At 61.0% G+C, this 56,298-nt stretch carries 59 protein-coding genes and 1 pseudogene (1 of these 60 only partly in view); 33 read left to right on the top strand and 27 right to left on the bottom strand.

The window, feature by feature from the left end; translation table 11 throughout:
* From IPM20_00300 to IPM20_00290, 3 genes are all read right to left on the bottom strand, one after another.
* Positions 1-259, bottom strand: the beginning of a protein-coding gene (locus tag IPM20_00300; protein MBK9130071.1) for an iron ABC transporter permease. The gene continues 1,442 nt to the left of window position 1, outside the view; 259 of the gene's 1,701 nt are visible here — the first part of the coding sequence; it begins with the start codon at positions 257-259; its stop codon lies off the left edge, out of view.
* A 6-nt stretch (positions 260-265) separates the two neighbouring features.
* Entirely contained in the window at positions 266-1,255 is a 990-nt protein-coding gene (locus IPM20_00295; protein MBK9130070.1) for a Fe(3+) ABC transporter substrate-binding protein, read from the bottom strand.
* 226 nt (positions 1,256-1,481) lie between these two features.
* Positions 1,482-1,676, bottom strand: a complete 195-nt coding sequence (locus IPM20_00290) for a (2Fe-2S)-binding protein (protein ID MBK9130069.1) — start codon at positions 1,674-1,676, stop codon at positions 1,482-1,484.
* Positions 1,677-1,917: 241 nt separating this feature from the next.
* On the opposite strand from IPM20_00290, the gene bfr (IPM20_00285) reads away from it, so the two are divergent.
* Positions 1,918-2,382, top strand: a complete 465-nt coding sequence (gene bfr, locus IPM20_00285; GenBank protein MBK9130068.1) for a bacterioferritin — start codon at positions 1,918-1,920, stop codon at positions 2,380-2,382.
* A 35-nt stretch (positions 2,383-2,417) separates the two neighbouring features.
* Entirely contained in the window at positions 2,418-2,885 is a 468-nt protein-coding gene (bfr, locus tag IPM20_00280) for a bacterioferritin (protein ID MBK9130067.1), read from the top strand.
* Positions 2,886-2,901: 16 nt separating this feature from the next.
* On the opposite strand, the gene IPM20_00275 is transcribed toward bfr (IPM20_00280), so the two are convergent.
* From IPM20_00275 to IPM20_00255, 5 genes are all read right to left on the bottom strand, one after another.
* Entirely contained in the window at positions 2,902-4,026 is a 1,125-nt protein-coding gene (locus IPM20_00275; protein ID MBK9130066.1) for a DUF1513 domain-containing protein, read from the bottom strand.
* A 5-nt stretch (positions 4,027-4,031) separates the two neighbouring features.
* Positions 4,032-5,129: an imelysin family protein gene (locus tag IPM20_00270; GenBank protein MBK9130065.1), complete on the bottom strand. Its 1,098-nt coding sequence runs from the start codon at positions 5,127-5,129 to the stop codon at positions 4,032-4,034.
* Positions 5,130-5,137: 8 nt separating this feature from the next.
* The gene (locus IPM20_00265) at positions 5,138-6,604 is read right to left on the bottom strand and encodes a thiol oxidoreductase (protein ID MBK9130064.1); all 1,467 of its coding nucleotides are present in this window, start codon (positions 6,602-6,604) and stop codon (positions 5,138-5,140) included.
* Positions 6,605-6,670: 66 nt separating this feature from the next.
* Positions 6,671-7,927: a peptidase gene (locus IPM20_00260; protein MBK9130063.1), complete on the bottom strand. Its 1,257-nt coding sequence runs from the start codon at positions 7,925-7,927 to the stop codon at positions 6,671-6,673.
* A 330-nt stretch (positions 7,928-8,257) separates the two neighbouring features.
* A complete protein-coding gene (locus tag IPM20_00255; protein ID MBK9130062.1) occupies positions 8,258-8,740 on the bottom strand; it encodes a DNA starvation/stationary phase protection protein in 483 nt (160 codons plus the stop codon).
* 248 nt (positions 8,741-8,988) lie between these two features.
* Between IPM20_00255 and IPM20_00250 the strand changes: the two genes are divergently transcribed.
* From IPM20_00250 to IPM20_00240, 3 genes are all read left to right on the top strand, one after another.
* Positions 8,989-9,270, top strand: a complete 282-nt coding sequence (locus IPM20_00250) for a hypothetical protein (GenBank protein ID MBK9130061.1) — start codon at positions 8,989-8,991, stop codon at positions 9,268-9,270.
* Positions 9,271-9,427: 157 nt separating this feature from the next.
* Positions 9,428-11,392, top strand: coding sequence for a tetratricopeptide repeat protein (locus tag IPM20_00245; GenBank protein ID MBK9130060.1), 1,965 nt, complete (start codon positions 9,428-9,430; stop codon positions 11,390-11,392).
* 124 nt (positions 11,393-11,516) lie between these two features.
* Positions 11,517-12,335, top strand: coding sequence for an FkbM family methyltransferase (locus tag IPM20_00240; protein MBK9130059.1), 819 nt, complete (start codon positions 11,517-11,519; stop codon positions 12,333-12,335).
* A 41-nt stretch (positions 12,336-12,376) separates the two neighbouring features.
* Here IPM20_00240 and IPM20_00235 read toward each other — a convergent pair whose 3' ends face one another.
* A complete protein-coding gene (locus tag IPM20_00235) occupies positions 12,377-13,288 on the bottom strand; it encodes a LysR family transcriptional regulator (protein ID MBK9130058.1) in 912 nt (303 codons plus the stop codon).
* A gap of 160 nt (positions 13,289-13,448) precedes the next feature.
* Here IPM20_00235 and IPM20_00230 point away from each other — a divergent pair, with 160 nt between their 5' ends.
* Together IPM20_00230 and IPM20_00225 are read left to right on the top strand one after the other, a co-directional pair.
* Positions 13,449-14,186 carry a glutathione peroxidase gene (locus IPM20_00230; protein MBK9130057.1) on the top strand — a complete coding sequence of 246 codons (738 nt, stop codon included), beginning with the start codon at positions 13,449-13,451 and terminating at the stop codon, positions 14,184-14,186.
* A gap of 80 nt (positions 14,187-14,266) precedes the next feature.
* Positions 14,267-15,691, top strand: coding sequence for a dihydrolipoyl dehydrogenase (locus tag IPM20_00225; GenBank protein MBK9130056.1), 1,425 nt, complete (start codon positions 14,267-14,269; stop codon positions 15,689-15,691).
* Positions 15,692-15,733: 42 nt separating this feature from the next.
* Here IPM20_00225 and IPM20_00220 read toward each other — a convergent pair whose 3' ends face one another.
* The 4 genes from IPM20_00220 to IPM20_00205 form a co-directional block, all read right to left on the bottom strand.
* Entirely contained in the window at positions 15,734-15,967 is a 234-nt protein-coding gene (locus IPM20_00220; protein MBK9130055.1) for a hypothetical protein, read from the bottom strand.
* A 99-nt stretch (positions 15,968-16,066) separates the two neighbouring features.
* Entirely contained in the window at positions 16,067-16,543 is a 477-nt protein-coding gene (locus tag IPM20_00215; GenBank protein ID MBK9130054.1) for a hypothetical protein, read from the bottom strand.
* 130 nt (positions 16,544-16,673) lie between these two features.
* Positions 16,674-16,988 (bottom strand): sulfotransferase domain-containing protein, encoded by a 315-nt coding sequence (locus IPM20_00210; GenBank protein ID MBK9130053.1) that lies wholly within the window; start codon positions 16,986-16,988, stop codon positions 16,674-16,676.
* A 21-nt stretch (positions 16,989-17,009) separates the two neighbouring features.
* Complete coding sequence (locus tag IPM20_00205; GenBank protein ID MBK9130052.1) at positions 17,010-17,309, bottom strand: hypothetical protein; 300 nt, start codon at positions 17,307-17,309, stop codon at positions 17,010-17,012.
* 152 nt (positions 17,310-17,461) lie between these two features.
* Here IPM20_00205 and IPM20_00200 point away from each other — a divergent pair, with 152 nt between their 5' ends.
* Positions 17,462-18,088 (top strand): fused MFS/spermidine synthase, encoded by a 627-nt coding sequence (locus tag IPM20_00200; GenBank protein MBK9130051.1) that lies wholly within the window; start codon positions 17,462-17,464, stop codon positions 18,086-18,088.
* Positions 18,089-18,091: 3 nt separating this feature from the next.
* Here the strand turns inward: IPM20_00200 and IPM20_00195 are convergent, their stop codons facing one another.
* The gene (locus IPM20_00195) at positions 18,092-19,675 is read right to left on the bottom strand and encodes a fused MFS/spermidine synthase (GenBank protein MBK9130050.1); all 1,584 of its coding nucleotides are present in this window, start codon (positions 19,673-19,675) and stop codon (positions 18,092-18,094) included.
* Between the two features lie 339 nt (positions 19,676-20,014).
* Between IPM20_00195 and IPM20_00190 the strand changes: the two genes are divergently transcribed.
* The gene (locus IPM20_00190) at positions 20,015-21,799 is read left to right on the top strand and encodes a glycosyltransferase family protein (protein MBK9130049.1); all 1,785 of its coding nucleotides are present in this window, start codon (positions 20,015-20,017) and stop codon (positions 21,797-21,799) included.
* A gap of 46 nt (positions 21,800-21,845) precedes the next feature.
* Here the strand turns inward: IPM20_00190 and IPM20_00185 are convergent, their stop codons facing one another.
* The 6 genes from IPM20_00185 to IPM20_00160 form a co-directional block, all read right to left on the bottom strand.
* On the bottom strand, positions 21,846-22,211 hold the full coding sequence (locus tag IPM20_00185; GenBank protein ID MBK9130048.1) for a nuclear transport factor 2 family protein: 366 nt from the start codon (positions 22,209-22,211) through the stop codon (positions 21,846-21,848).
* 420 nt (positions 22,212-22,631) lie between these two features.
* Positions 22,632-25,991 carry a hypothetical protein gene (locus IPM20_00180; protein MBK9130047.1) on the bottom strand — a complete coding sequence of 1,120 codons (3,360 nt, stop codon included), beginning with the start codon at positions 25,989-25,991 and terminating at the stop codon, positions 22,632-22,634.
* A gap of 605 nt (positions 25,992-26,596) precedes the next feature.
* Entirely contained in the window at positions 26,597-26,893 is a 297-nt protein-coding gene (locus IPM20_00175; GenBank protein MBK9130046.1) for a hypothetical protein, read from the bottom strand.
* Positions 26,894-27,406: 513 nt separating this feature from the next.
* On the bottom strand, positions 27,407-28,711 hold the full coding sequence (locus tag IPM20_00170; GenBank protein ID MBK9130045.1) for an MFS transporter: 1,305 nt from the start codon (positions 28,709-28,711) through the stop codon (positions 27,407-27,409).
* 25 nt (positions 28,712-28,736) lie between these two features.
* Complete coding sequence (locus tag IPM20_00165; GenBank protein MBK9130044.1) at positions 28,737-29,468, bottom strand: MBL fold metallo-hydrolase; 732 nt, start codon at positions 29,466-29,468, stop codon at positions 28,737-28,739.
* Positions 29,469-29,496: 28 nt separating this feature from the next.
* On the bottom strand, positions 29,497-30,159 hold the full coding sequence (locus IPM20_00160) for a metalloregulator ArsR/SmtB family transcription factor (protein ID MBK9130043.1): 663 nt from the start codon (positions 30,157-30,159) through the stop codon (positions 29,497-29,499).
* 132 nt (positions 30,160-30,291) lie between these two features.
* On the opposite strand from IPM20_00160, the gene IPM20_00155 reads away from it, so the two are divergent.
* From IPM20_00155 to IPM20_00145, 3 genes are read left to right on the top strand one after another with little or no spacing between them, the layout of a single operon-like run.
* Positions 30,292-30,522: an SHOCT domain-containing protein gene (locus IPM20_00155; GenBank protein ID MBK9130042.1), complete on the top strand. Its 231-nt coding sequence runs from the start codon at positions 30,292-30,294 to the stop codon at positions 30,520-30,522.
* 18 nt (positions 30,523-30,540) lie between these two features.
* A complete protein-coding gene (locus IPM20_00150; GenBank protein MBK9130041.1) occupies positions 30,541-30,891 on the top strand; it encodes a DsrE family protein in 351 nt (116 codons plus the stop codon).
* Positions 30,892-30,893: 2 nt separating this feature from the next.
* Positions 30,894-31,541, top strand: coding sequence for a class I SAM-dependent methyltransferase (locus IPM20_00145; GenBank protein ID MBK9130040.1), 648 nt, complete (start codon positions 30,894-30,896; stop codon positions 31,539-31,541).
* Positions 31,542-31,607: 66 nt separating this feature from the next.
* On the opposite strand, the gene IPM20_00140 is transcribed toward IPM20_00145, so the two are convergent.
* Positions 31,608-31,781, bottom strand: coding sequence for a hypothetical protein (locus IPM20_00140; GenBank protein MBK9130039.1), 174 nt, complete (start codon positions 31,779-31,781; stop codon positions 31,608-31,610).
* A gap of 798 nt (positions 31,782-32,579) precedes the next feature.
* On the opposite strand from IPM20_00140, the gene IPM20_00135 reads away from it, so the two are divergent.
* The 4 genes from IPM20_00135 to IPM20_00120 all read left to right on the top strand — a co-directional run bounded on the left by IPM20_00135 (position 32,580) and on the right by IPM20_00120 (position 38,850).
* Positions 32,580-33,860, top strand: coding sequence for a TolC family protein (locus IPM20_00135; GenBank protein MBK9130038.1), 1,281 nt, complete (start codon positions 32,580-32,582; stop codon positions 33,858-33,860).
* The gene (locus IPM20_00130) at positions 33,857-35,356 is read left to right on the top strand and encodes an efflux RND transporter periplasmic adaptor subunit (protein MBK9130037.1); all 1,500 of its coding nucleotides are present in this window, start codon (positions 33,857-33,859) and stop codon (positions 35,354-35,356) included. Before IPM20_00135 ends, IPM20_00130 begins: the two co-directional genes overlap by 4 nt.
* On the top strand, positions 35,353-38,502 hold the full coding sequence (locus IPM20_00125) for an efflux RND transporter permease subunit (GenBank protein MBK9130036.1): 3,150 nt from the start codon (positions 35,353-35,355) through the stop codon (positions 38,500-38,502). The genes IPM20_00130 and IPM20_00125 overlap by 4 nt, the downstream gene beginning before the upstream one ends.
* Before the next feature lie 72 nt (positions 38,503-38,574).
* Positions 38,575-38,850 carry a copper-binding protein gene (locus IPM20_00120; GenBank protein ID MBK9130035.1) on the top strand — a complete coding sequence of 92 codons (276 nt, stop codon included), beginning with the start codon at positions 38,575-38,577 and terminating at the stop codon, positions 38,848-38,850.
* Positions 38,851-38,994: 144 nt separating this feature from the next.
* Here the strand turns inward: IPM20_00120 and cadR are convergent, their stop codons facing one another.
* Positions 38,995-39,468, bottom strand: coding sequence for a Cd(II)/Pb(II)-responsive transcriptional regulator (gene cadR / locus IPM20_00115; protein MBK9130034.1), 474 nt, complete (start codon positions 39,466-39,468; stop codon positions 38,995-38,997).
* A gap of 197 nt (positions 39,469-39,665) precedes the next feature.
* Here cadR and IPM20_00110 point away from each other — a divergent pair, with 197 nt between their 5' ends.
* Positions 39,666-40,205 carry a cation transporter gene (locus IPM20_00110; GenBank protein ID MBK9130033.1) on the top strand — a complete coding sequence of 180 codons (540 nt, stop codon included), beginning with the start codon at positions 39,666-39,668 and terminating at the stop codon, positions 40,203-40,205.
* A gap of 121 nt (positions 40,206-40,326) precedes the next feature.
* On the top strand, positions 40,327-40,818 hold the full coding sequence (locus tag IPM20_00105) for a hypothetical protein (GenBank protein MBK9130032.1): 492 nt from the start codon (positions 40,327-40,329) through the stop codon (positions 40,816-40,818).
* Positions 40,819-41,369: 551 nt separating this feature from the next.
* Here IPM20_00105 and IPM20_00100 read toward each other — a convergent pair.
* Genes IPM20_00100 through IPM20_00090 form a run of 3 tightly spaced genes read right to left on the bottom strand, consistent with a single transcriptional unit; the run spans position 41,370 to position 44,198 of the window.
* On the bottom strand, positions 41,370-42,572 hold the full coding sequence (locus tag IPM20_00100) for an MFS transporter (GenBank protein ID MBK9130031.1): 1,203 nt from the start codon (positions 42,570-42,572) through the stop codon (positions 41,370-41,372).
* Positions 42,556-42,996, bottom strand: coding sequence for a hypothetical protein (locus tag IPM20_00095; GenBank protein MBK9130030.1), 441 nt, complete (start codon positions 42,994-42,996; stop codon positions 42,556-42,558). Before IPM20_00095 ends, IPM20_00100 begins: the two co-directional genes overlap by 17 nt.
* Positions 42,993-44,198, bottom strand: coding sequence for a Fic family protein (locus IPM20_00090; GenBank protein MBK9130029.1), 1,206 nt, complete (start codon positions 44,196-44,198; stop codon positions 42,993-42,995). Before IPM20_00090 ends, IPM20_00095 begins: the two co-directional genes overlap by 4 nt.
* Positions 44,199-45,427: 1,229 nt before the next feature.
* Here IPM20_00090 and IPM20_00085 point away from each other — a divergent pair.
* From IPM20_00085 to IPM20_00015, 15 genes and pseudogenes are all read left to right on the top strand, one after another.
* The gene (locus tag IPM20_00085; GenBank protein ID MBK9130028.1) at positions 45,428-45,721 is read left to right on the top strand and encodes a flagellar transcriptional regulator FlhD; all 294 of its coding nucleotides are present in this window, start codon (positions 45,428-45,430) and stop codon (positions 45,719-45,721) included.
* A gap of 4 nt (positions 45,722-45,725) precedes the next feature.
* A complete protein-coding gene (locus IPM20_00080; GenBank protein ID MBK9130027.1) occupies positions 45,726-46,394 on the top strand; it encodes a hypothetical protein in 669 nt (222 codons plus the stop codon).
* A gap of 22 nt (positions 46,395-46,416) precedes the next feature.
* Positions 46,417-47,265, top strand: coding sequence for a ParA family protein (locus IPM20_00075; GenBank protein ID MBK9130026.1), 849 nt, complete (start codon positions 46,417-46,419; stop codon positions 47,263-47,265).
* Positions 47,262-48,812, top strand: a complete 1,551-nt coding sequence (locus tag IPM20_00070) for a hypothetical protein (protein ID MBK9130025.1) — start codon at positions 47,262-47,264, stop codon at positions 48,810-48,812. The genes IPM20_00075 and IPM20_00070 overlap by 4 nt, the downstream gene beginning before the upstream one ends.
* Before the next feature lie 15 nt (positions 48,813-48,827).
* Positions 48,828-49,427: a DUF2857 domain-containing protein gene (locus IPM20_00065; protein ID MBK9130024.1), complete on the top strand. Its 600-nt coding sequence runs from the start codon at positions 48,828-48,830 to the stop codon at positions 49,425-49,427.
* A gap of 28 nt (positions 49,428-49,455) precedes the next feature.
* The gene (locus tag IPM20_00060) at positions 49,456-51,000 is read left to right on the top strand and encodes a hypothetical protein (protein ID MBK9130023.1); all 1,545 of its coding nucleotides are present in this window, start codon (positions 49,456-49,458) and stop codon (positions 50,998-51,000) included.
* A gap of 15 nt (positions 51,001-51,015) precedes the next feature.
* The gene (locus IPM20_00055; GenBank protein MBK9130022.1) at positions 51,016-51,837 is read left to right on the top strand and encodes a TIGR03761 family integrating conjugative element protein; all 822 of its coding nucleotides are present in this window, start codon (positions 51,016-51,018) and stop codon (positions 51,835-51,837) included.
* A gap of 31 nt (positions 51,838-51,868) precedes the next feature.
* Positions 51,869-52,300, top strand: a complete 432-nt coding sequence (locus IPM20_00050) for a hypothetical protein (protein ID MBK9130021.1) — start codon at positions 51,869-51,871, stop codon at positions 52,298-52,300.
* An 80-nt stretch (positions 52,301-52,380) separates the two neighbouring features.
* On the top strand, positions 52,381-52,776 hold the full coding sequence (locus IPM20_00045) for a single-stranded DNA-binding protein (GenBank protein ID MBK9130020.1): 396 nt from the start codon (positions 52,381-52,383) through the stop codon (positions 52,774-52,776).
* 111 nt (positions 52,777-52,887) lie between these two features.
* Complete coding sequence (locus IPM20_00040; GenBank protein MBK9130019.1) at positions 52,888-53,196, top strand: hypothetical protein; 309 nt, start codon at positions 52,888-52,890, stop codon at positions 53,194-53,196.
* Complete coding sequence (locus IPM20_00035) at positions 53,183-53,449, top strand: hypothetical protein (protein ID MBK9130018.1); 267 nt, start codon at positions 53,183-53,185, stop codon at positions 53,447-53,449. Before IPM20_00040 ends, IPM20_00035 begins: the two co-directional genes overlap by 14 nt.
* A 17-nt stretch (positions 53,450-53,466) precedes the next feature.
* The gene (locus IPM20_00030) at positions 53,467-54,324 is read left to right on the top strand and encodes a ParB/RepB/Spo0J family partition protein (GenBank protein ID MBK9130017.1); all 858 of its coding nucleotides are present in this window, start codon (positions 53,467-53,469) and stop codon (positions 54,322-54,324) included.
* A 79-nt stretch (positions 54,325-54,403) separates the two neighbouring features.
* Positions 54,404-54,685, top strand: a complete 282-nt coding sequence (locus tag IPM20_00025; protein ID MBK9130016.1) for a type II toxin-antitoxin system Phd/YefM family antitoxin — start codon at positions 54,404-54,406, stop codon at positions 54,683-54,685.
* Positions 54,682-55,008, top strand: a pseudogene (locus IPM20_00020) (type II toxin-antitoxin system RelE/ParE family toxin). Before IPM20_00025 ends, IPM20_00020 begins: the two are co-directional and overlap by 4 nt.
* Before the next feature lie 72 nt (positions 55,009-55,080).
* Positions 55,081-55,317: a helix-turn-helix domain-containing protein gene (locus tag IPM20_00015; GenBank protein MBK9130015.1), complete on the top strand. Its 237-nt coding sequence runs from the start codon at positions 55,081-55,083 to the stop codon at positions 55,315-55,317.
* A gap of 34 nt (positions 55,318-55,351) precedes the next feature.
* On the opposite strand, the gene IPM20_00010 is transcribed toward IPM20_00015, so the two are convergent.
* Positions 55,352-55,867 carry an RES family NAD+ phosphorylase gene (locus IPM20_00010; GenBank protein MBK9130014.1) on the bottom strand — a complete coding sequence of 172 codons (516 nt, stop codon included), beginning with the start codon at positions 55,865-55,867 and terminating at the stop codon, positions 55,352-55,354.
* A gap of 22 nt (positions 55,868-55,889) precedes the next feature.
* Positions 55,890-56,298, bottom strand: a 409-nt coding sequence (locus IPM20_00005) for a DUF2384 domain-containing protein (GenBank protein ID MBK9130013.1), incomplete at its 5' end; no start/stop codon positions are given.

Here is a 56,298-nt window from a genome sequence, read left to right as displayed (position 1 = left end):
CGAACATCAAGACACCAAGGGACACGCCCACCGCGAGGATCAGGGTGTTCAGCATCAACCGGCCGAGCACCGTTTCCGCCAGGTGCCGCCACACCGCCGTCTGGGGATCCAGCCAGGAGGCGATGATCAATAACAACGGCGCGACCGCGAGCGCGGCCAGCGCAAGCGCGCAGGCGTAAACCAGACGGGCCCTGCCGCCACGCTCCGACCCGGGTCGCGCGTCCGCGGTTCCGGCTTGCGCGAGATCGCCGCCGGTCATGGGCGGTTAACGATAACCGGCGCGATCCATCAACATGACGGCCTCGGCCTGGCGCCGGCCGGCGACGGTGACATTGATGGTATCCGGCTTGAAGCTGCCCCAGGCGGCTACGGCGGGATCGGGCTGCACCTGCGGATTGGCAGGGTACTCCAGATTCATGTCGGCAAACGCGCCCTGGGCATCCCCGGCCGACAGCCATTCAAGCAGCTTGATCGCCTCCGCGGGATGTTTGGCATGACGGGTGATGCCCGCGCCGGAGATATTCACGTGCACACCGCTGCTGTCCTGGTTCGGCCAGAACAAGGCCAGCTTGATGTCCGGCTTCTCCCGCTGCAGACGCCCGAAATAATACGTGTTGACGATACCGACATCACATTGACCGGCGTCGATGGCCTCCATCAGCTTGGTATCGTTCGAGAACGGCGCCGTCGCCAGGTTGCGCACCCAGCCGCGCACCACCCTCTCGGTCTCCTCGGGTCCGAGCCGTTCGAGCATCATGGCGACCAGGGACTGGTTGTACACCTTTTTCGAGGTACGCAGACACAAGCGCCCTTTCCATTTGGGAGAGGCGAGATCCTCATACGTCGTAAGCTCGCCTGGAACCACCCGTTCGGTGCTGTAAACGATCGTACGCGCCCGTACCGACAAACCGAACCAGCGATTGTCAGGATCGCGCAGGTGAAGGGGGATATTCTTCGTCAGCACGTCAGAATCGACCGGGGCGAGCACGCCTTCACGAGCGGCCAGCCACAGGTTACCGGCGTCGACGGTGATCAGCAGATCGGCCGGGGTGTTCTCGCCTTCGGCCTTGAGCCGTTCAAGCAGCGGACCGGCCTGATCGGTGATGAATCGGATATCGACTCCGGTTTCCTGGGTATAGGCGTCGAACAGCGGCTTGATCAGGCTTTCATTGCGCTCGGAATAAACGATCAACTCAGTGGCCCGGGCCGAGAATGCCGGGAAAGCCAGCATCACAATCCAGGCGGATGCAGCCATCCAGCGTAACGCCGAAATGGAGCCCCCGGTTCGGGGACGGCACATTTCGAAACACCGCCCCAGGCGCCCGATCGACTCATAAAACATAAATCCTCCCGGTCCTCACACAGCTTCCCTAAACGCCGAACCACAACGTCCGGTGTCAAAAATCGTAACCGCCCGGCACTGCGGCGTATTGCCACGGCACGGGGTATGGATCACATGATGGATACAGTCTGAAGCCGGATCAGACGCTCAGCCGCGGATTCCCACTCCCGTCGGTGAGGGCTTGCATAAGCACCTTGTTGGCGTGATCCAGGCAGCGTCCGCAGCAGGTCGCCACCTTCAATTGATCGCCGAGCGCCTCCATCGAGCAGATTCCCCTGCCGGCGGCCTCCCTGATATCGCGATCGGTTACCGCATTGCAAACGCATATGTACATTCAGATCCCCTTTCATCCATCGACGCGACCGAACGATGCAACAACAATAATACAAATGAGAATGGTTTTCAATGATTTAACCGGTTGCCACGCCCCGCAAATAAATACAAATAATTATCAGGCAGTTATGGCATCCTGCGGATCGACGCCGGAAGGGAACGGCGCTATAATTCGGGCAAATTCTGGCTGGGCGGCGCGGAAACGAATCCTCCGGCCCCCGGTATCTGCGGGGGAGCAGCGCATGCAAGGCGACACCAAGGTCATTCAGCACCTGAATACCGTTCTCAAAGACCAGCTCACGGCCATCAACCAGTTCTTTCTTCATGCCAGGATGCTGCGCAACTGGGGCCTGGACGATCTCAATGAACGCGAGTACAAGCAATCCATCAAGGCAATGAAGCTGGCCGACCGCCTGATCGAGCGTGTATTGTTCCTGCAGGGACTGCCCAATCTGCAGGATCTGGGCAAGCTGCTGATCGGGGAAAACGTCCCCGAAGCCCTCGCCAACGATCTTGCACTGCAAACGGAATTCCGGGCACGCCTGCAGGCTGCCATCGCCTACTGTGAATCGACGCAGGACTACATCAGCCGCCATCTGCTGGAAGAGCAACTGGAAGAGGCCGAGGAACATATCGACTGGATCGAGACCCAGCTCCGGCTCATCGACAGTGTCGGACAGGAAAACTATCTGCAATCGATGATCTGAGACTCGATCCGGCCAATACGAGAGGACATTGAACCATGAAGGGCAACGGCAAGGTAATCGCGCAACTCCAGAAACTGCTGCGGGGCGAGTTGGCCGCACGCGACCAGTACTTCATCCATGCGCGCATGTGCCATGACTGGGGCTTTGAAAAACTCTACGCGCACATCAATCATGAGATGGAGGAGGAAACACAGCACGCGGATGCGCTGATCAGGCGGCTGCTGTTCCTCGAAACGGTACCGGACCTGTCGAAGCAGGACCCGCTGAATGTCGGACACGACGTGCCGCAGATTCTCAAAAATGATTTGCAGCTGGAATACGATGTGATAAAGGCGCTGCGGAAGGCAATGTCCGTCTGCGAAACGGAACAGGACTACCAAACGCGGGACATCCTCAAGGGCATGCTGGCCGACACTGAAGAGGACCATGCCTACTGGCTGGAACGGCAACTCGGTCTGATCGAGAAGATCGGCCTGGAAAATTACCTGCAGTCCCAGATCTAGGCGGCAGGCAGTCAGCTCAACCGCGAAACGGACCCGCGTCACGCAGCATGTGGTTGTCCCAGTGGGCGTCCGGCAGGCTCGCGCGGCCGAGGTCAGTCAGGCTCGCCAGTGCCGCATCGTAGCGGAACAGCCCGCCCCGGCCGCTGCTCAACAGGAATTCCCCCGCCCGCGCGCCCGCCGCGATGCCGCACCCATCCATCACGCGCGCCTCGCCCGCGTACTCTCCGCTCTGCATGGACCAGAACGTCACCAGATTACCCTGCGGTGAAGACACCGCGACCCAGCCCCCGGAGACATCGGCACAGACACTGCCACAGTAGTTCCGCATCCGGTCGAGCACCGAGGCAGGCGCCTGCAGGAGGCGGATTTCCTCCTCGCCCGCGCGGTGCATCGCCACCAATGGCGGCCGGTCCTCGGGTGAACCCTGATACTGCATGGCCACATACACCACGTCCGGCGCCGGCACGGCGAGATGGCGCAGGCTGAGCTGGTGCATGGCCGCGGGGAGGCGGTGTTCCGACAGCACCCGGCCCGTGCCGGCATCCAGATAGATCAGCGATGACGTCATGGTATCCAGGTTCAGCTTGGCGCGGCCGAAATCGGGATGGGTCAGGATGCCGCCATTCGCCACCACCAGCACATGGCCATCGCGACAGAGTTGTAGATCGTGCGGCTCGACCCCGCAGGAACCAAATTCATCGATCTGGCGGTAGCCATCCATGACATCGCGGACGCCGATGACACCCCGCTTCCCGTCGTAATCGATCTCACTGGAATACAGCCAGCGGCCGTCCGACGAGAAAAGCCCGTGACCGGAAAAATGACGATCCGGCCGGCTGTTCAGGGTATGGATCACCTCCCCGGAAGCGGCATCGAATACGATGAGAAAACGGCCGGGTCGGCGCGCGACGAGCACCGCCTGTGCGGCATCGGGGTGCAACGCGATACCATGACCGCGCCCGGGCAAGGGCAGATCGTAGGCCAGCTTGCCGGCGGGATCGAAGGCGCTCAGGAAATACTGCTCCCGATCACCGGAACGGGCGCTGATGTACAGATCAGTAGATGCTGCGGCCAGAACGCGTCCGGCGGCGGAAATCATCATCGTCCCGGCCAAGGTCTTCAGAAACAGGCGGCGCTTCATCTTCGTCAGTCTCCATCCAGGCTGTTGAACCCCAGCGACAGGCCGAGGGCGGCCGGCAGAGGACCTCCCAGCAGGCGCTTCAACTCGCTGGTCGCGGTCAGCAGACGCTCTACGGACTGCCGTCCGGACTCGGACTGCAGGGCATCATAGAGCGGCTCTTTGATCGTGTGCGCCGCCTCCAGGGCACGGCTGAAGGCTTCTCTGATCTCCCGGTCCAGACCCGTGTTCCGCTTGTCCGCCTTGAGCGGAGCGGAATAGGCGGTCAGATACAGCGACTCGGCCGCCTCCAGGTTGAGCGTGATATTGCGCAGGGAACGCCGGCTGCGCCAGGATTCGGCACGGCGCGGGTTGGCCTCGGCCGGAGTCGCCCCCAGCGGAGAAAGCAGTTTCTGATCGACGATGAACTGCAGCGAGGTGTACAGATTGTTCAGCATACGCGCGCTGAATTCAGCACTGGATTCGAAATAGCTGTTGCCGCGCTCGGCATCGAACACGATCTCCCGGTAGGACGGCGTGCCGGTCGTCCACTCGCGGTGGACATCCGCCGACATCCGGGCCAGATTATGGGCGATGGCCTCGAGCAGCAGACAGGGATAGCCGTCCTGCCCCGCACCGAGAAAACGGTCAGGATTCGCGTCACTGTCGAACAGCAGGCGTTCGTAGGCACTCAAACCCTGCAAGGCGACGCTTGCGTAGGGAAATTTGTCGTCCGCCAGTTGCCCGATATCCTGCTCCGCCAGCGCCTTGTTCAACTGCCGTTCGGCGGTATTGTGCTTGTCGGGCCAGAGCTGAAAGCGGTTGTAGCGCAGATAAAGTTCCACCGGTCCGAAGCGGACATGCTGTATCGCCATCCAGGCGTCCATGGCGCCCTGGAACTCCGCCCGCAGATCGGCCAGACCATTCTCATCCGGCGCCGCGCAGAATTCCCGGCTGTGCTTCTCCAGCCCTGCCGTCGCTTCGACCAGATCGCGATAGCGGGGAATGATGTGCTCATTCACCACGGCGCGATTGACCGCCGGCCACGGCGAAGCGGCCAGCACGGCGACTGGCGACAGGAACCATAAGGCCACGAAAATCGACAGTAGCTTGCAAGGTATTGTCATGGGCATACTCACAGGGATTCGACGAAACGTATCAGGCGCGCGCGCTGTTCGCTCGACAGCCCGGCCACGGCATCTCGCGAGCGCAGGGCCTCGCCACCATGCCACAGTATCGCCTCCAGCAGGCTGCGCGCGCGGCCGTCATGGAGATAGCTGGGATGTTCGCTGACGACAGGCGTCAGACCGATCCCCCACAGCGGCGCCGTGCGCCACTCGCGGCCGTCGGCATCGCCCTCCGGTCGGTGATCCGCCAGGCCTTCCCCCATATCATGCAGCAGCATGTCGGTGTAGGGCCAAATCAGCAGACCGGACAGTTCGGGGTATGCGCTCTCGGTCCGCGTGCGGTACTTCGGTCGATGGCAATCCGCACACCCGCTCTGATAAAAGATCCGTTTCCCTTCCAGCACATCGGCATGATCATAATCGCGCCGCGCCGGCACTGCCAGATTGCGTGAATAAAACGCCACCAGCTCCGTGATCTGCCGTCCGGCCTCGAGCCCGTCATACTGCGGACTGTTGCCGTTCGGCGCCGCCCGGCACGCGCCCTGTCGCTCGGTGCATTCGCCCGCCCCGGCCGGGAACAAGGGAACCGATATCCCGATATCACCGTTGAATGCCGCCTGACCTTGTTCGTTCACGGACGCGACACCGGCCTTCCATCCGAAGCGTCCAAGCATCACCTTCCCGAACTCGAGGCTCCAGACCCGGTTCGGCCGTCCGGAAATACCATCGCCGTCGCCATCCTCGGGATCCGACGCGGCGAGGATATCCCGCTCGTCGATCATCTCCAGCAATCCGAGTCCGATCATCGGCGGCGCCACCCGGGGAGACATCATGGTCGCGGTATCGAGCTCGCCATAGGCCAGCTCGTCCACGCTGTAGGTCGGCTTGCGCAGCGATACCACGCTGCCGTCCTTCAGCGAGACCGGGATTTCCTCATAGTCGATGCGCAACTGCCCTTCCGGCTGTATCCCCCGGATCGCGAAGTTCTGCAGCTGGACGCCGTAGGTCGGCTCCGGAATCACATTGGTCCTGCGTTCCGCCAGCAGGCGCCGCTCCTCCTCCGTCCGAGGCGGGATACTGAGGCGCAGGAACATCGAAACGGCGGCCTCGTCCGGACCGGCGGGGGGATGGCCGCGGCCGTCCTTCAGATGGCAGTTCTGGCAGGCGCGCGCATTGTAGAGGGGACCCAGCCCATCCGCCGCCTGGGTGGAGGATGGCGCGGTGACCCAGAAACGCCGGAAGAAGCCATTACCGATCTTGAAATCGAGCTCACGCTCGAAGTTCATGTTGGCCGAGGCATGGGAGAACACGTCCCGGTTGATCATCTTGCGATGGGTGGCGGCGCCGGCGGGCATATCCTCGCCCGCTTCCGGCCTGGTGAAATCCGTAGGCCAGGGATCCGATCCGCCGCCTGAGGCAACGACCGAATGGAGCGCCAGCAGCCCGGCCGGCAGTAACTGCCTCAGAGTCTTCATTGGTCAGCTCCACGAGAAAACGGCATGGGCCAGCCTCGCGGCCAGCCCATGTCCGGGTGGAGGATATTACTTACTGATTGAGTCCGGATTGTCCAGACTGTCCGAACCCTCGAACTCGATCGGGGAGATATCGAGGACAGCGACCGCCTTCTCGATCAGCTTGGTCTGATCCAGCAGCGCATCGATCGCGGCCATTACCATCGCGTTACCCTCTTTGTTGCCCTCGCCGATCAGCTGATCGTAATGCACGCCCTTCTTCTCGGCGCTGTCCACGAGCACCTGCATCTTGGCCAGGGTCGCATCCAGCCCCTTGCGCAGGGTCTTGTCCGCGTCCGCGTTCTTCGCGGCCACGAGATCCGCAATGCTCGGGCCGGTCAGCCGGGAACCATCAACGCGGGTATAGCTGCCGGTATAGACGTTGCGAATACCCATCGCATCGTAGAAATGGGAGAAATGCGTGTTGTCACTGAAGCAATCGTGTTCCTCTTCCGGATCATGCAACATCAGACCGAGCTTCATGCGCTCGCCCGCCAGTTCCCCGTAGGACAGGCTGCCCATGCCGGTGAGGATGGTAACCAACCCCTGGGCGCCGCCGTCGGCCACCGTGGTACGGGCCTCGCCACCCTTGCCCCACTGCCCGGCCATCCAATCCAGATCGTCCACCAGCAGATCCGTCGCGGCCTTGAGGTATGCGGCGCGGCGCTCGCAATTGCCGTGGGTACAATTCCTGGGGTCAAAATCGGTCGCGGGACGCTCGCCGGCGCCGGGACCGGTGCCGTGCAGATCCTGGCCCCACAGCAGGAATTCGATGGCGTGGTACCCGATCGCCACATTGGCCTCGACCCCACCCACTTCCTGCAGGCTGGCAATCACATCCTTGGTGATCTTGTCGGCGTCGACATGCTCCCCGCCCGCCATCACCATCTTGTTGGCGATGATATTGGCGCTATAGAACGGGTTTTCGTCCGACTCCGATCCATAGCTCGCGTCCACGTAGTCGATCAGACCTTCATCCAGCGGCCAGGCGTTGACCTTCCCCTCCCAGTCATCCACGATCGCGTTGCCGAAACGATAGGCTTCCGTCTGCATGTAGGGCACCCGGGCCGCCTTCCATGATGCACGCGCAGCTGTCAGGTTCTTTTCGTTCGGCTGCCTGATGAGCGTATCCACCGCCTTCTGCAGGGCCTTCGCCGTCGTGAGCGAATCCTGGTACATCGCCTGCGCCAGATCGGCGTAATGATCCAGCACCGCCTGCTGTGTCGGCGCGGCCGATACCTGTCCACCGATGCACAGGCCAGCAAGCAATACTATGGCTCTCTTCATTATTGTTTCTCCTGATGTCGACAAGCGATAGTTCGGGGAAATCCACACGCCAGTCGCGGCGCACGGCGGGGACCCGGTTATAGCCAGCACCGCGAATACTCCCGCTCAGGAAGCGTGAACTCGGCGGCCAAGCATGGAAATAATAATACGAACAATTATCAAATACAAAATATTCTTTTCCTGCCGGGCAGCAGGGGATTCGAAACATGCGCGCGGATGGCTGCGCCGCGACGGGCGCACGCCAAACTGCGGGTTAGCGGGAAACTGTGGGCGGGGTGTACACCGCCCCGGCCGCTTTTGCGGCCGGGGTGGCGACGGGTGATACGAAGACTATTGCAGCAGACTGCGCAGCATCCATGCGGTCTTCTCATGGATCTGCATGCGCTGAGTCAACAGATCGGCGGTTGGCTCATCGTTCGCCTTGTCGACCAGGGGAAAGATCTCACGGGCGGTACGCACCACCGTTTCCTGATCGGCCACCAGTTGGCGAATCATGTCGGTCGCCTCTGGCGTCCCGGTCTCTTCCCGGATCCGGGTCAGTTCCGCGAACTGCTTGTAGCTGCCCGGCGCCGGAACGCCCAGAGCGCGAATACGCTCGGCGATGGCATCGACCGCCAGCGCGAGTTCGTTGTACTCCTGCTCGAACATCAGATGCAGCGTATTGAACATGGGGCCGGTGACGTTCCAGTGGAAATTGTGCGTCTTCAGATACAGGGTATAGGTATCCGCCAGCAACTTGGACAGGCCGTTGGCGATGGCCTTGCGATCATCGTCATTGATACCGATATTGATCGGCATGGATTTCGAACTCATACACACTCCTCCAGAATTTATTGCTCAATCAATCCGTCTTCGCTATTGCCCGCGAGACATGCAATTCAAAATAAGCCCAATTTAGACACATAACAAGCCCCGCTGCGATGCAAACAGAACCGCACCACAGCTCGATACCACCGCAGCCGGGCCGGATGACATCCTCCATGCTTGACATTTAAATGATAATTATTATCATTTAAAGCATCGCTCGCGAGGGCTGGACCCGTTTCGAGACCTGATTGCTTATGCGGTACAAGATCGACGCCTGGCTGGATGGCGGAGACCCCCATCTCAAGATCACCGAGACCGATTCGGGCACGGTGCGCCTGCAGTGGATCTATCACCGCGAAGTCGAATCGGCCCAGTCGTGCCTGGATGGACCGCCATGCGCGGGCTGTTGCGCGCTGCACAGCCTGATCAATCACCTGTTCCTGCTTGCCTGCGCCGACGGAGTCTGCGCCGCGCGCCATGCAGACGCCGGAAGCAACTCCCCGAAAGAAGTTTTGCCCCGCGCACCCCGCCCGTAATCGATAACACCACGCGCCGCTCTCAAACAATCCGGGCAATCACCCGAACCATCCCTGTCACACCGGCGGGAAGGTCAGCCCGGAGTATGGTATATAACGGTCTGATGTGGCGCTCGCGTAGCAATCGATATCCGATGACAAAATCAAGGGCGACTCCGTGAATCGGAAACAGCAGGCATCCATCGCGGAGAACTTCCGCTACGCGCAAATGTTCCACCAGGGCGGGCAGCTGGAACAGGCCGCGGTGCTGTACCGGGAAATCCTGGGAACCAACCCCGCTCACTTCGATACCCTCTGCATGCTGGCACAGCTCGAATTCCAGCGTGGTCGCAGCGAGGAATCGATACCGCTTCTGGACCGGGCCTTGAAGGTCAACCCGAAATCCGCGGTCGTAGTCACCAACCGCGGCAACGTGTTGCTGGGCATGAAGCGTTATGAAGATGCGCTGGCCAGTTATGACCGCGCGCTCTCGCTCAAGGCGAACTACCCGGAGATCCATTTCAATCGCGGCGTTGTACTGCGGGAACTCGGCCGCGACGAGGAAGCCCTGGCGAGCTACGACCGCGCGCTGGCGCTCAAACCCGATTACGCCGAGGCGCACAATAACCGCGGCATCGTACTCGAGCTGCTGTCGCGCACCGAAGAGGCAATTGCCAGCTATGACCGGGCCTTGAGCCGCAATCCGGGATTTACCCAGGCCTACTACAACCGGGGAAACGCCCTGCGCACCCTGGAGCGATATGAAGATGCATTGGCCAGCTACGACCGCGCGCTCGGCTGTAATCCCCGGTATGTCGAGGCCCGTATCAACCGCGGCAACGTCCTGCGCGAACTCAGGCACCTGGAAGAGGCCCTGGCGGACTATGATGTCGCGCTGCAATTGAACCCCGCCTACGGAGAGGCGCTGCTGAACCGCGCGATCGTCCTGAACGCGCTCAACCGTCACCCGGAGGCGCTGGCCAGCCTCGATCGTGCCCTTGCCCTCAAGCCGGACCATCCTGACGCGCTCTGCAACCTCGGCATCACGCTGCGAGTCCTGAACCGGCTGCCGGAATCCCTGGTCGCATTCAACCGCGCCCTGGAACTCCGACCGGATTACACCGAGGGCTACATCGAACGCAGCATGCTGATGATGCATATGCGGCACTTCGAGCAGGCATACGCGGATATCGACCGCGCGCTCGCGCTGGAGCCGGAATTTCCGGAAGCGCATTTTTGCGAAGCGGCCTACCGCCTGGTCAACGCGGAATTCACGCGCGGCTGGGAAAAATACGAATGGCGCTGGAAGGTGAAGGAAGCGGGTGCGGCAAGGGTGTTCCCGCAGCCGCTCTGGCTGGGCCGTGAAGATATCTCCGGGAAAACCATCCTGCTTTATTCCGAACAGGGCTACGGCGACACCCTGCAGTTCTGCCGCTACGCCGCCCTCGTGGCCGCGCTCGGCGCGCGCGTGCTGCTCGAAGTGCAGCCGCCGCTGCAACCGCTGCTCGCACGGATGCGCGGACCGGCGCAGGTTTTCGCCACGGGCGATCCGCTGCCCGCCTTCGACTATCAATGCCCTCTCATGAGTCTGCCGCTCGCCTTCCGCACCGATAGCGAGACGATCCCCGCCGCGACGCCGTATCTGAGCACCGATCCGGCGCGCGTCGAGGCATGGCGGACCCGCCTGGGTCCGCCGGCGAAACCGCGGATCGGTATCGCCTGGTCCGGTCGCCCGGCATTCCGCAATGACTACAATCGCTCCATCCGCCTGAACCGGCTTCTCCCGCTGCTCACGGACTCCGCGGCCTTCGTCAGCCTGCAGAAGGAACTGCGGGATCACGACCGGGAAATACTCGCCACGCACCCGCAGATCCGGCACGTCGGCGAGGCACTGAATGATTATGACGATACCGCGGCGCTGATCGAATGCCTGGATCTGGTCGTCTCGGTCGACACCTCGGTTGCCCATCTGGCCGGAGCGCTGGGTAAACCGACCTGGATCCTGCTGCCCTACTACCCGGACTGGCGCTGGCAGCTGGATCGGGAAGACACCCCCTGGTACCCCGCCACCAGACTGTTTCGGCAAACCCGACCGGGGGACTGGGATAATGTGATCGCCCGGGTCGCCGCCGAGCTGCGGTGAGCCGGGGGAAAACACATGCTCACCCCGGATCGCCCTCCTCCGCGGGCCATGATATCCTGCCAAGCAGGCTTGCCAGGACATGGGTGTACCCGCCATCCGCCGCCGCAGCAAGCGAAATGCCGACATGACACCGACCAAGCGCCCAATCGCCTTCATCCTGGCCTCCTCCAACCATGGAACGCTGATCGTCAATCGCCATGACTACAGGATGGTCAGCCCCACGCAGGGCTTCGGCGTCGGATACCAGATCCTGAACTCATCAAGTTTCGATCACGAAGAGGTCAACTTCGTCCTCGCCCTGCTGCAAAAACGCAGAAAATACTTCGGCAACGGCGTCGTGGCCCTCGATTGCGGGGCGAATATCGGCGTACATACCATCGAGTGGGCTCGCCTGCTCCATGGCTGGGGTTCCGTCGTCGCCTTCGAGGCGCAGGAAAGGATCTTTTACGCACTGGCCGGCAATATCGCCATCAACAATTGCCTGAACGCGACTGCGACGCTCGCCGCGGTCGGGGCCGAAAACGACAGGATCAGGATCCCGGCGCCGAACTACCTGATCCCGTCCAGCTTCGGCAGCCTGGAGCTGAGAAAAGCCGCGCGCAACGAATTCATCGGTCAGCCAATCGATTACTCCGATACGGGCACGACCACGGTCGATCAGATCACCATCGATTCCCGTGCATATCCCCGCGTCGACTTCATCAAGCTCGACGTCGAAGGCATGGAACTGGAGGCACTGGCGGGCGCGTCCGCCACGATTGATCGCTGCAAGCCGCAGATGCTGATCGAGACCATAAAATCCGACAAGGAAAAATTGCTGTCATTGCTCGAACAGAAAGGCTATCTGGCCTATCCGGCGGGCATCAACATCCTTGCCATCCACGGCTCGGACCCGACCAGCAAGGACGTGTCTCTGCAGCAGACAGGCCTGCACCTGGCCTAGCGGAACATCGCAGAGGCGGTATCGCGCCTCTCCGATGCGGTTCAGGAATCCGGTGCGAGCGACGTAATCGGAAGCCCTAGACCGACGCAGGCCCGCGCGATCGTTTCAATCGCCTTGCCACGGGGAAAACCCTGGCGGCATGCGAGCACGACGCGCCGCATGGGTCGAGGCGGGGCAAAATCCAGCGCCTTGATCAGGGGGTTCGAATACTTCGGCGTGAGCGCTGTCGCGGGCAGCACTGAAACCCCCATCCCCGACGCCACCATATTGCGGATCGTCTCCAGGGAATTGCCCTGCTTGCCGGAAACCGGCGCGCGCGCGAACTCATGGCAAGCGCCCAGCACCTGGTCACGGAAACAATGACCGATGCTGAGCAGCAACAGATTCTGCTCCGCCAGTTCGGCGGCGTCGACCGCGCGGCGGCGCGCCCAGGGATGGCGGGACGGCACGATGACCCGGAATTCTTCGTCATAGAGCGGAATGATGTCCACCCCCGCCGCCTCGAAGGGTAAGGCAAGAATGGCGGCATCGATCAGGCCGCCCTTCAACATCTGGTCCAGATTGGCCGTCAGATTCTCCTCGATATCGAGCGGCATCTCCGGCGCAAGCGCGCGCAATCTGACGACGAGATCGGGCAGCAGGTACGGCGCGATGGTGTGGATGATGCCGAGCCGGAAACTGCCGACGAGCGGATTCTTGCCTTGCCTGGCCACCGTCTTGACGCGCTCCGCCTCGTCCATGGCGCGGCGCGCCTGGGCGATGACCTGGGCGCCGATCTGCGTCACCAGGACCTCATTCTTGCCGCGCTCGAAGATCAGCACGCCGAGTTCATCCTCGAGTTTCTTGATCGCGGCGCTCAGACTCGGCTGACTCACGAAGCAGCGCTGGGCAGCGCGCCCGAAATGGCGTTCCGCAGCAACCGCAATGATGTATTTCAGTTCCGTCAGCGTCATGATCCGATCGCCCCGCCGCAGCGACAGTCAATAGATAATTTCTATTGATCCGATCTTAACATAGTATTAGCCCCGCTTACGACGGCCTCTTATAGTGGACCGCGTGCAGTAAATTTTCGGGCCAGATCATCAACCGACCTTATCGGAAAGGAGAGCATCAATGTTACAGAACCATGAAGGTCAGCGCGTCCCGCAGGTCAACTTCCGCATCCGCGAAAACAACGAGTGGAAGACCGTGACCACGGACGATATATTCAAGGGCAAGACGGTGGTGGTGTTCTCGCTGCCGGGGGCGTTCACCCCCACCTGTTCATCCACCCATCTGCCGCGATTCAACGAGCTGGCGCCGGCGTTTTTCGACAATGGCGTCGATACCATCGCCTGCGTCTCGGTCAACGACACTTTCGTGATGAACGAGTGGGCCAAGGACCAGGAATCGGACAACGTAATGCTGATCCCGGATGGCAACGGCGAATTCACCGAGGGCATGGGCATGCTGGTGGACAAATCCGATCTCGGCTTCGGCAAGCGCTCCTGGCGTTATTCCATGCTGGTGAAGGATGGCGTCGTCGCGAAGATGTTCATCGAGCCGGAGAAGCCCGGCGACCCCTTCGAGGTCTCGGACGCCGACACCATGCTGGGCTATATTAACCCGAAGGCGAAGACGCCCGACCAGGTGGCGGTCCTCACGCGCGAAGGCTGCCAGTACTGCGCGAAGGCCAAGGCCATTCTGACGGAACTCGGCTATGATTACGCGGAGATCCCGCTGTCCCACTCCACCCGCAGCAAAGTGGTCGGCGCGGTCGCGGGCAAGAAGACCGTACCGCAGGTGTTCGTCAACGGAGAGCTGATCGGCGGACTCGAAGAGCTCGAGCGTTGGGCCAAACGGGCGGCCTGACGGTCCAACAGGGAATACGGCGGCCGCGCCACATGCGGCCGCCGCAACTCCTGTTCCATTCAAGAGGGTAAGGAAGACGCATGAAGGAACTCGAAGTCGACATCGCCGTCATCGGGGCCGGGACCGCCGGACTTGCCGCTTACCGGACCGGGATCGGCGCGGGGAAACGCGCCGTGATCATCGAAGGGGGTCCGTACGGCACGACCTGCGCGCGTGTCGGCTGCATGCCGAGCAAGTTGCTGATCGCCGCCGCCGAAGCGGCCCATGCCCCGGCCAGATGGCCGGAATTCGGCCTCCGGCTCGACGGCTCCGTTTCCATTGACGGACACGCCGTGATGGCGCGCGTGAAACGCGAGCGCGACCGCTTCGTCGGTTTTGTCCTGGACGGCGTCGCCTCGATCCCGGAGGCGGACAAGATCCGGGGCTATGCCCGTTTCCTGGATGACCACACCCTGCAGGTGGACGACCACACGCGCATCCGTTTCACGCGCGCCGTCATCGCCACCGGATCATCTCCCGGCGTCCCGCCGATGTTCCGCGGACTGGGCAGCCGCGCGCTCGTCAACGACGACATCTTCGCCTGGGACGACCTGCCGAAGTCGGTGGCGGTGTTCGGGCCGGGCGTCATCGGTCTTGAACTGGGACAGGCGCTGCACCGGCTCGGCGTGAAGGTACTGATGTTCGGCAAGGATCACCTGGTCGGCCCATTCACCGATCCCGAAATACGCGCCTACGCGACGCGCGCCTTCCAGGACGAATTTTATCTCGACGCCGATGCCGCGATCCGCGCGCTGAAACCGGTGGAAAACGGTGTGGCCGTGCACTACGAGGACCGCGCGGGAAAGAATCGCCGCGACAGCGTCGAATACGTGATCGTGGCCACGGGCCGCACGCCCAATGTGCGCAACCTCGGCCTGGAGAATACCTCGCTCGAACTCGATGCGCGCGGTGTACCCCTGTTCGACCGCCACACCATGCAGTGCGGCGCCAGTCACATCTTCATCGCGGGGGACGCGGATAACGATCTCCCGCTGCTGCACGAAGCCGCGGACGAGGGCCGCATCGCGGGCGCCAACGCCGCCGTCTATCCCGCCGTTCAGCCCGGCCTGCGCCGCGTGCCGCTGTCCATCGTGTTCTCGGATCCGCAGCTCGCGGTAATAGGCACACGCCATGCAGACCTCGCACCGGACAGCTTCGTCACCGGACGCGTCTCGTTCGAAAACCAGGGCCGGAGCCGCATGATGCTGCGCAACAAGGGGTTGCTGCACGTCTACGCCGACATCGGGAACGGCCGGCTGCTCGGCGCCGAGATGATGGCCCCGGACGCGGAACATCTCGGCCACCTGCTCGCCTGGGCGATCCAGGCCGGCCTCACCGTCCAGCAGACCCTGGAAATGCCGTTCTATCACCCGGTGATCGAGGAAGGCGTGCGCACCGCCCTGCGGGACGCCCAGGCCAGACTGGAGGAGGCCGGCGGCAAGCACGCGCATCGACGCAGCGCCTGATGCCGCTGAAAGTAGGAAAACAGGAGACCTGCGCCGCGCCGGCTAGCGCGGACACACCCCTTCGCGCACCCAGATGCCACGGTCTTCGCAGCGGAGCAGATCATCACCGCTGCAGACATACTCACCCAGGGCGTACTGCACGTTGTTGAAGTAGCAGCAGCCCTCCTCCAGTTCCAGATCGGGAGACATGAACTGCTCGGGAGAGCGGTCATAGATCGGAGAGGTGCGCGCCTCGGAATCCGGTGCGCCGACGTGTACAGGCCCATGCTTTGCCATATTCGCTCCCTGTTCGTGGACACGATACGGTCGGGCGGGAACCTTCAGCCCGCCTCAATACAGTGCTGCTGGCCCCGCTGCCCAGCGGCGCTCGACGATTCAGTGGCTGACGCGAGTGGTGCCGCCGACGGACAGCACGCGCACGCGCTCTCCGACGGTGAAGGTTTCGTTCGGCGTCTCTTCCTGAACAATCGCGATGACCTTGCCGCTCTCCAGCCGCACGGTGACTTCAACACCCTGCCGCTTGGTGGCCTGTTCTTCCACCGCCGCGCCCGCGAGACCGCCGGCCACCGAACCCAGCACCGAACTAATCGCGCTGCCACGGCCCTCGCCCACCGCGCCTCCGGCGATGCCGCCGATAATGGCGCCCGCCCCGGCCCCGATCGGTGTCTTGGTGCCTTCTATGACGACGGGGCGTACGAATTCAACCACGCCGATCTGCACCTGCTGCGTCCGGCGCGCCTCGTCGCGGGAGTAGGATTCCCCGGACAGCGTGGAAGCACAACCGCTCAGCAGCAATGCGGCCATCGTCAACATCACCAAGGCGCGGCAGTTAAACCCGGAAATCTGTTTCATCGCTTGCCCATCCCTTCACAATCCGCTGAAGCATGTAACCCGGCTTCGCCGTTCGATCCGGCGTGGCTATTCTAGCAGGCATCATAGGGACATACCTAGCGACCCCGGCCGGGCCGTCATTCGCCCACCTTCAGACAGGGTCTCCGGATGAACCGTATCCCATCCTGCCCATCATGGCCCCGTTGACTCTTTCGAACAGTTCAAGCTGACTCTGGGTGATGCTTTCGCGCCAGTCGGTTTGTCTTCTGACCCAGATCAGGGCGATATCGGCGATCCGGTCCCGCTCGGGCACCGTGTGCGAAAGGATCCTGAGTCCAAGATAGCGACTGATCTCCTCCAGCACGAATGGCAGATTCGAAGTCATGTCCTCGTAACGCAGCAACAGCGTGTCGGCACGTTCCCACGGACGCCAGGCCGACAGGTGATCCGCCCAGGTGCCATACAGATGCGCCGGGCCCCCCGCTCGTCACCTTCCGTTGATAACTTCCCCCCCGCAGCCCCCCCCCCGCACCCAGATCGCCGGCGTGTCATCCACCGGATACTTGTGCGTTTTGACCGCCTGTATCCCCTTTTTCCCCGGCCAGTTCTGCAACTCGCCCGGGGCGACCTCGACGTGGCCGACGTATTTTTCCAGCGACCGGGCGCCCAGCAGGTCCTGCTGATAGACACTCGCGGAGGGTAACTTGAAACAATGCCAGAGTATCGTGCGGGGATAGGTGTTCCCGCTACGGGGATAGGACGCCAGCATGACGAGGCGCTTTTGCATGAGCGATCAAGACCACGGACCGAATCCTGATGACAAGGTTAGCACGGGCGAGGCTGGCGAGGCGGCGGAAAATTTGCTTAAATGGCGCCAGCACGTGTACCGGCGGCCTGACCGCCGTCGAGACCCGCATCCCCAACTGAACCCCGGACACCATGGAACAGACGCGTCACTCGCTGTCGTCATCCTGGTTTTTGTTCATCGTTTCCTTCGTCGAGGGGGGCGCGGTCATGGCCGTCGAGATCACCGGCGCCAAACTCATCGGTCCCTTCTACGGCAACTCGCTCTATGTGTGGGCGGCGGTGCTGGCGCTGACCCTGGGCGGACTCACCACGGGCTATTTCCTCGGCGGTCTCGTCTCGCGGCGCTTCCCCTGCAAGCGCACCCTGTACCTGATCATGCTGGCATCGGCCGTGCTGGTCATGCTGATGCCCTGGAGCGCCCGCCTGGTGATGACGGCGACGCTGGGACTCGATCTGCGCTGGGGCATCACCCTGTCCTGTCTGGTGTTCCTGTTTCCCCCGCTGATCTGCTTCGGCATGGTCTCGCCGCTCATCATCCGCCTGGTGACCGGTCACGACAGCAAGATCGGACACGCCACCGGAACGGTCTACGCGGTGTCGACCGTGGGCGGGATCCTCGCCACCTATGGGGTTGCCTTCTACGCCATCCCCGACATCGGGATGCGGGAGAGCCTGCTGTTCACGGCAGCGGTGCTGGCGGTCTTCCCGTTGGTATACTTCTCCGGCCTCGAACGACGACTCACCGGGCAGTCAGGGTGAACCCTATTCGAACAGGGGAATGCCCATATCGAGAAAGGGTCGGGTAAAGGTCCGGTAATAACCCGCGCGCCAGATCGCGGCAGCCTCCAGGTTGAGCTTCTCGAGGATTGGCCGGTCGTCGCGCAGCACCATGGCCTGATCCAGGTCGAGCAGGGCGGGATCGACGAACAGATCCGGCAGGGCCTGCACGCGGCCCTCCACGACGAGCGGCACGCGCGGCCGGCTGAAATCGATTGCGCCGAGCGTCGCGATGTAGATATTGTTGCGCGCGTCCTCTCTCGCCCCGGTCGGAATCAGGTTAACCGTGTAACCAGCCTCGAGCAGTGTCCTGTAGATGGATCTCGCGCCATAGCCGGTCGAGCCGGTGAGAAATCCGGTATAGCTGATGACGACGAACCCGCCGGGGTTAAGCCGCTGCTGCAGATCGCGGAACGTTTCCACCGTCAGCAGATGGGCCGGCGGAATCTCGGCCTGGTAGACATCGAAGACGATCAGGTCGTAACGCTGACGGGTGTTGCGCAAGTGATGGCGACCGTCATCGACGATCACGGTGCTGTCGGGCGCGAGGCCGAAATAGCGGCGCGCGACCTCCGGAATGCGCGGATCGAGTTCCACGCTGTCGACACTGTGCCCGATCGCCTGCATATTGCGCGCCGTCACGCCCCCCCCGAGGCCAAGCAGCAGCACGCGCGCGCCCGGCGGCAACAGGCTGCCGACGGTCTTCAGGTAACGCATGTAGTCCCAGACCGCTTCCCCGGTGTCGAGGTTGACCCAGGTCTGGCCCGCGCGGTTGACGAACAGGATCCGGTCGTTTCTGTGGGTACGGGTGCCGGGATCGGTATAGGAGATATCCACCACCTTGAGCTGACCCAGCAGGCCCTCGGATTGATAGAGCACCCTGACACCCGGATGCGGTTTTTCCGCAGCGCCGGGCAGGAACAGCAAGGCGAGGCCAAGCGGATACAGCAAGGCCGGATACTGCCTGATGCGCAGCAACAGGATGAAGGGCAGGAGCGCGAGCACGATACCGCCGGCCATCGCCGTCCGCGCCAGCCCGAACGCCGGCATCAGGTAAAAGCCCGCCGCGAAGGTGCCCAAGATGCCGCCCACGGTCGACACGGCGTAGACCGTGCCCGCCACCCGGCCGGCATCCGCCACATCGCGCGACAGGATCGAGATGATCAGCGGCGTCGTCGCCCCGAGCAGCAGCAGGGGTGGCAGCAAATAGAGCGACGTCACCAGCAGGATCGCCCTGACCGCGCCCATGCCTTCGAGCACGGTCATGAGCTTGTGCGCGAGCGTCGGCATGAGCGCGACGAGAAACGCCGCGACCAGCATGAACCAGAATACGATCTCAATGCGCCGACGGCGGTATGACAGCAGACCGCCCAGATAATAGCCGAGGGTCAGGCTGACCAGCGTAACGCCGATAGTCGCGCCCCAGACATACAGCGAGTTGCCGTAGAGGGGGGCGAGCATCTTGGCGCCAACGAGCTCCGCGACCATCACGGCCGCGCCTTCGGTGAATGCCAGCGTCAGCAGCAGCCACGGCGCGCGCGGCGCAGTGGTTAGCTCTCCAGCCTTCACGCACACCCCCTGCGCCTGGAAGCCGTCTTCGATTCGGCGCCTTCGCCCATCATGCCGCTACCATCGCCCGCCTGTCGGCCGCGCCGCCCCGATCGAGGCGGCCCCTGAAAACCAGTGGCTATACTAGCACGGCAGACCTTAACATATGGACGATCAGACGTCGGGATCCCTGCAGCGCAAACCCGCATGTCCTGATCCCCAATGAACCGGGACATCCGCCCACAGGATCATGCTGAACCTCGAGCAGACCACACTCATCGCTCCCGCCGCGGCATTCTCCCGCGGCATCCCGGGGCGAGCAGCCGGCGGACGACACCGCGCCTGCGACAGGCACCGCCCGTGAATACCCTGGAGACATTCCGGCAGGCACAGACGCTGCATCACGCGGGCCAGTTGCCTCAGGCGGCCGCCCTGTATCGCGACATCCTGCAGGCCGACCCGGATCACTTCGATGCGCTGTGCATGCTCGCCTTGCTCGAGTATCAGGCCGGCCGCGGCGAGGAGTCCCTGCGCCTGCTCCAGCGCGCGCTCGCGGTCAATCCGAACTCCGTCAATGTGATCTGCAACCGGGGCAACGTGCTGATCGCGATGCGGCGATACGAAGAGGCGCTGGCGAGCATGGATCAGGCGCTCGCACTTCAGCCCGACGCCGCCGAGATCCATTTCAACCGCGGCGTGATCCTGCAGACACTGGGCCGGCCGCGGGAGGCACTGGCCGCGTATGAACGGGCGCTCGCGCTGAAACCCGGCTACGCCGAGGCCTGGCTCAATCGCGGCAATACACTCGACTCCCTGGCGCGCACGGACGAGGCATTGGCCGCCTATGAGCGGGCCGCGGCGCTCAAGCCGGAGCTCGCCCCGGCACACTTCAATCGTGGCAATGCGCTGCGCAAACTCGGACGCAGCGAGGAAGCCCTTGCGAGCTACACCCGTGCGCTCTCCGCCCATCCCGGCTATGTCGAGGCCTGGAACAACCGGGGAAACATCCTGCGCGAACTGAACCGGCCCGGGGAGGCCCTGCCCGATTATGAACGCGTGCTGGCGCTGAAACCGGACTATGCCGAGGCCTGGCTCAATCGCGGCATCGTGCTCGACGCCCTTGGCCGGCGCGATGAGGCGCTGGCCAGCTTCGAGCGTGTGCTCGCGCTGCGGCCCGACCACCCCGAGGCGCACTACTGCATCGCCCTCCATCGGCTGCTGCACGGCGATTTCGCCCGCGGCTGGACGGAATACGAATGGCGCTGGAAGGCGAACGACGCGGAGGCGGCGCCGGCCTTCCCGCAACCGCTGTGGCTCGGGCGCGAGGACCTCGCCGGCAGGACCCTCCTGCTCCATGCCGAACAGGGATACGGCGACACCCTGCAGTTCTGCCGCTACGCCCGCCTCGTCGCGGATCGCGGCGCGCGCGTGATCCTGCAGGTACAGCCCCCGCTGCGCTCCCTGCTGACCCGGCTCGCCGGACCCGCGCGGGTCATCGCGCAAGGCGATCCACCGCCGCCGTTCGACTTGCATTGCCCGCTGATGAGCCTGCCGCTCGCACTCGGCACGGGACTGGCGTCCATACCGGCGGACATTCCCTATCTGAGCGCGGATCCGTCGGAGGCCGCCGCCTGGCGTACCAGGCTTGGCGAAACGAACACCCCGCGCGTGGGTCTGGCATGGTCGGGGCGCCCCGCGCATCGCAACGATATGAACCGCTCGATCCGCCTCGCGGAACTCGCTCCGCTGTTCACCAGCGGTGCCGACTTCATCAGCCTGCAGAAGGAAGTCCGGGAGGAAGACCGGCAGTTTCTGGCATCAACGCCCGTGCTCCGGCACTACGGCGAACACCTGCGCGACTATGCCGACACCGCCGCGCTGATCGCTGGCCTCGACCTCGTCATCACCGTCGACACCTCCGTCGCCCATCTCGCCGGCGCGCTGGGGAAACCGGTGTGGATACTGCTGCCGTCCGATCCCGACTGGCGCTGGATGCTGCAGCGCGAGGACAGCCCATGGTATCCGACCGCGCGCCTGTTCCGGCAGACGCGCATCCATGACTGGAATGATCCGGTCTCGAAAGCCGCCGCGGCGCTGGGAGAATTTCTCCGGCAGGCCGGATCCACGCGATCTTCATCCCACTGATCGGCCCGGATCGCCGTCTCAGGTCCCAACGGCGGCACCCGGAGGATCACTCGAACAGGGCGTCGTATTTCCGCCCGTCGAAAAACGCCTCCATCGAGACGATCCTGCCGCCTTGCACGGAGGCCCACATGGCCACGTCTATCGAACTCAGCTCCGCCATGCGTACCTTGATATTCATCATGACGCACGCCTCCGCTCCATCGGCGAAGGTGCGCCGGATCTGGAGCTTTTCCAGGATGCAGCCGAGGCGGGAGATGTCGTCGATGAACGCGTCCGGGTCGTTGAATACCGAAAGCGGGCTGGAATAGATAAAGCCGCGTTCCGACAGGCAGGCGCGCGCCCGCGTAAAATCACGTCCGGCCTGGGCGTCGAGAAATTCCCGCAGGATCGAGGATGCATCGGCCTGACTCATTGGGTATCCCCTGCAATGCTGAAGTCTGGCCCTATTATCGCGCCGACGAGGCACCGCGCCAAACATTGGCTAAATACCCCGCCCTGTCAGACATCGGCAGATCGGACAATGACTGATTCCGCCTCCCCTGCGCGCACAGACCGCTTGTGGTGAAACAGCAGGCGCGATCTCGCCGGTCGTGACGAACGATGAGGACCGTGGCGCCGTGCTCGGGCCTAACGACCGGACGATCGATGCAATTCGTTCTGATAGGGCGGGACTTTTGCAGACACCGGTGCCGGAAGGCGGAAGTAAAGCACCGGGAATTCCAATGGTCTTCCCAATGCACCGCGCTGACGGCGATCCTGCCGGGCACGGCCGTATTCACCGCGGACGATCGAGGGAGGCTACCGCATCGAAGCCGCCGCGGAGTATACCCCCTCAGTACAGATAGACTGCGCCGGCATCCGCGGCGCCGTTATTTGTCTGATCGCCACCGATGTCGGTGGACGCACCATCCTCCAACGTGGCCGCGGCCGCCAGGGTCGCACCGTCGCCGGAGAGCGCCAGCGCGTTCCCGAATCCATCCAACGCCTCGGTATTCGAGGCCTTGACATAGGCTTGCTGGGACCAGCCGCCAATGCCGCGGGTAAACACATAGGCGGCGCCTGCGCATATCTCCCGGAGGGTGGGGGTGTCGCACACCGTCGCCGCCGCATTATCGGCCTGGTTGCCATTGATGCCCACCGCCAGACTATCCTCCCCTGGCGCTCCCACGGCCAGCGTAGCGCCATCGGCGGACAGCGCTACCGCTCTCCCGAAGAAGTCCCGCGCAGATGTATTTGACTCGGTATTCGAGGCCTTGATATAGGCCTCCTGCGACCAATCCGTCCCGGAACGGGTGAATACATAGGCGGCGCCAGACAACTGGCCTTCATTGTTCAGATCAGCATTGGGGACATTGATACCGGGCACCTTGCTGTCTTCGCCATCTGCGCCGACGGCCAGCGTGTTGCCATCGGCAGAGAGCGCTACTGCATATCCGAACTCGTCAACAGGATCCGTCCGGAAAGCCTTGAGATAGGCTTGCTGCGACCATGTAACGTTGTCGCGTACAAACACATAGGCCGCCCCGGAAAATGCCTTGTTATAAAGAGTCGGGGCCGGGTTTATGCCTCCCAACTCACCGGATTCATGCCACGCGCCGACCGCCAGGGTATTCCCGTTCTCGGAGAGCGCGAGCGCGTTGCCGAAATTCTCGCCGGTGGAAATTATCTCGCCCCCGGAGTCTGTGGCGGACGGCTGCGTATTCGAAGCCTTGACGTAGGCCTGATGGGACCAGGTGCCAGCCGAGCGCGTAAAGACGTAGACGGCGCCGCTTCCCTCGGCGCAGTTGGTCTGGGAAAACGGCGTGATACAATTCTCCGTATCGTTTGGCGAATCGATATCGGTGGCCGCACTGTCTTCCCCGATTGCGGCGACCGCCAGGGTGTCACCATCGGCGGAGAGCGCCAGCACAATCCCGAACCTGTCCCCGGTCTCGGTGTTCGAGGCCTTCAGATAGGCCTGCTGTGTCCAGTTGCCGGCCGATCTCGTAAACACATAGGCCGCGCCTGAATTGGACGCCGAGTTGTCTGCTTCGTTACCATTGATTCCCGTTGCCGCGCTGCTTTCTCCCGGCGCGCCCACGGCCAGAGTATTACCGTCGCCGGAGAGCGCCAGCGCAGTGCCGAAGAAATCCGAGGCCTGGGCGTTCGAGGCCTGAATAAAGGCCTGCTGGGACCATGTGCTGCCCGATTTGGTGAAGACATAGACCGCTCCCGAATTGGCCGCCCCGGTGTCTTCATTGGGCGCACCCACGGCGAGCGTAGTGCCGTTACTGGACAGGGCGAGCGCGGACCCGAAGTTATCGGATGCGTTTGTATTCGAGGCCTTGACATAGCCGACCGCCGCCTCCAGCGTCCCGCTGACATTGACCGGCGCCGAATCCACACAATCCCCACCGTTGCAGGCCTGCAGGATATAGCGGGCGTTGACCCGACCCGGCAGGAAGACCTCCAGGTCATGGATGACAGTATCGGCGGCGAGAGTATCGATCTGGGAATAGCCCGTGCTGCCGTCCGGGTCCTCCAGCAGACGATACTCGGTCTCGCCAACGGTATCCGTCCAGGTGAAACGGAAGGTCTTGATACCCTGGATACTCATATTCAGGACGGGCGCGCAGTCGACGAGGATGCCGGTGACGTCCGCGCCGCTGAGCACCCCGGTACCGTTCGAGACGGCGCAGACCTGGCCCGTGGGCTGGGACAGCACGGTCACGCTGTAGCTGGCGCCGTCGGCGAGCGCCGTGGTGAAAGTGAAGAGGCCGTTGGCAGACACCGACAGCGTGTCGCCGCCGTTGTTCTGCAACTGGACCGTGCCGATCAGGCCGCTGACCGTGCCGCCGACGGAGTAGCTGTTGATGCAAGCCACAGCCACATCGGTCACGTCCGCCCCGCCGAGCGTGCCGCTGCCGTTCGACACCGTGCAGATCTGATCCGCGGGCTGGGTGAGCACCGTCACGGCGTACGCGGTGCCGTCAGTAATCTCCACGGGAAAGGTGAAACTGCCGTCGGCGTTGAGCGTCAGATCGTCACCGCCATTATTCCGCAGGGTCACCGTACCGCTGAGCCCGCTGACCGCGCCGCCGATCGCATAGGTGTTGGTGGTGCAGGTGATCGTTATGCTGGCGACATTCGCCCCGTTGACCGTGCCGGAATTACTCGCGGGGACACAGGTCTGATTGGGGCCGGTCGGCTGCGCAAGCACGGTGACGTCGTAGGCGCCGCCGTTGGCGACTCCTGTTACGAAGGTGAAGCTGCCGTCGATCGATACCGGAAGGTCATCGCCGCCGTTATTCTGCAAGGTGACCGTGCCGTCGAGTCCGCTGATCGTGCCCCCGACCGTGTAGGCCGTGACGCAGGTGACATTTATGCCCGTGATCCCCACTCCCGCGAGCGTGCCGGAACCGTTCGACACCGTACAGACCTGCCCCGCCGGCTGGGTCTGCACCGTGACGTTGTAGGCGGAGCCGTCGGCGACGGCCGTCGGAAAGGTAAAGCCGCCGTTGGCGGAACGCGACAGCGCGTCGCCGCTGTTGTTCTGCAGCACGATCGTGGTGCTGGCGGCGAGGCCGCTGATCGTGCCGCCGATCGTGTAGGTATTGGTGACACAGGTCACGTCGACGTCCGTGACGGCGGAACCGCTGACCGTGCCCGTGGCATTGGCGGCGACACAGGTCTGGCTCGGTCCGCTCGGTTGCGTCACCACGGTGACGTCGTAGGCGGCGCCGTCGGCAATCCCCGTCGCAAACGTGAAACCGCCGTTTGCAGAACGCGACAGGGTATCGCCGCCGTTGTTCTGCAGCTCCACCGTGCCGATGAGCCCGCCGATCGTACCGCCGATGGCATAGGCATTGGTGGTACAGCTGACCGTGATGCCGGTGATGTCGTCGCCGTCGACCGTTCCCGACCCGTTGCCGACCACACAGGTCTGGTTGGGGCTGCTGGGCTGGGTCAGCACCGTCACATCGAAGTCATCGCCATCGGCAAGCGCCGTCGCAAAGGTGAAGCGGCCGTTGGCGGAGCGCGACAGGGTGTCGCCGCCGTTGTTCTGCAATTGGACCGTGCCGACGAGGCCACTGACCGTACCACCGACGGTAAAAGACGTCTTTTCATCACCGCCGCCTCCTCCGCCGCCGCCGCAGGCAGCCAGGGAGAGCAGGGACATCACCGTAACGCATCGAATGAGCAGGCTGGTCATGGAAGGCTATCTTTATTTTAAGAAGTTGTTGTAAACGTCAGCGCCAACTTCATGTCTTTCAGTAAAGAATCGACTGAAGTCTTGAAGTCGGTGTTCTATATTACACGATAAACAAGCGCCGCCGATCCGATGACCCAGGCTGCGGAACCTTATCGATGGCCAGCCATGACGAAATGGTCGTGTGGAGACTGCCCGATACGCGATACCCGGCCGGCGGCATCCCCGCAATCGTCCCCAGGCGCGATCACTCCGGCGACCGAAGGATTCGTCGTACGCCGACACAAGGAATCTGACCGCAGAGGACTGGGCCGAGTTCCGGCACCGGGCGTGTACGGGCACAATTTCATCCGTGCCGCGCCGAAACCCGCCCCCAGGAAACACTTCGGGATCATACGGAAAGAAAAAACCGCCGGAGTATGCTAACGCACCGGATCATCAGGACAATTCCGTCCGGTACGACGACCGCGGCCGGATCAAACCTGGCCGGGATTGACAGGGTCTCGTCAGATCACGGGATGGCGTCCGCAAGAGACCCTGTTCTCGACGCCTGCGGATTAAGGCGCCCTTTTGGCGGGAGATGGCAGCGGCGCAAGCGCCCTGGTATGTCATTCCGTGGCGCGCGGCAACGCCTCGACGAGGCTGACGGCGTTTCGTGCCGGCTGACCCTTACGCAATGAATAATAGCCGACCAGTGGAAATAGCCAGCCGGTGGTCAGCAATAACCCCCAGAATAATTCGGACGGTAACAGCCAAAATGTGAGCGGCGCCGCCATCAGCAGGTAGCAATTGCGGGGTGAAATGTGCGGCTCGAAATAGATCACGTGGGTCGTTTCGTTTCGAACCGCTTTCAGACTGAGTTCCGGGCCATCCACACCGGCCGCCGTCACCAGATCGCCATCCATAAGGTTGGGTTGGAACTTTGCGCTGACCTACCTGTTACCGATTCGGAACGTGGACGAGCGTTTCACGTTAACGCTCGCATTGGCGTGCTCATGTCAATTGAACTTAGGGTAGTATCGCTGCGATATCCCGACACTTTGCCTTGCACCGTGGTAAGTGGCATCGACGCTGACTCTCTATGTTCTTAGTGTTCTTCGAGCGTGCCCCAATGCTTCAGACAAACGTCCAGCCGAGACATACTGGCTCACGATGCTGAATACTGATAAGGAGGGCGGCGGTGTCCCGTGGCCACCACGGGGAGGAGTATGTGCCAAACAGGCAGCGCGAAATACAGCCACTCTGGACACGCCAAGGGAGAAAAACTGTAACTGACTGATTTAATTGGCGTCCCCAAGGGGATTGGACCTTATTCCGCAATTGCACATGTCATCAAAAGTCTCGCTTTCCTCTCGCAGCAATCACCTCCGGCCCTGCTGCGCTGTTTCAGATTCGCGTCGATCAGGGTGAGCGGATGATCAAGGCGCAGGATTTAACCTCGGATGAGTCTCTTCCCCCCAGACCAGCAACACCAGCCCCGACAGAAACATCGCTACGGCAACGATCCAGAAACCGGTACTCAACGCCCCAGTGACTTGGGAGGCCAAGCCGAGCACCAGCGCGCCGATGCCGTAGCCCAAATCGCGCCAGAAGCGATAGATCCCGATCGCCGAGCCGCGCCAGTTGGGATGGGCAATATCAGCGACGGCGGCGGATAGATTGGGATAGAGCAGCGCCATGCCGAAGCCGGTCACGGCGGCGGAGAAAGACCACCACCCTGCCCCGTCACCGAGCAATGTCAGACCCACACCGCCGCCGCAGATCCACATGCCGAGGATATTAGGCCAGCGCCGGCCGATATGATCTGAGAGCTTGCCGGTGAAGAATTGGGCGCCACCCCAGACGAAGCCGTAGACACCGACCACCCAGCCGATTGCCGCGAGACTCAGGCCTTGCTGATATAGGAAGACCGGATAGAACACCCAGACCAGGGCATCGACGAACTTCTCGACCAGCCCTGCCTGGCTGAACGCGAACATGCGTCTGTCGCGCCACGACATGAGGGTGAATACCTCCCAAGTCGCCGGTGTGTCGGAGATATTGCGGGGGAAACGCGGCTTGGGTCCAGTTACATGCCCTGCGGCGTGTCGTGCACCTTCCGCCCTGGCCCAATGCAGGGTCTCCTTTACCCAGACTGCCGTCAGTAACAGAGCGGCGACGATCACCGCGAGTCCGAAGATAAGCAGGCCGTTACGCGGACCGAACGCAGCCGCCATGTAACCCGTCACGATCCCGGCCACCGCAACGCCGAGGTAACCCGAGAACTCGTTGAAACCGATCGTAAGGCCGCGCTGATCGGGACGGGTGATATCCAGCTTGGCGGTCTGGGTCATGGACCAAGTGAGACCCTGGTTGACGCCGAGCAGGATCGTAGCCGCGACGATCCAGCTCCAGGTCGACGCATAGAGGATCATGAACGGGACCGGCAGTGCCAGTGCCCAGCCGAGCAGCAGCACCGTCTTGCGGCCCAGGCGTTCCGAGAGCCGCCCGGCGGCGAAATTCATGGCCCCCTTGACGAACCCGAACGCCACGACAAAGGCCATCAGCAGCATGAAGGATCCCTGGGGCACACCGAACTCGCTCTCCGCCAGGGCCGGTACCACGGTGCGCACCGTTCCAAGCGTCAGCCCGACCAGGAAGACCTGGATCAGCTGATGCGAGAACTGCACAAGATTGTCACGGATGCCGAAGCGATAGTCCTGGATCATCTCCTGGTAGGGCATGGGAACGCCTACGCCGTCCTGCGGCTCAAACGCCGAGATTCGCCGCGACGATCCCGTCCATCTCCGCCGGCCGCGGCGGTATATCGCGCGTGAGGTATTCGACGAATTCGGCCTTGCCCATCGACAGCGCCGGGTTCCAGCGCCTCTCGAAGCCGAGGGTCGACGATGGCTTCCCTGAGATCCCGGCGCCACAGACGCTGCCGGCCTGATGACCTGGATAAAGTTCAACCTCGTCCGGCAGCTTGAGGAGCCTGGCGTGCAGGCAGTCGTAGAGCTGCGCCGCCATCTCCGTTTCCTTGCCAGCCAGATCGGGCCGGCCGATGGCCCCGACAAACAGGCTGTCGCCCGTCACCACGAACCACGGCGCCTCGCCGCGACGACGGTCAGTGACCAGCAGGCAGATGCTGTCCGGCGTGTGACCCGGGGTGTGCATCACCTCGATCATCACATTACCCACCTCGATGATGTCACCGTCTTTCAGCGGATGAAACGCAAATTGGACGCGACCCAGGTTACTTTCGTGCAGACAGTAGGGCGCGCCGATCCGCATCGCGAGACTCCGCCCGCCCGAGTAATGGTCCGCATGCACGTGGGTGTCGATGACGTGCGTGATGGTGACATTTTGGCGGGCTGCTTCCTCGATGAACCACGGTTCGTCGCCCGCGACCACGTCGATAGCCACGGCCTTGCCCTTGCCGCCGCAGCCGAACAGATAGGACAGGGATGCCTCCTTCGTCGCCAGTTGCCTGAAGAACATCGTCAACCTCCTGGTATTACCTTCACCGTCACCGGGCCAGGGGCAGCCCTTGGGCGCGCCATTCTGCGACGCCGTCATCGAGGCGCACGGCCTTGAAACCCTTCTTGTTCAACAGCGCCACGGCATCCTTCGCCATCAGGCAGAACGGCCCCCGGCAATAGGCTACGACCGGCCGATCGGCGGGCAGCTCCTGCAGGCGCTTCTTGAGCTCGGGCAACGGGATCGAGCGGGCAAACGGCAGATGCGCGGCTTCATATTCACTGGCGGGTCGAACATCGATCACCGTCACCTCGCCGCGCCGTGCCTGTTGCAGCAACGCCTTGCCGCTCACCGCCGCCAGTTCCTGCGGATGGGAAACCGCAGTCTCGATCGCCTCGCGCAACTCCGACAGGCGTTCCTCGGCGCAGGCGCGCAGGGCGACCCACAATCCGGCGACCTGATCGTCCGTCAACCGATAAATCATCTGCCGGCCATCGCGCCGCGCCTCCACCAGCCGCGCCTGGCGCAGCTCCTTGAGATGGGCGCTGGCCAGCTTGATCGACATATCCGCTTCATCGGCCAGCTGCTCGACGCCCTTCTCGCCCTGACAAAGCAGCTCGATCAGCTCCAGCCGCTTGGGGCTGGAGACGGCTTTACCGATTCGGGCAACCTGGTCATACAGCGAGTTCTTGATCCGGCGAGATTCGTGCACTGAACTCGATCTCCGACTATATTCTAACGGTCTTTAGACTATTCGTTTATAATCGCCTTGTCAAACTGCCAGGACCCGATTTACCGTCGCCGGCGGCCCGACCGACCGGAACGGCACGTGGAGGGAAACGATATGATGGGAGACATTGGAAATTTTGGCTGGGGCATGGGCTTCGGGTGGCTGTTCATGCTGATCTTCTGGGGCCTGGTCATCCTCGGCATCGCGGCGCTGGTGAAGTGGATGGTTTCGTCACGGGGCGAGCCACGCGAGAAGACGCCGCTGGAAATCCTGCGGGAACGCTATGCCCGCGGTGAGATCGGCCGCGACGAGTACGAACAAAAGAAGCGCGACCTTCAAGGCTAACCGAAAAGGAGATATGAAATGGCGAAGATCCTCTTCATCCTCAACGATGCGCCATATGGCAATGAGCGCGCTTACAATGCCCTGCGCCTCGCAGGCGCCCTCGCCGCCAAGGACGGACATGAGGTCCGGCTCTTCCTGCTGGGTGATTCGGTCGCCTGCGCCAAAGCCGGACAGAAGGTCCCGGAAGGTTATTACAATGTACAGCTAATGTTGGGAAAGATCACCCGGCACAGCGAGATCGGCGTCTGCGGGACCTGCCTCGATGCGCGCGGCTTCACCGACGCGGATCTCGCTGAAGGCGCGCAGCGCTCGACACTCGCCGCACTCGCTTCCTGGACGGCCGAGGCTGACAAGGTGCTCGTCTTCTGACCATGCCGGGATATGATCCGCAGGCTTATGAAGCCTGGTATCACACCTCACGCGGCGCCTGGATCGCCGACCGCGAGTTCACGCTTCTGATGCGCATGATGCGCCCGACGCACCATGCGAGCCTGCTCGACGTCGGCTGCGGCACCGGATATTTCAGCCGTCGCTTTGCTGCGGCCGGCCTGAGCATCACCGGCATCGATCCTGACGAAGCGATGCTCGCCTTCGCAGTGGGACAAGACGGCGGCATCGATTACCTGCAGGGCGATGCATTGGCACTGCCCTTTGCGGATGGCTCATTTGATCATTGCGCTGCCATCACCAGCCTGTGCTTCATCGACGATCCGGTGCGCGCGCTGCGCGAGATGCTGCGCATCGCCCGCCGCAGCATCATGCTGGGTTTGCTCAATCGCCACAGCCGGTTGTATCGGCAGAAGTACGGGCGGGGCGGTTACCTGAATGCACGCTGGGACGGCAGCGAGGATATCCGGCGATGGATTGCCAGGATCAATCCGCATCTGCAAACGGAGATTCGTTCGGCCGTCTTCTTTCCAGGCGAGAATCCCGTCGCGCGATCCGCCGAACTGTGCCTGTCGAATCGGCTCCCTTGGGGAGGCTTTCTCGCCGTGGTGCTGCGTCAATCAGAAGGTTGACTCGGCCTCATGCGGCCAACGGGCGCACCTTGCGGATATCATCCGCTGCTGCCAGCCTTGCCTCTTTCAGATTGTAATCCGCCTACAAACCCATCCAGAACTGCTCTGACATCCCCGTCGCCCGCGCCAGCCGCAGCGGCACGCCGATCGCGCCAAGGCATTCTGGCTGATTTCCATCGGCTTCAGAAACTCCTCAAGCAGCACCTCGCCGGGGTGAATGTTACGCAGCGTCTTCTTCATGTCGGCCTCCTAATGATAATCCGCAATCTCGACGTGATCGGCATTCCCATCTGTCCACGGAACACACTCGCCAATGATACAGGCTCCCAAATAGGGTTAATGATTACGTTCACGTCGATCAATAAACGTCGCGACTTAAAACGTCGGCCCGGGCAATGGCTCCCGAAGGAACCTAACTAAATAACCATCTTCCACAGATCTGCGTAACTCGTAGTAGTTCAGTTTGGCCCGACAAAGCGAATACAGAACTGTCACTTGCGAACCGGTCCGGTAATCACAGAGACATCATGGATGCTGATTGGGTTGTTTCATTGTACGGTTAGAGCTAACATAAGCGCGGTTCCCGACGATATATAAAGATATGTTTCGACTACGCCTGTTCTTGTTCTACTTACTCTGTCTCACGATCCCGCTCCAGGGTGTCGCGGGTATAGTCGTAACCATGACACCCTGCCCCATGGAGCAGATGGCATCTGGCAATACAATGGTCGCGTCGGCTATGCAAGATTGCTGCAATGATGCCGACACGGCCGCGAAGACCGGCAAAATATGCAAAGCTGGTCAGGATTGTTCCTCCGGCAGCCATTATTCGACATCAACTCTGAATTACTCCTCCGCAATACCCATACAGGCCATGCACTTTACGCGGTCTGAGATATCCACTTACTCCTTCGGCGCCTTCGGCGTCTGGCGACCTCCCACCCCGATCTGACTCCCGGCTGAGATCTCGAGAACCGTGACTCACTGAATCACGGATGCCGGCGCGTGCGTCGCGCCACCCTCGAATGGAGTTGGACCATGTATCTTTTCAAATGCGCTGCCCATTGGCGGCGATGTTCAATCTGTCATGTTGGTCTGCTGACCTTGCTGGTAGTCTTTCCCAGCGTTGGTAGCGCCGACACACTTTCTTTTGACGACGCCTTGGCCCGGGCTATACGCGAGGCTCCCGCTGTCGCCGTGAATGCAGCTCAAGTTGACGCCGCAAAGCAGGCCGCCATCCCGGCCGGCGAATTGCCCGAACCCAGGCTTGAACTGGGAGTAGACAACTTGCCGATCGAGGGCCCGGACCGCTATAGCCTGACTCAGGATTTTATGACGATGCGGCGGATCGGGCTGATGCAGGAGTTTCCCAATCATGCCAAGCGCGAGGCGCGGGTAGCGGCAGCGCGGGCGCAGGTGCAGATCGCCGAGGCACAAACGCGCATCACACGGCTGACCGTAGTGCGGGAGACAGCGACGGCCTGGATTGCCCGCGATACAGTAGAGCGGCAATTGACGCGCATCGACGCCTTGGTCGATCAAAATCACCTGCTCGATGAGGCCGTACGTGCACAGTTGGCAGCGGGTACGGGTATGATGACGGACGCGGTCACGGTCCGGCAGGAAGCCGCCCTGATCGACGAACGACGGGATGAGTTGCTCGCCCGCCGTGCACAGGCCATTGCCGCCCTCCGGCGTTGGGTCGGCGCCGCGGCCGACTTCCCCGTCACGGGCACCGCACCCGATTGGCCGATTACACGGGAAACACTGGCGCACGGCCTGCATCGGCACCCGGAACTCGAGCTGTTCGACCCCCAAGCGGGAATGCTGGATGCGCAGATCGCCGAGGCGCGCGCCGGCGAACGGCCGGACTGGGCATTGGAACTGGCTTACCAGAAGCGCGGTCCGGAATTCGGCGACATGGCCATGCTGCAGGTGAGCGTGGATCTGCCACTGTTTCCCGGCTCGCGCCTGGATCCCCAGGTCGCTGCGCGGCGCGCCGAACGAGAATCCCTTGATGCCGAGCGCGAGGCCGTATTGCGCGAGCATACCGCCATGCTGGAAGGGGATCTGGCCGAATATCAGAGGCTCTCGAGCGCGGTCCGGCGCCAACGCGAGGTGTTGCTGCCGTTGACTGATGAAAAAATCAGTCTTGCCACAGCGGCTTGGCGCGGCAACAAGGGCAGTCTGGCAGACGTCGTGACTGCCCGAATTGAACGCATCGATACCGAACTCAAGATCATCGCCCTCGAAGGTGAGCGTGCGCAACTGGCGGCGCGCCTGCACTACGCGTACGGCGACACAGGAGCAAACCCATGAATCGGTCGCCTTCTTTCAAGAAAACTCTGAGGACAATCACCACTGGCGCCGTGCTGATATCCCTGGGCGCGGCGGGCGGTTGGTGGTGGGCAAAACAAGCGGCCGGGCCGGAGTCGGTCACCGTAGGCAACGAGGCCGCCGTTACATCCACCAGCGCAAACAAGGTGCTGTACTGGTACGACCCCATGTATCCGCAACAGCATTTCGACAAGCCGGGGAAATCACCGTTCATGGATATGGCGCTGGTTCCCAAGTACGCCAGCGAGAAAGGCGAACCAACCGGAGTAAAGATCGATCCCGCCATGGCGCAGAATCTCGGCATGCGGCTCGCGACCGTGGCGCGCGTTCCGCTCGCCTCGCAAGTGGATGCAACCGGCATCATCGGCTACAACGAGCGCGACGTGGCCGTGGTGCAAAGCCGCGCGGAAGGCTTCGTCGAGCGGGTGTGGCCCTTGGCCCCCGGTGATGTGATCGAGGCCGGGCAGCCGCTGGCCGAGGTGCTGGTGCCCGCCTGGGCGGCGGCACAACACGAGTTTCTTGCGGCCAAGTCCTCGGGCAATGGGACGCTGCTCGCGATAGCACGCGAGCGCCTGCATCTCGTGGGAATGAGTGATGAACAGATCCATACGATCGAACACGACGGCACGCCGCGTTCGATCTTCCGGATAGATGCTCCGATCGACGGCGTCATTCAATCACTCGATGTACGCACCGGTATGACCCTGACGACCGGTCAGACACTGGCGCGTATCAATGGTCTGGCCACGGTCTGGCTTGACGTGGCGGTACCGGAGGCACGGGCGGGCGACGTGCAAATCGGCAGCAATGCCGTGATATACCTGACGAGTATTCCAGGCCAAGCTCTGAACGGACGGGTGACCACGATCCTACCTGTGCTTAACGACGGGAGTCGCAGCCTCCGAATACGCATCGAGCTGTTCAACCCGGACGGCCACCTGCGCCCCGGACTCTCAGCCCAGGTCAGCCTGGATACGTCTTCCGATGATACAGCGCTCGCAGTTCCGACCGAGGCCGTTATTCGTACGGGTAAGCGTTCACTGGTAATGGTGGCGGACGATCAGGGTCGCTTCATGCCGGCGGAGGTGACGTTGGGTCGCGAGATCGGCGGCCAGACGATGATTGCATCGGGCCTGTCCGAGGGACAGCGGGTCGTTAGCAGCGGGCAATTCCTCCTGGATTCCGAGGCGAGCCTCAACGGCATTATTGCAAACACAGGCGAAGTATTTGAATCGTCCTTACCTGCCGCACTGCACGAAGCCGACGCGACTATCACAGGCATCAGCACAGACGAAGTCACGCTGGCGCACGGTCCGTTCAAGACGCTGTCCATGCCGGGCATGACCATGACCTTCCCGCTCGCTCGGCCTGGATTGGCACACGACCTCAAGACAGGCGATAAGGTGCGCGTAGGTGTGCGACAGACCGATAACGGGCTTGTCGTCGAGCGGATCGAGAAAATGGGAGACGGCCGGTGATCGCCGGGTTGATCCGCTGGTCGGTCGATAACCGCTTCCTGGTACTGCTGGCCACCGTGTTCATCGCGGCTTGGGGGCTCTGGTCTGTCAAAACCACGCCCATCGATGCGCTGCCTGATCTTTCGGACGTACAGGTCATCGTTCGCACCAGCTATCCGGGTCAGGCCCCGCAGATCGTCGAGAACCAGATTACGTACCCATTGACCACCACGATGCTTTCGGTGCCTGGCGCAAAGACGGTGCGCGGTTTTTCCTTCTTCGGCGACAGCTTCGTCTACGTGTTATTCGAGGACGGTACCGATCTGTACTGGGCACGCTCGCGCGTGCTGGAATATCTCAACCAGGTGCAAGGACGATTGCCGGCTACGGCGCGGTCGTCGCTGGGACCGGACGCCACCGGCGTGGACTGGATATATGAATACGCGCTGATCGACAAGACCGGCTGGCACGACTTGGCGCAATTGCGCTCCCTGCAGGACTGGTTTCTAAAATTCGAATTGAAGGCGCTACCCAACGTGGCCGAAGTGGCGACGGTAGGCGGCATGGTCAAGCAATACCAGGTATTACCCGATCCGGTGAAGCTCGCCAGTCTCGGCATCACCCACGCGCAGGTGATTGACGCCATCACCCGGGCGAATCAGGAGACCGGCGGCGGCGTTCTGGAATTGGGTGAAGCCGAGTTGATGGTTCGCGCCAATGGTTATCTCAAATCGATCGCCGACTTCCAAGCAATCCCGCTAGCGCTCGCCGGTGGCGTTCCTGTGACCTTGGGGGATGTGGCGCATATCCAACTCGGCCCGGAGATGCGACGGGGAATCGCGGAACTGGATGGGATGGGCGAAGCGGTGGGCGGTGTGGTCATCTTACGCTCGGGCAAGAACCCGCGCACGACCATCGCGGCGGTGCAGGCCAAGCTCGACGAGCTGAAGGCCAGCCTGCCGGCGGGAGTGGAGATCGTCACCACCTACGACCGTAGCCAGCTGATCGACCGTGCCGTGGAAAACCTCACTCACAAGCTTATCGAGGAATTTATCGTCGTTGCGCTTGTGTGTGCGGCGTTCCTGTGGCATCTCAGATCATCGCTGGTCGCCATCGTGGCGCTGCCATTGGGCGTGCTCATCGCCTTCATCGTCATGCGTTACCAAGGCATCAATGCCAATATCATGTCCCTGGGCGGGATCGCCATCGCGATTGGCGCGATGGTCGACGCAGCGGTGGTGATGATCGAGAACGCGCACAAGAAGGTCGAGGCCTGGCAGCACGTCCATCCGGGTGAGACGCTCAAAGGCGAGGCACACTGGCAGGTGATGACCCAGGCCGCCGTCGAAGTCGGTCCGGCGCTGTTTTTCTCACTGCTCATTATCACCCTGTCCTTCGTTCCCGTTTTTACTCTGGAGGCGCAGGAGGGACGCCTGTTCAGCCCGCTGGCCTTCACCAAAACCTATGCCATGGCGGCCGCAGCCGGGATTTCGGTGACATTGATACCGATCCTGATGGGCTATTGGATTCGCGGGAAACTGCCGGCCGAGGCGCGCAACCCCCTTAACCGCGGCCTGATCCGCTTGTATCGTCCGCTGCTCGAAGCCGTCCTCCGACGCCCGAAACTCACACTCGCTGTGGCCGCGCTCGTGTTTCTGACTTCATTGTGGCCGCTGAGCCGGCTGGGTGGTGAATTTCTACCGCCGCTTGACGAGGGTGACCTGCTCTACATGCCGAGCGCACTGCCGGGCTTGTCAGCCCGGAAGGCCGCCGAGCTCCTGCAACAGACCGATCGCATGATTAAAACGGTCCCTGAAGTCGTCTCCGTGTTCGGCAAGGCCGGTCGCGCCGAGAGCGCCACCGATCCGGCACCGCTAGAGATGTTCGAGACTACTATACAGTTCAAACCCCGGGACCAATGGCGGCCGGGGATGACGCCGGACCGGCTGGTGGAAGAACTGGACCGGGTTGTCCAAGTGCCGGGGTTAACCAATATCTGGATTCCGCCGATCCGCAACCGCATTGATATGCTGGCCACCGGGATCAAGAGCCCCATCGGCGTCAAGATTGCCGGTATCAATTTGGCTGACATCGATCGCGTTGCGCAAGACGTTGAACGCGTCGCCAAGACCATCCCCGGTGTCTCATCGGCTCTGGCTGAACGTCTCACTGGCGGGCGTTACATCGATATTGATATCGACCGGACGGCGGCAGCCCGCTACGGCCTCAACATCGCCGACGTGCAATCGGTCGTGGCCGGCCTGATCGGCGGCGAAAACATCGGCGAGACGGTTGAGGGTCTCGCCCGTTATCCGATCAATGTGCGCTATCCTCGCGAATGGCGCGACACGGTGGAACGCCTGATCGATCTGCCCATCGTCACCCCGGTGGGCAGTCAGATTACGCTCGGAACAGTAGCGCACATCCGGGTGACGGACGGTCCACCTATGCTCAAGAGCGAGAACGCGCGGCCCAATGGGTGGGTCTATGTTGATGTGCGTGGCCGTGATCTCGCTTCCACCGTGGCCGATCTGCGTGCCGCCGTAACTCGAGAGGTGCGACTCGAGCCCGGCATTAGCCTTGCCTACTCCGGTCAATTCGAGTTTCTTGAACGTGCTAATGCCCGACTCAAGCTGGTTGTTCCCGCAACCTTATTGATTATATTTCTGCTGTTGTATCTGACCTTCGCCCGCTTCGACGAGGCAGTGCTTATCATGGCCACGCTTCCCTTCGCGCTCACCGGCGGGATATGGTTCCTGTACCTGATGGGCTTTAACCTGTCGGTCGCAACCGGCGTCGGTTTCATCGCGCTCGCCGGCGTTTCCGCCGAGTTTGGCGTGATCATGCTGACGTATCTCAAGCAGGCGTGGTTCGATCGCATCGACGCAGGCGCTGAGACCGAATCCGGATTGCTCGACGCCATCCACCGGGGGGCGGTACTGCGCGTGCGACCGTTGGCCATGACGGGTGGAGTGATCATCGCGGGCCTGTTGCCCATCCTGTGGGGCAGCGGCACCGGCAGCGAGGTCATGAGCCGCATTGCCGCACCCATGATCGGCGGTATGGTAACAGCACCACTTTTGTCGCTCTTTGTGATTCCGGCGGCATACCGGCTGATGCGCCGCCGCCAACTTCCATTCAGCCCAACTAAACCTAAAGGAGAATGACCTGTGAAGATATCTGCCACTGCCATCCTGCTGTCCGCGCTGTTTGTGGGCGCACCGGTGCTTGCCGAGGAAATGAGTGGAATGAAAATGGACAAGCCTTCAGCGATGGAGGGCGATTCAACCACCCAATCTGCCAAGGCGACCGGCATGATTAAGGCCATCGATCTCGACAAAGGGACCGTTACGCTTAAGCATGGTCCTATCTCGTCCATTAAGTGGCCGGCCATGACCATGGCTTTCAAAATCACGCCGGATCAGGCGGCGCCGCTCACAGTCGGTGAGCAAGTCGAGTTTGAGTTTGTAACGAGCGGAATGGAGGCCACGATAACCAAGATCACGGCGATGTAAAACGCTTGATTCTATAACCCTAGCTAAAGTGAAAGGCCGTATCTGCGGGCTTTCACTTTTGAATTTGTAGGCATATTTCGAATAAATATCTCGTCTAACGGTAACTCAGGATGTTTAGCGTGTTCAAAAATACCTTAGTAAAGATTAGCGTTGCTCTTTCTTACTGCGTGCATGCACGCCATACACATGGCTTGTCTCGGATTTTCTCGGTTTAGTTGGCGAAGCGGCTTCGGACGCGAGTTCGTTCAGAATTCCACAATCTCTTGTTGCTTGTGCAGCATCACATTGTCGCCGTAGTGCTTTTAATTGTCGTTCCAGAATTTTTAACTCAGTAATACGCGCTGCAACATGACCAATGTGTGCATCGAGCAGGATGTTTACCTGCCCGCAGTTTGCTTCCGGTGCGTCACGAAACTTGAGCAGCGTGCGAATCTCGTCCTGTGTCATGTCGAGTGACCGGCAATGGCGGATAAACAATAACCGTTCGATGTGCGCATCGCTGTACAGCCGATAATTGCCTTCGGACCGCGCCGGTACTGGCAACAAACCTTCCCGCTCGTAATAGCGAATTGTTTCCACCGGGCAATCCGTACGCGTCGCCAATTCGCCGATTTTCAAGCCACTGCTCAATCAATCCACCCTTTTTAGTAGTCGCGCTTGACTCTATAGTAGGTACAGGGTTTTAAATAGGCAACAGATATCTTAGGAGGCTATCATGTCTGATTGTTGTACTGGACCCTGTGCTTGGCGATAAACCCCCGGTTGACTCGCGCTACCGGCGTATCTTATGGATCGCGCTAGTCGCCAATGTGATCATGTTTGTCGTTGAAGTGGCGGGCGGACTCAAAGCAGACTCTGTTTCGCTACTGGCCGACGCGGTCGATTTCCTCGGCGATGCGGCCAATTACTCACTGTCGCTTTTCGTGTTGGCATTAGCACCTGTTTGGCGTTCCCGCACCGCCCTAGTCAAAGGTCTGACTATGGGAGGCTTCGGCATTTTTGTCCTGGGCAAAGCAGTATGGAGTGCAGTAGCAGGGACTGTACCCGAACCCGCAACTATGGGAGCTATCGGTTTTCTGGCATTGCTTACCAATCTCGCGGTCGCGGGGCTCTTGTTTACCTATCGCAACGGGGACGCCGATATGCGTTCGGTTTGGCTGTGCTCGCGCAATGATGCCATCGGCAATGTGGCGGTCATGCTGGCCGCCTTGGGAGTGCTTGGAACGGGAACCGGCTGGCCGGATATCGTGGTTGCGACCATCATGGGTACACTTGCCTTGACTGCCGCGCGCATGGTGATTGTGCATGCTCGCAGCGAACTCAATACCAATCGACTGGCTGTCGAGGAAACTTGATGTCTACCACGAAACGCTGAATGATCTTTTTTGGAGATTGCCACACTTCTGTTCTGTACTACCAACCAGCTAACCAGCTGGGATATGTGATGTGTGTTTCTAACCAAGGAGAGGAATGATCATGACTAAGAGAATGTTAACAACCTCATTTGCGGCTGTACTGTTTTTTGCAATGCCCGTACTGATCCCAACTGCATATTCAGACGAGAAGACCTCTCAAGCGGAAGAGGTGGCGCCTAACATCACCGAATTCGACAAGCAGATGGCGCAGGTGCAGGAAAACATGAAAATAATGCAGGAACAGATGGACAAGATTCAACAGACCCAGGATCCTCAGGCACGGCAGAAGCTGCTGCAGGACCACTGGGCCACGATGCAGAAGTCTATGGGGGTGATGCATGGCATGTGGGGACCCGGCATGATGGGAGAGCACATGATGGGAGGAATGATGGGCGGTCCAATGATGGGCTGGCGTGGAATGGGGGACTACTACTCCAAACTCACCCCGGAGCAGATGAAGCAGCGGCAATATATGATGGATCAATACATGGGCATGCAGCAGATGATGATGGATCACATGATGCAACATCAGCAATACATGTGGATGCGGTGACGCACGAGACCGCTGGGTAAAAAATGGCAGTAAGTGTCAGCGTACAGCTTACGCTTCACCCTGGCTTCCAGCCGTGGCTGAGACCTGGTATTCGGCGTTTTTCAGGTTAGGCCAGGCTGATTGTTGTAACAACAAATGAATGTCATAGCGCTAAATTGCGTTTTTCAGTAGTCTGCTGTGAACTCAGCCGCAATCATTGCATCCTTGACCCTGAGCCTGCCGTGGCGGGCACGGCACCGTGCCGTATGAGCAAAAGACGCAGCAGTCTCCCGGTTTCGGCTTCAGTATCTCGTGGCAGTTCTCACATACATAAAACCACTGACATACATCGGTTGGCATCTGTTCTGTCTTGACGTGACCACACCTCGGACAGGTGAGCGTCGATTCCTGGACGATAGCGCTCAGATCAAACCCACCACCGCCAGCGATTCGGCAGAAGCGACAAGAAATACCACCGCGGTCACCCAGTGGGGATGTCGAGCAACCCCATCCATGAACGAACGGATGTCGATGTACCTTGCCTCCCCAATGAAGTTGCCGTCGGCTAGGTGCTAGGCGCGCGCCTGACCACGAAGACTTCTAACTGCGATCACCGCTAGGGCAAGCGCACAAAATAAGACCCCGGCATAGAACGTGAAAGACGCCCCGAGCTGACCCCAAAGCAGGCCAGCCAGGACACTGGCAATCAGCATCGTCAGGCCGCTGAGCAGATTGAAGAACCCAAATGCCGTACCGCGCAGATCGGCCGGCGCCGTATCTGCGACCATAGTCGCCAGCAGTCCTTGAGTGATGCCCATGTGTAATCCCCACAGGGCGATGCCGAGAAAAGCCACGTCCCAGGAATCCGCAGAGGCAAGCACTAGGTCAGCGCCGATCAGAACCACAAGACCGAGCACCAGAAGCCTAGTATGACTCATACGGTCCGATAGACTGCCGAAAGGATAGGCGGAGATCGCATAGACCAGGTTCATCGCCACCAGCACTAGCGGTATCCAGGCCAACGGAAGCCCGCCCTGCTGGGCGCGCAGGACCAGAAACGCTTCGCTGAACCGCGCTAGGGTAAATATGGCGCCGATCGCGACCACCCACCAATAGGTCCCGCGCAACCGCTTGAGCTCACGCCAGTGGACAGGATTAATGGGTTTCTCACGCGGATGCCGCGCCGGTTCCCGTACCCCGAACAGTAACAATGCTACAGCAAGAACACCCGGGATCACCGCGACCCAGAACACCGCGCGAAAGTCGTTGGACCACAGCAGCATCAACCCCACCGCCAATAACGGTCCGGTGAACGCCCCGACCGTATCGAGCGATTGACGCAAACCGTAGGCCGCGCCACGCACTTCGGGTGGTGCCAAATCGGCCACCAAGGCATCTCGCGGCGCTCCCCTAATCCCTTTGCCGATCCGGTCCACTAATCGCGCGGTGAACACCATGCCGGCACTCGTCGCGATGGCAAACAGCGGCTTGCTTAGCGCGCCGAGGGCGTAACCGACGACCGCCAGCGCCTTGCGCCGGCCCAGGTAGTCACTCAACGTGCCGGAGAATACCTTGACGATCAGCGCGGCGGATTCCGCGACGCCCTCGATCAACCCGACGGTGAAGGCGCTTGCACCCAGGACTGAGACCAGAAACACCGGCAGCAGACTGTGGATGAGTTCCGAGGAAATATCCATCAGCATGCTAACGAAACCGAGCACCCAGATGCTCAACGGGATTTGCTGTAAGTTCTTCTGCTTATGCGCGTCTGTCATCGGTTATCCATTTGCAGAAGCGGAAATCTTCCCATGGCACGAAGTGCGCGGGATCGAAGCGGATCTGAACGAAAGACTCGTGTTCCGGATTAATCGCGTCGAGCGGATGATCACTCTCTCCGTAGATGTCCGGACGACCCCAACAATTGCTGAAGACTTGGTCATACAGCGCGGAGGCAGCCTCACTGCGCGGCGAATCGCCCTCGATCGGATCGGGTACATCCGCACCAGGATGGAGCTCCTTGTACCAGCGCCGCACGATCTCGGGCGGGAACCGGATGCGAGCGACGGGATTGAGTAATCCGTTACGTTCAAGGAACTCTGGAAGGCGATCGGGTGGATGATCCGTGAACAGGCCAAGGTCTTTCGCGTAGTCGAGAAGCTCCTTGTGCGTGATGTAGCGTCGGCCGAACTGGTTATTCATCCAGCCTGCCCGCGCGCGATTCCGGCAAGGTCCTCCGGGCGCAGCCGGTAGCGGATGACGTTGCCTTCATGCAGGCCGCGAAATTCCTGGCCGACATAATTCACCACCTGCTCGCGGTCGTCCTCCGGGATGCCGGCTTCCATGGCCATCGCCATCACTGCCTCGGGGCGGAACGCTTTCCACTCGAGGACACTGCGGCGCACAGACGCGCGCACGAAATCGCGATAGGCAAGGGCTGCTTTTTCGGGACTCTCAAGCTCGGCGCGCAGTACCCGGTAGTTTTCGGCGGAGGCGAGATAAGCATCGATATACACGTCCCGCAGCAGCGCGACATTGTTCAGCTCGTAAACCCCGATCAGCCCGTCGATATAATGGGCATCGTTCATGGCCATAAACGACATCGGCGCGAGGTCCGCCTTAAGCAGCGGGATGTTGGCGGCAATGCGTGAGGTCCGCTTGTTGACGTCCTCGAACGCCTGCAAATAGGCGATGTGAACCAGTACAAAAAAGGACTGCTCGAAGGGATCGGAGATCGCCGCCGCCTTATGCACGAGAATGTCGAACTCTTCCTCGATCGCGAACTGATCGGCGAGCGGCCTGTAGCTCGAATAGGAAATGCCGACTGGCATCCGGCGCAGTCGTCCCGCCATCGCGGGATCGGTAAGCAGGCCGTCCGAAAGCAGCGCATGAATGCTGAACAGATCGGGACGGCTGATAGTGATATCAGCGAGGTTATCGACAACGTACTGAATCGCCTCCTTGTGGTTGAGGATCATGACCGCTTCCTTGCGGTCTTTACCGGCTGCCTCCTGCCCGAAGCGGATCAGCCGCTCGGTTTCGAGAATGTTGTAGGTGTTCCCTTCCATCCGCGATGATGCCCAGGACAGGTCCACCAGAAGCCGTTCAAGGATGCGGCGCGCATAGGTGCCCGCGGGCATCGGCTGGGGCTCGGGCCGGCCAGTCTCATGCAGCCGCGACCGCTCGGCGGCGCCGAGATGAAAGGTTTTGTTCGGAACGTAGCGATCGAGAAATTCCTTGTTGTAGGTCGTGGGCCGCCGGCGGTTGTAGGGCGTTTGCAGATAGGCATGCACGACGGCAGCGCCGGCAAGGCTGTATCCGGTTGCGCGGCCCTTGCCGGAAACCTCCAGCTTGCCCTCATCGACAAGGCGCTTGAGCGCGCGCCAGATCGTTGGCGGGCTCATATCCGGCGCGACATGGCTCCTGATGTCTTCCCTGCCCGCGCCAGGATGAGCGGCCATATAGTCGAGAAGGGCCTGATCGGTGAGTGCCATGAAACGAATTCCCCATAGCCACGAAACGATTATGTTATTATAATATATATGTATTATCGTTCAGTCAATATATCGTTTCACTATATTTGAAATGATACACCTCACCAGTTAGCGCTGAAACGATTAAAGCCCGGTATGAAATTTATAACCCATTATTTCAACATACTTTAATAGAGCATGCGCCGTATCGTTTCATGGATTATGAAATGATTTCCTGCCTTATTACGTGACAAGCTCGCCCTGGCGGAAACACATCGGTGCGCAGCCGTCAGAATTAACGTTGTTATTGATCTTAGGAGTGATACACCTCTATCGGACCGGGGGAAACCCACACCCTTATGGTTGTATCCACCCTAGTGGGAGAAAACCCGTCACGATACACGTGACTGGAACAATCTTGGCCGCTACCGTTCTCATTCGCGCAGCACGTAATGTGATCTTCGCATCTTCTCCGGCGGATGGTGATCACAATTAATCGGCATTCACTGGATCAGACAAGATCCGATGAAAGCGGCCAGCCACCTCCTGGCTTTCCAACTTTTTCTTCACAGCGGACTCCCGTACAAAGTGCTCCATGCCTCAGCACGATGGAGAACAGCGGGTGGCCAACCCACACACAGAAACATATCAGTACCTTCTAACGCACTACGGTCCCTTGCTGACTCTCAAGCACCTGGCTGAAGTCATGCACTCCTCGCCGAATGGGATGCGCATGGCTATTGCGAGAAGACAACAGCCCATGGCGGTCGCATTGGCATTCGCAAAACGCCAGATCGGTCGCCGTGTCTTTTTCGAGGCGCGGTTGGTTGCAGAGATCATCGATGCAGGCGTCACAGGCAATCCAGTTCAACAAACCCATACTGTATCGAAGTCCAAGTCCGTCAGCAGCCATGAATCACACGCATCAACCTCCTCTGACGAAAGAATTAGCACAGAGGGATTAACCATATGTCACGAGTAATACTCGATTACTCAACAGAATCACTAGAGATTGTACTGGTGCTGTCCTTGCCCAGAGTTAATTCCTGCTCTGCCATCAGACAACGTCTTACCGATAAAACAAATTTCCACAATTACACAGATACCCATGCCGATAACGCAATACCCAAGGACTTCATCTACAAGGAGGTATTTCGGCCATGACATACGATTTCTCACAGATCAATCTTCAATATCTGATCCTCGCCCGTGATTTGGCAAAAAAGGATCCGGTGCTCGTCGCCAAGCTGTTTGCAGTTCCTGAAGACATGACGCACTTACTGGCATCCCTTTCGCCGGCAGATCTCGCCTGTATCGCCAATATCAAGGTCCCGCTCCTCGTCCCGCACCAGGATACCTGGTGGTGGTCTCGATTGTTTACGGCGATACGCGAGGATCGGAAGGAGGAGATCCTGGCCATCATAGACCATGCCGTTCTTATCATGACGGGATAACTGAATGGTCATACCCATAAACTTGAATCTCTGTTCTCTTCTGCACATCGCGCCTCATTTTCCTTGTGCGAACAGCCATCGCTATCCCAATTGTGAGGTCGACCTCTGCCAGCATGTCGTACAGATCAAGGAAGCGATACATCTGGTACGTCTCGGCGCCCGTGCCGGTCTGGTGTGTCAGCTGACAGGTCTCGATAAAGCACCGACCAATCGACTGTATCGGCAGATGCTGGGTACGACATCGCCTCCGGGACAAATGCCGTTTTCGGACACCTGGTACAGAGAGAATGACCTGCGCATGTTACAAGCCACGTTTATCTGGCGGCTCTATCGAAAACTGGAGAATAGCGGCCGCAGCCCCGCACGGGTCTTGATCGATGTGTATGAGGTATATACGGGTTTAGTGCGCGAGCCCCTGCTTGATTTCACGCGTGCCGTCTTCGCGACACGGCTAATCGCGATGGATCTGTGGGAGGAGCGAACCTGCAACTCCTGCTCCCACCACTTTCTCGACCCCGTCGATTCACGCAGGAATACCTGCCCCGGTTGCCGTCTCTATCTGCGGTACCGGTGCCATCAATGCGGCTCTCCATTGACTCCACAAACCAAGGGGCGTCGCCGCACTCAATGTAACCGATGCGCGAATGCGTCAAACGGGAAGGCACATCAATGATTGCATTAACCGGAACAATCTCATGGCCATCAAAGTAACGGTGACCAGCACCAAAGGCGGGGTTGGCAAGACGACACTAACCGCAAACCTGGGCGGTCTCTTATCGGACCTCGGACAGCGGGTACTGCTGATCGATGCCGACGTGCAGCCTACCCTATCGAGTTACTTCCCCCTGGAGTGTCGCGCTGACCGAGGTCTGTCCGCATTGATCACGGAGGCGAGGATCGACGGCGTCATCAGCCGGACCAATCTGCCGCGATTGGACATTATCGTGTCGGACGACCCCGAAGGCATGCTGCAGAATTGGATCCTTCACACTCCCGATGGGCGTGTGCGCTTGAAACATCTGCTGGCGCAATTCGATTCCCGCTACGACGTCATCCTGATCGATACCCAAGGCGCGGTCGGCCCCCTGCAGGATGCCGCGGTCCTGGCCGCGGATCTGCTCGTCTCGCCGATTCCACCCGAGATTCTCTCGGCGCGGGAATTCGCACGCGGCACCGTCCAAATGCTGGATCGCCTGCGTCCGATGGCTTATCTAGGCGCACCCCTCAGACCCTTGCGCGGTCTTATCTATCGCATGGATCGCACCATCGATGCACGCCGCATAGCACAGGAACTGCGCAAGGAAGCCTACGGTCCGAGCAAGGGCGCCATCACCATACTGGATGTCGTCATCCCCAATACGGTCGCCTACCGGGAAGCGGCGACGGCACGCGTCCCCGTGCATCGTTGGGAGGCACAGCGACCGGGACCGACGCAAAGCGCCCGTGTGGCCATGCTGACACTCGCCCACGATCTCTTTCCTCACCTTTACGACAAGACATTGGTCTTAGAAGACCTGCCCGTCTCTGAGGAGACCGGCAAATGACACGAAAGCACCCCTCCAGCGAACAGATTCAGGGAATGTTGCGCGAGGGGCACTTCGGGCAGAGCCGTGAACTGCCGATCGCGGATCCTATCACCACGACCCAGATGCTGTTGGAGATCGACCGCATCAAGACCTACGATCGCAATCCCCGCAAGGAACGTAATCCGCTCCATGATGAGATCATGGAATCGATCCGCGCCCAGGGCGGCCTCAACAACCCGTTGACCGTCACGCGCCGGCCGGGCGAGGAACTCTACACGGTGGAGTCCGGTGGCAATACCCGCCTGCAGATCCTCCATGAACTGTGGACGGAAACCCGAGACTCTCGCTTCTATCGCATCCACTGCCTGTTCCGGCCCTGGATCTCGGAATCCCATGTACTCACGGCACACTTGATCGAGAACGACAAGCGCGGAGCCCTGACCTTCATCGATAAAGCCCTGGGAGTGCGCGAACTACGCGATGTCCTGGAATCAGAAGGACAGGAGAAGTTTTCCCAACGCCAATTGGTCGAAGCCCTGAAGGAACGCGGCTATGGGCTGGACCAGAGCATGATCTCCCGCATGGAGTATGCCGTGGATGTTCTACTGCCGCTCATCCCGGCGGCCCTGCGCGCCGGCATGGGCGCACCGCAAATACGTCGTATCCGCCGTTTGGAGACCGCCTGCCGGGATCTCTGGACAGAGCAGGGCCAAGTCTCGGACCGGTTCTCGGCCCTGTTCAGTGACGTATTTGCCGACCACGATGATCCCGCTTGGGATCTCGATACGGTACAGCAGGCGCTGGAAACCCGCCTCGCGGAGTCGCTCCAGCTCCCCCTCAAACATGTTCGTCTGGAAATCGATACCCGACTGGTGGCTGGCATCGAGGAAAACAGCCCTGAGGGCGCGACCCTAGGGAATGAGAACACAGCAACCCATAAGAAGCCGCCAGCAGATACCCCTCCCCGATCGGCTGTCGTACCGGATTCGCGAACGCCCTCCCCGCATACCGATCCGGGGCAACCCGACCGATACACACGTGAAACCACGAGCACCGCCCGGCCACCCCATGAAGGTCCGAGTGATCTCAAATCCCTGCGCAGTCGCTGTTACGTCCTCGCCCTCAAGATCGCCCAGCGCCATGATTTGGAGGACTGCCTCCTCGCCGCCGGTCATCTCGGCCTGGGATTCCTGATCGATCTTCCTCACAACCCCATCATACCGGTCGCCGGCCAGGCGGACGCCCTGCAGCAACTCGCGCGGCAGTGGATCTGGTGGTTGCTCCTGAGCCTGTCCGAGGAAGCAGTCCAACCCGAGCGGCTGGAGGCCGCGCCGGCCGAAGTCGTGCTGCGCACCCTGATCCTCGAGGGAAATGACACCAAGGCGCTGAGCCTGGTGGGCGAACCCGACTGGAAGGCGCTGGGTTACGAACTGATCAGCAATCCCCTGATCCCCGATCCCACCATCGACGACCTGCTGGCATTGGCACAGACCTGCCGCCAGCTCAGGCGATCGTTCGATAGCGAGGAGGACTCGGGTCTGTGGCACAGGAACGCGGCGAGCTAGAACGGGAGACCGATCATGCCCAAGACGACGCATGCAGAACTGATCTTCCACGCCTTGCGCTACGCCGCGGAGTCGCTCGCCGAGGGGGATCTCCACGCCATCCTGGAATTGGGATTTCGCCTGGATCAGATCGCGCGCCTGGAACGACTCACGCTGGGCGATCTTCACCACCTCAGCCAGGTGCGCACCCATTTCCTGCACATCGCGGTGGACCCGGTCTGTTTTGATCACGTCCTGGACCACATGGATCGCAACAAACGCCATGAAGGACTGCAGGACGAGCTCATCCGCCTGCGCGGACCGCTGGCCATGATGCGGGCGTTTTTCGGCATGACCAACGCAGAGTATGCGGCACGCCGCAAGCTGCTGGGCCTGAACGGTACCGGGGTGGGTCGACCCCTGGCGCCCACCGAAGATGAAGAAGCGGCGGTGTGGCAGGCCTGGAAAGACACCGAGGGACTCCCCCTGGAGCAGCGTTTCCTTCGTATCGGGCAGTCGACTGGCATCCCATTGAACACGGTATGGGCGTTGGTACAGTCCTGGGAGAATGCCGGTTTGATCAACAACGATCCTCCCGAACACACGCCATCGGTATCACCGTGTCATGCCGGCTGACCGCAGTTCTCACGCGGCGGGCAACCCGGTGGAGCCGATCACAGAACCCATCAAACCTGAAACCCATGCCCTGGATGCCCTGATCCAGGCCTCCGTACAACAACTCCTCACCGCCGGCCCTCGCAACGGATCCACGAACGACGGCTTGTTATTCCTGGGGAATTGGCATGACGCCATGCCGCGGCTGATCTTTCAGGACCCCGTCCTGCAGCCCGTGGATACGCGCATCTGGGGCGTCATCAAGATCGCCGCCTCAGGGACCCGTCCGACCGCATTCCCGACCTATAAGCAGATCGCCAGGACGGCCAACGTCGGCTCGGAGGCGACGGTGGCGCGCTCCATGGCGATTCTGCGCGCGACGCGCTGGCTGTCGCTGTGCCTGCGCGTACGCGATGCGCAGGGTCGTTACCGAGGCAATATCTACGCCCTCCATGACGAGCCCCTGCCGCTGCTGGATACGATCTATCTCGATCAGGAATACATGCAGTTTCTGGAACAGGCGCTGAGCCACGGTCATCCCCACGTGCGCAGGGTGGCCGCCGCGACGATGGAAGCCCTCAGCGAAGATCTGCGCACGGGCGATGACCTGGTTACCCGCGCCAACCCGATGCATCGCCGTCTGGAGGCGATCGGAACGCTGGAGGGTCAAGAAACGCGATTCTTCGGTTTCTCGTCGCGCCAACTTCAAAATTTGAAGTCGGACTCTGAGGATGACCCGCTTCAGTATTTGCAGTCAGAGCCACTTCAAAAACTGAAGTCACCTACAGGTAGTAGTAGTTATATAAATAATAAAACTACAACTACTACTACGGAGGTTGGTACTACTACCCGCGCGCACGCGCGCGAAGGAACCTCAGCGGCCCCGCTCGCCATGCCCGCATCCTTCACGGCGAATGAACAGCGAGCGGCCATGATCTGCCTGGGTGATGCCCCGGAGAGTACGCGCCAGGACATTCTCGATGAACTGGCCGGCCGTATGACAGCGGCCAGGCGCAGAGGCACCCCCATCGACAACCCCCTCGGCTATCTCTCGGGTCTGTGCCGGGCCGCCCGCAAGGAAGAATTCGCATTGACCAGTCCGGGACTCAGGGTCCAGGAGCAGCGGGAAAAGCGAAGCCACGAGCCGAAGCCAAGCGAATCCCGATCTCTCCGCGATCGCGATACAAGTGATGGCACTGCCATCAGTTCACCGATGCCCTGCAGAACCGCGCAGGTTACCACCCTAGCATCCCCAAGTGATGGCACTGCCATCACCTTCCGCGGAGATCATTTACCTGATGGCAGTGCCATCAGTCCGGCCCGGAATACTCAGACACCCGTTCACAAGCGGAACGGCCTTGAAGCCTGTGAACGGGCGCTGGTCGAGATGCGGGCCATACTCAAAATACGGGGTCCTGCCCTGACTGCGCCGTTGCCCGTGACTCCGATTACCGGTGATGGCAGTGCCATCACCCGAGCGACCGGTCCGCCGATCCTCAAAAACCCCGTTTCAAGACCTGAATGTGATGGCACTGCCATCAGTCAGGGAGACAGGTGCCACGTGGCACATCGAGATCCCCAAACCTGCAATTGACCAAGGAGGCACCCGATGAACTCATCGATGACCCGACAGGATACCGACACGATCACCCCGCGCGATCTACCCGACAACGCGGACCCCGCCGTGGATTACAAGACGGTAACGGACACACCAGGCACCTTGCGCGGCAGCGCGAGCCTGATTGTCCAGACACGCCAGGCACAGCGCCTGGTCTACGGCCGAAAACAAGCGCCCGACCAACCCGGCATCATCGGCCTCGTGCGATTCGGCATGCTCATGAAGCGTGTCTGGGTCGCGGCCATGCTGGACGATCCCTATGCGGACTGGTTTCTGCTGCAACTGCATGATGCCCTCGAGTCTGCACGCCATGAAATCCGGCGCATGCAGGTCGAGGTGGATACAGTGCTCCAATCCACCCGAGGCGTGGAGATCGCGGTCGCGCATTCCCTCAAACCGGTACGGGTCCCGCTGCAATTCGCCAACCCCTACGGCTATATGGGCGCCTACCTGGTCGGCGATTTCGACGAACTCGTCTGCGCCGTACTCACCGCAAGGCACGTCGGCTTGCTGACCCGGGACACGGCGGAGCAGTTGCTCAACCGGGGCGGACGCGGCATCCGTCGCGCCTTTTTGCTGCCTACCCTGTGGAAGTACGTCGGTGTCGACCGCAACGATGTGCGCCAGGACAACCCGCGCGCTCAGGCGGCTGCTGCCGCCATGGGTACGCTGCCCCAGGCGATCCTGGACGGCACGCAGCGCGCCCGACATGCCCCGGATATCCGCCGGCCTGAGACTCGTGAGACGACACGATCACACAGTTTCCTCTCCGCGCGTCCCGCCGCCGATGCGGGCGCTGTTCAAAGCGAATAGATATCGACGGCCAGATACGGGAGTGATACCAGTGGAAACAAACTTCATGTTCTTTCCCTTTAAGGGTAAGGGGGCCGCCCGGATCCATTTACGCGATCTGGCTCGCCGGTCACAAGAGATCGAGCAGCGCATGCGGCAACTCACGAAGGAATTCAAGGAAGCTTTCCGGGCACCGCGCGTGACACACCTGGCCTTGCATTACCACGGCGGCTACTTCCTGCTGCGATGGCGCGCGAGCACGTATTTTGGCGAAGGTCAGAAATACTTCGAACTCTGTGATAGCGACAAAGGTCGGAGCCTCCTGCAGTCTCTACCCGAGTCGACGCGCACCGTGCTGCTGCAGTACGAGCGTCTGCGCCTGGATCTGAATCTGGCATCGAGCCTCTGTCACCACGAACTCCGGCGCGTGCGGGAATACGGATCGAAACTCGAGGCACTCTCAACCCATAAAATTGAGTCCTGATTTAAGGCAAGGTTTTCGCTGTTGCAATCCGACGGCATATGGTGACATGGCGCTGAAATCCAACAATGGGAGATGACGAGATGAGTACCTTGTTCAGTGGCACAGGCAACCTGGGCAGTGCGCCCGCTCTGAAGTACGTCGAGATCGAGGGTGAACAACGGCCGGTGGCGGATATGCGGGTCTTTTTCGACCGACGTGTGAAGCAGGAGGACGGCAGCTACGTGGAGGGCGGCGGCTTCTGGGCTACCGTCAGCCTGTGGGGCTGGCGCGCCGAGGCTGTCACGAAGCTTCTCTCGAAGGGGGCACGGATCTTCGGCCGCGGTCGCTTGCGTGAGGAGACATGGGAGGACGACCAGGGAGAGACGCATAAGCGGATGCGCCTGGATGCGGATTACTTCACCGTGGACCTGCTGTGCGTCGACAAACTCACCCTCCGCACAAAAGCCGATGCGCCCGATGAGGAAGCGGAGTCGTGATCAGAAACACGGTCATGTGTCCCGGCGCAAGGAGGTCATGCCCTCCTCACTATGCGCTCGCCGAAGATGTGGCCGAGCGCTGCAACCCAATGAGGCTTCACAGGTAAAATCATGAGACATCGAAATGGTAATTTTAAATCCCATACACTTCCCCACCAGGCGATCGAGTTCGAACTCGATGACTTCTCCTACCACATAGATCTGGCCATGGCGGCAGGATCAATGAGAACTCCGGTACGCAATCCGGAGCTCAACCACGTCATCATCGAAGATGACGATGAAGTTATCGATCTGAGTTTCTCTGAGTTTCCGCGACCACCCCATGATCCGGGCGGTGTTCGCGATAAAAGACAGCATGAAGGACTCGCAGCGATTTTCAAGTTTCTTGTGGCGGTTCTGGGCGCTGATGGAACTCGTTAACGACCAGCGACTGCGGCCGTGGTGCCAGCCCACCGCGGACGACAGCGGTACGATTATGATGCACACGGCGGTGCTCGATGTGGGACGACGCCTGCGTCTGAGCAAGCGAGGATCATTCGACGTGATCGCCTTCGTCAAGCTCCTGAGTCAATCACCATTCCCGCTGACCGACGAGGAGGACCCTCCCGTGCAACCGGGGAATTCGAGCCCGACGCCGCTCGACGAACCGCAAACGACGCCCTCGATGCGCTGACCCAAGGTCTGACCATCATGCATCACGACGCTGGATCAGGAGAATTTGACAGCCGCCTGCGGCAGCTCGACATCGATCTGCTGTGCCCCGGTCGCTATCAGCCGCGCCGCGAATTTCCATCCGAGGCGCTTGCGGAACTGTCCGCCTCCATCCAGGCGGAAGGCGTATTGCAGCCGATCCTGGTCCGCCCCCTGCCCGGCACCGCCCCGCCACGATACGAGATCATCGCGGGTGAGCGCCGCTGGCGCGCCGCCCAGGCAGCGGGACTGCAACGGGTACCTGCCCTAGTGCGATCGACGGACGATCGCACAGCCCTGAGTCACGCGCTGGTGGAAAATCTGCAGCGCGAGGATCTCAATCCGGTGGAGATAGCGCAGGGTGTCGCACGCCTGATCGAGGAATTTCAGCTGACCCATGAGGCGGCCGCGCGCACGCTGGGTCGCTCGCGCGATGCAATCAGTCATCTCCTGCGGATCCTGAAACTCGACCCCGAGGTGCTCGCGATGGTGGCGCAGGACCGGCTCAGTCTGGGACACGCCAAACTGTTGGCTGGACTGCCGCAGTCGATGCAACAGCCATTGGCCGAGGAGGCGTTACGCAAAAACCTCTCGGTGCGGGCACTCGAGCGGCGTATCCGCGTCCGGGAGGACACCTCCGAGTCGCCGACTACGGCCGACGCCCGGCGCGATCCCGATATCGTGCGTCTGGAGCAACACGTGGGTGAGATGGTTGGCGCCGAGACCCGCATCGACTACGCACCGAGTCGGTGCCGGGGCCAGCTTTGCTTTACCTTCCACTCCCTCGAGGCCCTGGACGGCATCCTGCAGCGGCTGGGATATCGCGCCCTTGACCGTTCCGGAGCCGTGCGCGGATGACATGCCCCGCGCCTTTGCTTTGGTACTAAGTATGGTCTATATCTGGTACGTTAATGGAACCGGGAAAACGGTACCAACCATGAAACTGAGTCAATTGATCAAACCCATCAGTTACCTCAAGAGCCATACCGCCGAGGCCGTGCGGGAGGTCAGCGAAGGCCAGAAGACCCTGGTGATCACGCAGCACGGCAAGGCCAAGGCCGTGCTCCAGGACATCACGGCCTACGAACAAACCCAGGAATCACTCGCGCTGCTCAAGATACTGTCCCAGAGCACCAAAAGTCTGCAAGAAGGCCGCAGCAAGCCCGTCAAACAGGCCTTCACGGACATCCGCAAACGCATCAAGGCGCAGGTGGAGTGAAGCGCTGCCGCGTCCGGATCCTCGAGGACACCGAGCAGGACCTGGTCGATATCCACCCCTACATCGCGCTCCACGATTAGTCGGAAGACGCGGCCTATGTTCTCGAGCAGCTCGAAACGCTGTGCCAGAGCCTGGTTGAGCTGTCCCGGCGGGGCCATGTCCCGCCCGAGATGGAGCGTATCGGCGTCGCGGACTTTCGGGAAGTTCACTTCAAACCCTATCGAGTCGTGTATCAGGTGATCGGTCCGGACGCTTACATACACGCCGTCCTGGACGGGCGCCGGGACCTGCAATCGCTATTGATGCGTCGTTTGTTGCGTTAGTTGCGATTCCACCGCATTCCTGTCAACAATAAGCAGTCGCCAAGCCACATCGTCTTCGGGAAGTAACCCACCATGACCACCTCACCTGACACGGCCTCGACCCGCCAAGCCGCCAAGCTCTTAAACGTCACTCATCCCTACCTGATCAGCCTCCTGGACCAGGGAGTCATTCCTTCCCAAGGGGTGGGTGATGAGCGAGTGATCCTCGTACACGACCTGGAGGAATACAAAAACCGGGGTCGACAGGCATCTGCGGCCGCCGTGGACGAATTGACCCGTCAGGCTCAACAACTCGACATGGGCTACTGAGATCGCTCAGCCTCGACCGTGCCACGGAGCGAGATTAGCGAACGAGGCGTGGGTCGAACTGAAAGGCTTCGGGTGTACCGATCGTCAGGCGTTGAAAATCCGGGTGGATGGGATTGATCAGGAAATTCGCTTCCTGGGGTACGATGACGGACGGCACGCACAGCAGACAGGTCGTCCGGGATTCCAGCCATGCCGCACCGATTCCCTGAAGCTCCGCCTCGGTGGAACTGTCGCGCCACGGCCGCGACAGCGTGACCGGAAGGGCCTGGAACGGCTTCTGACCGGCGGGCAATTCCGGAGGGTTCTGTCCACCCTCGACCGTCTCGATATCGAGGCCCGGCGGAACATCGATGGGAAAGGCCACGAAGTTGTCCTTCATGTGCCGGACGTCCATGTGCACCAGGGACTCGAGCACACACAGCGACAGGGTACGGGATGCATAGACGACACGATGACCGCGCGGAACCCAGCGCCCACCCACCAGGAAGGTCCCTTCTCCGGTAAACGCGGTCGTTTGGAACCGCTTATGGCTCAGGCGCCAGAGACGCATCCGTCATCCCGACATCCGCCGCTCAGTTGTAGACGCCCTGCTCGATGCGCGTCAAGATCGCCTCGATGCGCTCGATGCCGGCATCCGTATCCATCATGTCCAGCGGTGGTATGCCGTCCAGGGCGCGGTTGGGCACGCTGATCCAATCCTGCGCCGTCTCGGCATCGCCGAAGATCTCCTCCACACGGGCGGCGATCCGCGCGAACCGGAAGGCACGATCGGATTCCGTCGCCGACAGCGTGCCGTGGCCGGTCTTGCGTCGCGACAGGGTGCGCACCGATATCCCCATGATACGGCTCAACACATCGTCGTTCAGTCCGTAGCGCTCGGTCAGGGCGTTGACGGCACTGTTCGGCAGCCCCTGACGAATGACGACCCAGCTGCCCTGCTTCCTGGCGCGCTGCTCCAGCTGCTGGCCACCCAGCAATTTG

Source organism: Gammaproteobacteria bacterium (genome assembly GCA_016716465.1).
Classification (GTDB): Bacteria; Pseudomonadota; Gammaproteobacteria; order SZUA-140; family SZUA-140; genus JADJWH01.
The sequence above is the reverse complement of the archived record's forward strand: the minus strand, read 5'-3'. Positions and strand labels throughout refer to the sequence as shown.

Excerpts from the sequence above, each read along its gene's own strand:
- IPM20_00225 (MBK9130056.1), top strand. The coding sequence starts at position 14,267 with ATGAAGGAACTCGAAGTCGACATCGCCGTCATCGGGGCCGGGACCGCC.
- IPM20_00235 (MBK9130058.1), bottom strand. The coding sequence starts at position 13,288 with ATGACGCTGACGGAACTGAAATACATCATTGCGGTTGCTGCGGAACGC.
- IPM20_00070 (MBK9130025.1), top strand. The coding sequence starts at position 47,262 with ATGACACGAAAGCACCCCTCCAGCGAACAGATTCAGGGAATGTTGCGC.
- IPM20_00015 (MBK9130015.1), top strand. The coding sequence starts at position 55,081 with ATGACCACCTCACCTGACACGGCCTCGACCCGCCAAGCCGCCAAGCTC.
- IPM20_00165 (MBK9130044.1), bottom strand. The coding sequence starts at position 29,468 with ATGTTCTTCAGGCAACTGGCGACGAAGGAGGCATCCCTGTCCTATCTG.
- IPM20_00130 (MBK9130037.1), top strand. The coding sequence starts at position 33,857 with ATGAATCGGTCGCCTTCTTTCAAGAAAACTCTGAGGACAATCACCACT.
- IPM20_00185 (MBK9130048.1), bottom strand. The coding sequence starts at position 22,211 with ATGAGTCAGGCCGATGCATCCTCGATCCTGCGGGAATTTCTCGACGCC.
- IPM20_00140 (MBK9130039.1), bottom strand. The coding sequence starts at position 31,781 with ATGAAGAAGACGCTGCGTAACATTCACCCCGGCGAGGTGCTGCTTGAG.
- IPM20_00120 (MBK9130035.1), top strand. The coding sequence starts at position 38,575 with ATGAGTGGAATGAAAATGGACAAGCCTTCAGCGATGGAGGGCGATTCA.
- bfr (MBK9130067.1), top strand. The coding sequence starts at position 2,418 with ATGAAGGGCAACGGCAAGGTAATCGCGCAACTCCAGAAACTGCTGCGG.
- IPM20_00080 (MBK9130027.1), top strand. The coding sequence starts at position 45,726 with ATGGTCATACCCATAAACTTGAATCTCTGTTCTCTTCTGCACATCGCG.
- IPM20_00025 (MBK9130016.1), top strand. The coding sequence starts at position 54,404 with ATGAAACTGAGTCAATTGATCAAACCCATCAGTTACCTCAAGAGCCAT.
- IPM20_00090 (MBK9130029.1), bottom strand. The coding sequence starts at position 44,198 with ATGAGCCCGCCAACGATCTGGCGCGCGCTCAAGCGCCTTGTCGATGAG.
- IPM20_00275 (MBK9130066.1), bottom strand. The coding sequence starts at position 4,026 with ATGAAGCGCCGCCTGTTTCTGAAGACCTTGGCCGGGACGATGATGATT.
- IPM20_00200 (MBK9130051.1), top strand. The coding sequence starts at position 17,462 with ATGGAACAGACGCGTCACTCGCTGTCGTCATCCTGGTTTTTGTTCATC.
- IPM20_00055 (MBK9130022.1), top strand. The coding sequence starts at position 51,016 with ATGAACTCATCGATGACCCGACAGGATACCGACACGATCACCCCGCGC.
- IPM20_00230 (MBK9130057.1), top strand. The coding sequence starts at position 13,449 with ATGTTACAGAACCATGAAGGTCAGCGCGTCCCGCAGGTCAACTTCCGC.
- IPM20_00095 (MBK9130030.1), bottom strand. The coding sequence starts at position 42,996 with ATGAATAACCAGTTCGGCCGACGCTACATCACGCACAAGGAGCTTCTC.
- IPM20_00110 (MBK9130033.1), top strand. The coding sequence starts at position 39,666 with ATGTTTGTCGTTGAAGTGGCGGGCGGACTCAAAGCAGACTCTGTTTCG.
- IPM20_00255 (MBK9130062.1), bottom strand. The coding sequence starts at position 8,740 with ATGAGTTCGAAATCCATGCCGATCAATATCGGTATCAATGACGATGAT.
- IPM20_00170 (MBK9130045.1), bottom strand. The coding sequence starts at position 28,711 with ATGCCCTACCAGGAGATGATCCAGGACTATCGCTTCGGCATCCGTGAC.
- IPM20_00250 (MBK9130061.1), top strand. The coding sequence starts at position 8,989 with ATGCGGTACAAGATCGACGCCTGGCTGGATGGCGGAGACCCCCATCTC.
- IPM20_00215 (MBK9130054.1), bottom strand. The coding sequence starts at position 16,543 with ATGAAACAGATTTCCGGGTTTAACTGCCGCGCCTTGGTGATGTTGACG.
- IPM20_00135 (MBK9130038.1), top strand. The coding sequence starts at position 32,580 with ATGTATCTTTTCAAATGCGCTGCCCATTGGCGGCGATGTTCAATCTGT.
- IPM20_00105 (MBK9130032.1), top strand. The coding sequence starts at position 40,327 with ATGACTAAGAGAATGTTAACAACCTCATTTGCGGCTGTACTGTTTTTT.
- IPM20_00290 (MBK9130069.1), bottom strand. The coding sequence starts at position 1,676 with ATGTACATATGCGTTTGCAATGCGGTAACCGATCGCGATATCAGGGAG.
- IPM20_00270 (MBK9130065.1), bottom strand. The coding sequence starts at position 5,129 with ATGACAATACCTTGCAAGCTACTGTCGATTTTCGTGGCCTTATGGTTC.
- IPM20_00260 (MBK9130063.1), bottom strand. The coding sequence starts at position 7,927 with ATGAAGAGAGCCATAGTATTGCTTGCTGGCCTGTGCATCGGTGGACAG.
- IPM20_00035 (MBK9130018.1), top strand. The coding sequence starts at position 53,183 with ATGGAACTCGTTAACGACCAGCGACTGCGGCCGTGGTGCCAGCCCACC.
- IPM20_00085 (MBK9130028.1), top strand. The coding sequence starts at position 45,428 with ATGACATACGATTTCTCACAGATCAATCTTCAATATCTGATCCTCGCC.
- IPM20_00100 (MBK9130031.1), bottom strand. The coding sequence starts at position 42,572 with ATGACAGACGCGCATAAGCAGAAGAACTTACAGCAAATCCCGTTGAGC.
- IPM20_00180 (MBK9130047.1), bottom strand. The coding sequence starts at position 25,991 with ATGACCAGCCTGCTCATTCGATGCGTTACGGTGATGTCCCTGCTCTCC.
- IPM20_00220 (MBK9130055.1), bottom strand. The coding sequence starts at position 15,967 with ATGGCAAAGCATGGGCCTGTACACGTCGGCGCACCGGATTCCGAGGCG.
- IPM20_00145 (MBK9130040.1), top strand. The coding sequence starts at position 30,894 with ATGCCGGGATATGATCCGCAGGCTTATGAAGCCTGGTATCACACCTCA.
- IPM20_00045 (MBK9130020.1), top strand. The coding sequence starts at position 52,381 with ATGAGTACCTTGTTCAGTGGCACAGGCAACCTGGGCAGTGCGCCCGCT.
- IPM20_00030 (MBK9130017.1), top strand. The coding sequence starts at position 53,467 with ATGCATCACGACGCTGGATCAGGAGAATTTGACAGCCGCCTGCGGCAG.
- IPM20_00040 (MBK9130019.1), top strand. The coding sequence starts at position 52,888 with ATGAGACATCGAAATGGTAATTTTAAATCCCATACACTTCCCCACCAG.
- IPM20_00205 (MBK9130052.1), bottom strand. The coding sequence starts at position 17,309 with ATGCAAAAGCGCCTCGTCATGCTGGCGTCCTATCCCCGTAGCGGGAAC.
- IPM20_00295 (MBK9130070.1), bottom strand. The coding sequence starts at position 1,255 with ATGGCTGCATCCGCCTGGATTGTGATGCTGGCTTTCCCGGCATTCTCG.
- bfr (MBK9130068.1), top strand. The coding sequence starts at position 1,918 with ATGCAAGGCGACACCAAGGTCATTCAGCACCTGAATACCGTTCTCAAA.
- IPM20_00065 (MBK9130024.1), top strand. The coding sequence starts at position 48,828 with ATGCCCAAGACGACGCATGCAGAACTGATCTTCCACGCCTTGCGCTAC.
- IPM20_00240 (MBK9130059.1), top strand. The coding sequence starts at position 11,517 with ATGACACCGACCAAGCGCCCAATCGCCTTCATCCTGGCCTCCTCCAAC.
- IPM20_00265 (MBK9130064.1), bottom strand. The coding sequence starts at position 6,604 with ATGAAGACTCTGAGGCAGTTACTGCCGGCCGGGCTGCTGGCGCTCCAT.
- IPM20_00155 (MBK9130042.1), top strand. The coding sequence starts at position 30,292 with ATGATGGGAGACATTGGAAATTTTGGCTGGGGCATGGGCTTCGGGTGG.
- IPM20_00150 (MBK9130041.1), top strand. The coding sequence starts at position 30,541 with ATGGCGAAGATCCTCTTCATCCTCAACGATGCGCCATATGGCAATGAG.
- IPM20_00010 (MBK9130014.1), bottom strand. The coding sequence starts at position 55,867 with ATGCGTCTCTGGCGCCTGAGCCATAAGCGGTTCCAAACGACCGCGTTT.
- IPM20_00175 (MBK9130046.1), bottom strand. The coding sequence starts at position 26,893 with ATGGATGGCGATCTGGTGACGGCGGCCGGTGTGGATGGCCCGGAACTC.
- IPM20_00075 (MBK9130026.1), top strand. The coding sequence starts at position 46,417 with ATGGCCATCAAAGTAACGGTGACCAGCACCAAAGGCGGGGTTGGCAAG.